This window comes from Streptomyces sp. Ag109_O5-1 (assembly GCF_003814875.1).
Taxonomy (GTDB): domain Bacteria; phylum Actinomycetota; class Actinomycetes; order Streptomycetales; family Streptomycetaceae; genus Streptomyces; species Streptomyces sasae.
The window spans coordinates 9,467,369-9,523,947 of sequence record NZ_RKQF01000001.1; the positions used below are offsets into that span (position 1 = coordinate 9,467,369).

Below are 56,579 nucleotides of genomic sequence, written 5' to 3' on the forward strand. Positions count from 1 at the left end.
GGTCAGACCGTAGCCGGAGCACTCGGCATCCGGGTCGAACCCGCAGCCGTCGTCGTGGACGGCGACGGTGAGCGCATCGTCCGTGTAGCCGAGGCGGATGGCGACCGGCACGGAACTGCCCGCGTGCTTGCGCGCGTTGGTCAGCCCCTCCTGGCAGCAGCGCAGGGCGACCACCTCGGCGCCGGCGGGGAGTGGCCGTACCGCTCCGGTCACCTCCAGCGTTGCCGTGCCGTGCCACCAGGCGGCGCAGCGCGTCCGGCAGCGACGCGCCGTCCAGGTCCGCCGGCGCGCCACCGGCGACGAGCGCGCGGGCCTCGGCGAGGTTCTGCCGGGCCGTCCGGTCCATCAGGGCGAGATGGCGGCGGGCCTGCGGCAAGTCGTGGTCCAACTCCGCCTCCACCGCCTGGACCAGCATCAGCAGGCTGGTGAAGCCCTGCGCGAGGGCGTCGTGGATCTCGCGTGCCATCCGCTCCCGCTCCGCGAGCGCGCCGTGCGCCGCCGAGAGGCGGGAGATCTCGTGCCGGCCCGCGTCCAGCTCCGCGATCAGCTCGGCCCGTTCCGAGCTCTGCTCGATGATCCGGATGATCCGGATGATCCAGCTGCCGAGCACGACGGAGAAGACCAGAGTCACCACGGCGAACAGGGAGTTGGCGAACAGGTCCGGGAGCTGCGGCCGCCACAGCAGCGCCCAGCCCGCCACCGGAGCCAGGTTGATCACGGTGACCGCGATCAGCGCCCTGCGCATCCGCAGCGTCATGAAGCACTGCGGGATCAGCGCGAATGACATCAGCCGCGTCTCGCCGACCAGCACCGCCGCCGGCAGGAACAGCACCATCGCCCCCGCCAGGTAGCGCACCGCCCGCGACTCGTCCGGCTCACGGAGCTGGATCACCGCCCGGCCGACCGCCGCGTACCAGGGCACCAGGGGGACGAGCAGCAGGACGACGGCGAGCCGGACCGGCCACCCCGGGTGCTTCGCGCCGAGCACGAAGGCCAGGGTGGCCGTCCAGGTGACCGCGAAGTACGCGTCCCAGGGCCGGATGGTGCGGTCCCAGGAGTGCTCGTCGCGGGCCGCCTGCCAACGGGTCATCCGTCGCGTCGGTTCTTCCAGCGGAAGGTCAGCAGACACAGCACCAATCCTCCGACGCACCAGGCGGCCAGCACCAGGGCGATCCGCCCGAACTCCCAGGCGCCCGCCTGCTCCAGGACCTTCGCCGAGTCGGGCAGGAACACCCCGCGCAGCCCCTGGCACAGCCACTTCAGCGGGAACAGGGCGCCGATGTCCAGCATCCAGCCGGGGATCGTGCCGATCGAGATGTACACCCCGGAGATGAACTGCAGGACCAGGAAGGGGAGTACGACCACCGAGCTGGCGCTCTTCGCCGACTTCGGCACCGAGCTGATCGCGATGCCCAGCAGTGCGCACGCCGTCAGCCCGAGCACGAAGATCCACGCGAAGTCCAGCCAGCGGGTCGCGGAGGAGGGCAGCGAGACGTCGTAGAACGTGGTGCCGACGGCGAGGAGGATCGCCGTCTCCAGGATCCCCGTGCAGAGAACCAGCCAGATCTTGCCCAGGAAGTACGCGGCCGGCGGCATCGGTGTGCCGCGCAGCCGGCGCAGGACCTTCTCGTCCCGTTCGATCGCGATGGAGATGCCGAGCGACTGGAAGCTCGTCGACATGATCCCCGAGGCCATCATCGCGGGCACGTACAGCTGGGAGGCGGTGACCCCGCTGCCCTTGACGTCGTCGTGGAAGATCGACGCGAAGAGGAAGAGGAAGACGACCGGGAAGGAGAAGGTGAAGACGACTTGTTCGCGCTGGCGGAAGAACTGCCTGATCTCCAGGGCGCCCCGGCGCAGTCCGATCGTCCAGGCGCTCGGCAGGCGCTCGGCGCCACCGCGGGTGCGCACGGGCGCGGCGGTCGTCGTGGTCATCGTGCGGCCCCCTGTCCGGTCAGGCGGAGGTAGACGTCCTCCAGGGTGGGGCGGCTCACCCGTAGCCCCGGGATCTCGCCGTCGAAGCGGCGCATGAGGTCGGCGACCGCCTTCGTCGGGGTTTCCGTGTGCTCCGCGCGCGTGGTGCCGTCCGGTTCCGTCCACTCGACCGTGGCACCGGTGCCGAAGCGGTCCCGGAGCGTCTGCGGCTCGCCCTCGGCGACGACCCGGCCGCGGGCGATGATCGCCAGCCGGTTCGCGAGGGCCTCCGCCTCCTCCAGGTAGTGGGTGGTGAGAAGGATCGTCGTGCCCTCATCGGCGAGAAGGCGGATCAGGTCCCAGAACTGGTGCCTGGCAGCGGGGTCGAAGCCGGTCGTCGGCTCGTCCAGCAGCAGCAACTCCGGATCGCCGATCACGCCGAGTGCCACGTCCAGGCGGCGGCGCTGACCGCCCGAGAGGGCCTTGATCCGGCTGCCCGCCTTGGCCTCCAGACCGACCAGACCGATCACCTGCTCCGGGTCGCGCGGTTTCGGGTAGTAGTGCGCGAAGTGCCGCACTGTCTCGCGGACCGTCAACTCGGCGGGCGCCGATTCGTCCTGCCAGACGATGCCCACCCGGGACCGCCACGCGCGCGTGGCCTTCGCCGGGTCGGTGCCCAGCACCGAGACCTCGCCCGCGTCCCGGTTCCGGTTGCCCTGGAGGATCTCCACCGTCGTGCTCTTGCCCGCCCCGTTGGGTCCGAGCAGGCCGAACACCTCGCCGCGCCGGATGCCCAGATCGATGCCGTCCACCGCGGTCACGTCGCCGTACCGCTTGCGCAGCCCCCGGACGTCCACCGCGAATTCGTTCGCGTGTGCTGTCATACCCCCGAGCCTCGGCCGGAACCGAGTGTTCCGCGACGACCGTGCGTACTTCCTTATGTCCACCGAACGGTGGACAGGCCGCCTCGTGCGGCACAATGGCCCCTGCCCGAAGAAGTTCCAACTCTCAAACAGACGGAATCGGCGTGATGAGCAAGACGACAGTCAAGGACGTCTCCACGGATCCCGAGCCCGAGCACGACTCCGCCGCGCCGCGCACGGAGGGCGGCAGCCGCGCCTTCGCGCTGCTGCTGATCATCACCGGCGCCGCCGGACTGCTCGCCGCGTGGGTCATCACGATCGACAAGTTCAAGCTGCTGGAAGCCAAGGTCGAGGGCAAGACGTTCACCCCCGGGTGCAGCCTCAACCCGGTCGTCTCCTGCGGCAGCGTCATGGAGTCCAAGCAGGCCGCCGCCTTCGGCTTCCCGAACCCGATGCTCGGCCTGGTCTGCTACGGCATCGTCATCTGCGTCGGCATGAGCCTGCTGACCCGCGCCCGCTTCCCGCGCTGGTACTGGCTCACCTTCAACTTCGGCACCCTCTTCGGTGTCGGCTTCTGCACCTGGCTGCAGTTCCAGTCCCTGTACCGAATCAACGCGCTGTGCCTGTGGTGCTCGCTGGCCTGGGTCGCCACGATCACCATGTTCTGGTACGTGACCTCGTTCAACATCCGCAAGAGCTTCCTGCCGGCCCCGAACTGGCTGAAGTCCTTCTTCGGCGAGTTCACCTGGGTACTGCCCGTCGTGCACATCGGCATCATCGGCATGCTGATCCTGACCCGCTGGTGGGACTTCTGGACCAGCTGACAGCGCGCGCCGCGTTGTCAGTGCGGTGATTTAGGGTTTCAGCGTGGAACCCGACCTGTTCACCGCAGCCGCCGAAGAGCGCCAGGAGAAGGACCCGACCGGCAGTCCCCTGGCGGTGCGGATGCGCCCGCGCGCCCTCGACGAGGTGGTGGGCCAGCAGCATCTGCTGAAGCCGGGATCCCCGCTGCGCAGACTGGTCGGCGAGGGCAACGGCGGTCCCGCCGGACCGTCGTCGGTGATCCTCTGGGGACCGCCCGGCACCGGCAAGACCACCCTGGCGTACGTCGTCTCCAAGGCGACCGACAAGCGGTTCGTGGAGCTCTCCGCGATCACCGCCGGCGTCAAGGAGGTCCGCGCGGTGATCGACGGCGCCCGCCGCGCCACCGGGGGATACGGCAAGGAGACCGTCCTCTTCCTCGACGAGATCCACCGCTTCAGCAAGGCCCAGCAGGACTCCCTGCTCCCCGCCGTCGAGAACCGCTGGGTCACCCTCATCGCCGCGACCACCGAGAACCCGTACTTCTCGGTGATCTCCCCGCTCCTGTCCCGCTCCCTGCTCCTCACCCTCGAACCGCTCACCGACGACGACGTCCGCGGCCTCCTCAAGCGGGCCCTGACCGACGAGCGCGGCCTCAAGAGCGCCGTCACCCTCCCCGAGGACGCCGAGGAACACCTCCTGCGCATCGCGGGCGGCGACGCCCGGCGCGCGCTGACCGCCCTGGAGGCGGCCGCCGGGGCCGCCCTCGACAAGGGCGAGACGGAGATCGGCCTGCAGACCCTGGAGGAGGTCGTCGACCGGGCTGCGGTGAAGTACGACCGCGACGGCGACCAGCACTACGACGTCGCCAGCGCCCTCATCAAGTCCATCCGCGGCTCCGACGTCGACGCGGCCCTGCACTACCTGGCCCGGATGATCGAGGCCGGCGAGGACCCCCGCTTCATCGCCCGCCGGCTGATGATCTCGGCGAGCGAGGACATCGGGCTCGCCGACCCGAACGCCCTCCCCATAGCCGTGGCCGCCGCCCAGGCCGTCGCCATGATCGGCTTCCCCGAGGCCGCCCTCACCCTCAGCCACGCCACCATCGCCCTCGCCCTCGCCCCCAAGTCCAACTCCGCGACCATGGCTATCGGCGCCGCCCTGGAGGACGTACGCAAGGGACTGGCCGGCCAGGTGCCCCCGCATCTGCGCGACGGGCACTACAAGGGCGCCGCCAAACTGGGGCACGCGCAGGGGTACGTGTATCCGCACGACCTGCCCGAGGGCATCGCCGAGCAGCAGTACGCCCCGGACACGGTCAGGGACCGCGAGTACTACACCCCGACCCGGCACGGCGCCGAGGCGCGCTACGCCGACGCCGTCGAGTGGACCAGGAAGCACCTCGGTCGCAGGCGGTCATGAGCAGCCTGTAGAATCCCCGAAGTGCCGAGTCCTGCGCTGTCAGAGCGGGACAGTCGGCCGGAACCCTCGTAAGGGGGATCCAGGAGCGTCGCGCACCGTCGAACGGTGTCGCGGGCAGCCCACCACCATCCGTCGGCACAAAGACGACGGGACCGGCCGGTGGGCCACTCGCGTGCTGCACGTATGTGCCCAGACCAGGGGAGCGGCTGCCCACCAGGCCCGGCAACGGGTTCCGGCGGGTTTCCCCGGCTGCGGATTGCGACCTCCCTCAACCCTGACAAGCCGAATATCAGAAGGAAGAAAGAGACAGTGGCGAACCAGTCCCGCCCCAAGGTCAAGAAGTCGCGTGCCCTCGGCATCGCGCTGACCCCGAAGGCCGTCAAGTACTTCGAGGCCCGCCCCTACCCGCCGGGTGAGCACGGCCGCGGCCGCAAGCAGAACTCGGACTACAAGGTCCGTCTGCTGGAGAAGCAGCGTCTGCGCGCGCAGTACGACGTGTCCGAGCGCCAGCTCGTCCGCGCCTACGAGCGTGCCTCCAAGGTGCAGGGCAAGACCGGTGAGGCCCTGATCATCGAGCTGGAGCGCCGCCTCGACGCGCTGGTCCTGCGTTCGGGCATCGCCCGCACGATCTACCAGGCCCGCCAGATGGTCGTCCACGGCCACATCCAGGTCAACGGCCAGAAGGTCGACAAGCCGTCCTACCGCGTGCGTCCGGACGACGTCATCCAGGTCCGCGACCGCTCGAAGGACAAGACGCTCTTCCAGATCGCCCGTGAGGGTGGCTTCGCCCCCGACGGCGAGACCCCCCGCTACCTGCAGGTGAACCTCCGCGCCCTGGCCTTCCGCCTGGACCGCGAGCCGAACCGCAAGGAAGTTCCGGTCATCTGCGACGAGCAGCTCGTCGTCGAGTACTACGCCCGCTGATCACCGGCCGGGTGTAGCACCTCAGCGTCAGCCCGTCGTCTCCCCGCCCTTCCGGGTGGGCGAGGCGGCGGGCTTCCGCATGTCACCGCCGTCCCGCTGCTGCCGAACCGGCCCGCGCGGCGCCGGCAGGACGTCCAGCGGTCGTACCCCCAGGTACCCCAGCGCCCGGGTCACCGCCGCCTCCCGGTCCAGCCCGGCCCCCCGCCGTACGCACTCCGCGTACCGCTCGCCGCCCAGCGCCCGCCGGGCCGTCGCCTCGCACAGCTCGTGCGGGGCGTTGTAGTACGCCGAGCCGAACAGCGGCAGACCCACCGACGGCCACAGCCGCCCGGCCGCACCCTGCAGCACCGCCGCCTCCGCCGGATCGCCCTGCGCCACCGTCACCAGGGCGAGCAGCTCGATCGACAGCACCGAACCCAGCAGGTCACGGAAGCCGTGGGCATGGCCCAGGCAGTCGGTGAGCAGTTCGCGGGCGGCCCCGTGATCGCCGTCCTGCCAGGCCGCGTACGCCAGCACGTACAGCGCGTACGACCGGGCCCAGTGCTCGCCGTGGTCCTCGCACACCCGGCGCACGTCCTCGCACAGCCGTACCGCGTCCGCCAGATCGCCGAGGAACGCCCTGGTCATCGCCAGTTCGACCTGGGCCATCAGGACATTGCTGTTGAGCTCGCCGATCTCCCGGTACCGGTCGAGGGCCGAGCGCAGCAGCGTCTCCGCGCGCGCCATGTCGTCCGTGACCAGGGCCAGACAGCCGGTGCGGTGCTCCGCGTACGCCATCGCCGTCGGGTCGGCGACCAGCTCGGCCTCCTCCCAGCACTCCTGGAGCGCGGCCAGCGCGGGCGCCGCGTCGCCCTGGAGGATCGCCACGTAACCCAGCACCCACAGTGCCTTCAGCCGGGACCGCGGGTACTCCGAGTCCAGCTCCAGACTCCGCTCCAGCCAGCGCCGCCCCTCCGAGAGGCGGCCGCAGCCCGCCCAGTAGAACCACAGCGAGCCGGCCAGGTACTGGCCCAGATGCGCCTCGTCCGGCTCGGCCAGGCTGTGGTCCAGGGCGGCCCGCAGGTTCGGCAGCTCGGCCTCGACCCGCGCGGCCACCTCGCCCTGCCGCGGTGAGAACCAGTCCAGCTCGCACCAGGTCGCCAGCCCCATGAACCAGTCCCGGTGCCGGCGCCGCAGCCGCCCCGCGTCCCCCGCCGCCGCCAGCCAGCCGGCACCGTAGGCCCGCACGGTGTCGAGCATCCGGTAGCGCACCCCCGTCGGGGTCTCCTCGCGGGCGACCACCGACTGCGCGAGCAGCTCCGTCAGCACGTCCAGGACCTCCTCGGACGACAGCCCGTCCCCGCTGCACACGTACTCGGCCGCCTCCAGGTCGAAGGTCTGCGCGAAGACCGAGAGCCGCGCCCACAGCAACCGCTCGGCGGGGGTGCACAGTTCATGGCTCCAGCCGATCGTCGTGCGCAGGGTCCGGTGCCGGGGGAGCCCGTCGCGCCCGCCGCCGGTCAGCAGCCGGAACCGGTCGTCCAGCCGCGCCAGCAGCTGCCCCGGCGACAGCGCCCGCAGCCGCCCCGCCGCCAGCTCGATCGCCAGCGGGATCCCGTCCAGACGCCGGCACACCTCCCGTACGTCCCCGCAGCCCCGCACGTCCAGCCCCTGCCGCCCGGCTCGCTCGGCGAACAGCTCCACCGCCTCGTCCTCGCCCAGCGGTGCCAGCGGGAACAGCACCTCACCCGCCACCCCCAGCGGCCGCCGCCCCACCGCCAGCACGATCAGGTCCGGCAGTTGCCGCAGCAGCTCGGTCACCAGCTCCGCGCACGCGTCGACCAGATGCTCGAACCCGTCGAGGACCAGCAGGATCCGGCGGCCGGCGAGATGCGCCAGCAGGGTCTCGCCCGGCGGCCGGGTGGTGTGGTCGGCCAGGCCCAGAGCCTCCACGACCGCGTACGCCACGAACTCCGGGTCCTGCACCGAAGCCAGCTCCACCCGCCACACCCCGTCCCGGGGCGCCGCGCCGGCCGCCGCCCGGGCCGCGAGCCGCGACTTGCCGACCCCGCCGACCCCGGTCACCGTGACCAGCCGGCCGGACTCCAGGGCCCGGGCCAGCTCGCCGAGTTCGGCCGACCGGCCCACGAAGGCGGTCAGTTCCAGGGGCAGATTGCCGTCCGCCGGAGAGCCGGGGCGCTGAGGACCTCGCATGGGACACGGAGCGTACTTAACCGTGTTCGGTCCGTACAATCGCTTGCCGTAACCCGGCCCGTCGCGCGCGGTAATCCGGTACGGAGCCCCGCCCCCGGCGCGATAGGCTCGGTGCAGACTTTTCGATGTTGAGGCACGTTTCAGGGAGCGGGTGCGCACAGTGTCCGGTGGAGAGGTGGCCGGGATCCTGGTGGCCGTCTTCTGGGCGATCCTGGTCTCCTTCCTCGCCGTCGCGCTGGCGAGGCTGGCCCAGACGCTCAAGGCGACCACCAAGCTCGTGGCGGACGTGACCGACCAGGCCGTCCCGCTGCTCGCCGACGCCTCCGCGGCCGTACGCTCCGCACAGACCCAGATCGACCGGGTCGACGCGATCGCCTCCGACGTCCAGGAGGTCACCTCCAACGCCTCCGCGCTCTCCAGCACCGTCGCCTCCACCTTCGGCGGCCCGCTCGTCAAGGTCGCGGCCTTCGGCTACGGAGTGCGCCGGGCCCTGGCAGGACGCAGGGCGGACGTGCCCGTGAAGGAGCCCAGGCGTACCGTGATCGTGGGCCGGACCGTCCCGGCCGCGCGGCGGAAGAACCGGGGAAAGTAGGAGCCAGCTCAGATGTTCCGCCGTACCTTCTGGTTCACCACCGGTGTCGCAGCCGGTGTCTGGGCCACCACCAAGGTCAACCGCAAGATCAGGCAGCTGACCCCCGAGAGCCTCGCCGCCACCGCAGCGAACAAGGCGCTGGAGACGGGCCACCGGATCAAGGACCGGGCGGTCGGCTTCGCGCTCGACGTGCGCGACAACATGGCCCAGCGGGAGGAGGAGCTGGGGGACGCGCTGGGCATCAACGCGGACCCCGAACTCCCCGCGCCCCGGCGGCTCGCCGCCATCGAGAACCGCAGCAACCCGAAGTACGCCGATGACAGGACGACGTACTCGTACAACCGGAATGAGGACCACTGATGGAGTCGGCCGAGATTCGCCGCCGCTGGCTGAGCTTCTACGAGGAGCGCGGTCACACCGTCGTCCCTTCGGCGTCGCTCATCGCGGACGACCCGACTCTGCTCCTCGTCCCGGCCGGCATGGTGCCCTTCAAGCCGTACTTCCTCGGTGAGGTCAAGCCGCCGTGGGCGCGCGCCACCAGCGTGCAGAAGTGTGTGCGCACCCCGGACATCGAAGAGGTCGGCAAGACCACCCGCCACGGCACCTTCTTCCAGATGTGCGGCAACTTCTCCTTCGGCGACTACTTCAAGGAAGGCGCCATCAAGTACGCCTGGGAGCTGCTCACCACGCCCCAGGACAAGGGTGGTTACGGCCTGGAGCCGGACCGCCTGTGGATCACCGTCTACAAGGACGACGACGAGGCCGAGCGCATCTGGCACGACGTCATCGGTGTGCCGAAGGAGCGCATCCAGCGCCTCGGCATGAAGGACAACTACTGGTCCATGGGCGTCCCCGGCCCCTGCGGCCCGTGTTCCGAGATCAACTACGACCGCGGCCCCGAGTTCGGCGTCGAGGGCGGCCCCGCCGTCAACGACGAGCGGTACGTGGAGATCTGGAACCTGGTCTTCATGCAGTACGAGCGTGGCGAGGGCATCGGCAAGGACAACTTCGAGATCCTCGGCGAACTGCCCAGCAAGAACATCGACACGGGCCTCGGCCTGGAGCGCCTCGCCATGATTCTGCAGGGCGTGCAGAACATGTACGAGATCGACACCTCGATGGCCGTCATCAAGAAGGCCACCGAGCTGACCGGTGTCCACTACGGCGAGGCCCACGCCTCGGACGTCTCGCTGCGGGTCGTCACCGACCACATGCGTACGTCGGTCATGCTCATCGGTGACGGCGTCACCCCCGGCAACGAGGGCCGCGGCTACGTCCTGCGCCGCATCATGCGCCGCGCCATCCGCAACATGCGCCTGCTCGGCGCCACCGGCCCGGTCGTCCTCGACCTGATCGACACCGTGATCCGGATGATGGGCCAGCAGTACCCGGAGCTGGTCACCGACCGCGAGCGCATCGAGAAGGTCGCCGTCGCCGAGGAGAACGCCTTCCTCAAGACGCTCAAGGCCGGCACCAACATCCTCGACACCGCCGTCACCGAGACCAAGGAGTCCGGCGGCAAGGTCCTCGCCGGCGACAAGGCGTTCCTGCTCCACGACACCTGGGGCTTCCCGATCGACCTCACCCTCGAAATGGCCGCCGAGCAGGGCCTCTCGGTGGACGAGGAGGGCTTCCGCCGCCTGATGAAGGAGCAGCGGGAGCGCGCCAAGGCCGATGCCCAGGCCAAGAAGACCGGGCACGCCGGCGCCGGCGCGTACCGCGAGATCGCCGACAAGACCGGCGAGACCGACTTCATCGGCTACTCGGACACCGAGGGCGAGACCACGATCGTCGGCATCCTCGTCGACGGCGTCTCCTCCCCGGCCGCCAGCGAGGGCGACGAGGTCGAGATCGTCCTCGACCGCACCCCGTTCTACGCCGAGGGCGGCGGCCAGATCGGCGACACCGGCCGGATCAAGGTCGACACCGGTGCCGTCATCGAGATCCGCGACACCCAGAAGCCGGTCCCGGGCGTCTACGTCCACAAGGGCGTCGTCCAGGTCGGCGAGGTGACCGTCGGCGCCAAGGCCCACGCCTCGATCGACTCCCGTCGCCGGACCGCCATCGCCCGTGCCCACTCGGCCACCCACCTCACCCACCAGGCGCTGCGCGACGCCCTCGGCCCGACGGCCGCCCAGGCCGGTTCCGAGAACCAGCCCGGCCGCTTCCGTTTCGACTTCGGTTCCCCGTCCGCGGTTCCCACGGCCGTGATGACCGACGTCGAGCAGAAGATCAACGAGGTGCTCGCCCGCGACCTCGACGTGCGTGCCGACATCATGGGCATCGACGAGGCCAAGAAGCAGGGCGCCATCGCCGAGTTCGGCGAGAAGTACGGCGAGCGGGTCCGCGTGGTGACCATCGGCGACTTCTCCAAGGAGCTGTGCGGCGGCACCCACGTCCACAACACCTCCCAGCTGGGCCTGGTCAAGCTGCTCGGCGAATCGTCGATCGGCTCGGGTGTGCGCCGTATCGAGGCCCTCGTCGGTGTCGACGCCTACAACTTCCTCGCCCGTGAGCACACGGTCGTCGCCCAGCTCCAGGAGCTGATCAAGGGCCGTCCGGAGGAGCTCCCGGAGAAGGTCTCCGCGATGCTCGGCAAGCTGAAGGACGCCGAGAAGGAGATCGAGAAGTTCCGCGCGGAGAAGGTGCTGCAGGCCGCCGGCGGTCTCGTCGAGTCCGCCAAGGACGTGCGCGGGATCGCCGTCGTCACCGGGCAGGTCCCGGACGGCACCACCCCGGACGACCTGCGCAAGCTGGTCCTCGACGTGCGTGGCCGCATCCAGGGCGGACGCGCCGCCGTGGTCGCCCTGTTCACGGTCAACAACGGCAAGCCGCTCACGGTCATCGCCACCAACGACGCCGCCCGTGACCGCGGCCTCAAGGCCGGTGATCTGGTCCGCACCGCCGCCAAGACGCTCGGCGGCGGCGGTGGCGGCAAGCCGGACGTCGCCCAGGGCGGCGGCCAGAACCCGGCCGCGGTCGGGGAGGCCATCGACGCCGTCGAGCGCCTCGTCGACGAGACCGCCAAGTAAGGAAACGGTCGCAGATGCGCAGAGGACGTCGACTCTCGATCGACGTCGGGGACGCCCGGATCGGGGTCGCCTCGTGCGACCCCGACGGGATCCTCGCCACCCCGGTCGAGACCGTTCCCGGCCGGGACATCCCGGCGGCCCACCGCCGGCTGCGGCAGCTGGTCGAGGAGTACGAGCCGATCGAGGTCGTCGTCGGACTCCCGCGCTCCCTCAAGGGGGGCGAGGGTCCGGCCGCCGTCAAGGTCCGCGCCTTCGCCCAGGAGCTCGCCAAGGGCATCAAGCCGGTGCCGGTCCGGCTGGTCGACGAGCGGATGACGACGGTAACGGCGAGCCAGGGGCTGCGCGCTTCCGGAGTGAAGGCCAAGAAGGGCCGCTCGGTCATCGACCAGGCCGCGGCGGTCATCATCCTTCAGCAGGCACTGGAATCCGAACGGGTGTCAGGTAAACCACCCGGCGAGGGCGTCGAAGTAGTCATCTGATCGCGATACGGTAACGTTCCGCGCGATGCGATGGTTTTCGAACAGCCACCGCACAGCAAGAGGCGGAACGGGAACCGGCCCACCAGCCGCGCACCGCACCACCTCGCGGCTCTAGGGGATCGATGACTGAGTATGGCCGGGGCCCAGGCTCCGAACCGTGGCATCCGGAGGACCCGTTGTACGGGGACGGCGGATGGGGCGGACAGCAGACCCAGGAGGGTCAGCAGTCCCCCTACGGCGGCCAGCCACAGCACTACCCGCAGCAGTCGCAGCAGCAGCAGCAGCAGTACGGCGACTGGGGCCAGCACCCGCAGGGCGGGTACGACCAGCACCAGGGCCAGCAGCAGTACACGTACTACGACGAGCAGGGCCGACTCCAGTACGCCGACGGGCACGGTCAGCAGCAGTACGACCAGCAGCAATACGACCAGCAACAGTACGACCAGCAGTACGTCGGGCACGCCCCGCAGCAGTACCACCAGGGCGTCTGGGACGCCAGCGGCTCCCACGGCCAGGTCCCCTACGCCGCGGACCCCGGAGATCCCTACGGCCAGCAGCCTGCGGCCTACGGCGGGGAACAGCCCGACTTCTACGGCACCGAGGACGCCTTCCCGCCGCCGGAGCCGCCCGGCCGCCGGCGCGATCCGGAGCCGGAGGCGCAGCCCGAACCGGCCGCCGAGGAGGAAGAGCAGCACCCCTTCTTCACGGGCGCGGACGACGACGAGGACGACACCGACGACGACCCGAAAGGGCGCCGCGGCGGCGACCGGGGCAAGGACGCCAAGGACGCCAAGGGCGGCAAGGGCACCAAGAAGCGCCGTACCGGCACCGCCTGCCTGGTGGTCTGCCTGGTCTTCGGCGGCGGCGCGGCCACGGTCGGCTATTTCGGCTGGCACTTCTTCAAAAATCGTTTCGGCGCTTCCCCGGACTACGCGGGCAGCGGCAACGGCGAGTCGACGAACGTCGAGATTCCCAAGGGCGCGGGCGGCTACGACATCGGCCGCATCCTGAAGGCGGCCGGCGTGGTCGCGAGCGTCGACGCGTTCGTCTCCGCACAGGCGGCGAATCCCGACGGCAAGGCGATCCAGGACGGCGTCTACACGCTGCAGAAGCACATGTCCGCGGCCAGCGCCGTGGAACTGATGCTCAGTCCGAAGAGTCACAACAACCTGGTCATCGCGGAGGGCCTGCGCAACTCCGCGATCTACGACATGATCGACAAGCGTCTCGAAGTGGCGAAGGGGACCACCGCGAGCGTCGCGAAGCAGGACTACAAGGCCCTCGGGCTGCCCAAGTGGGCACTGAACCACGCCAATCTGAAGGACCCGCTGGAAGGATTCCTCTACCCCTCCAGCTACGCCGTGGCGAAGGGGCAGAAACCCAAGGCGGTCCTCACCGAGATGGTGGCCCGCGCCAACGAGACGTACCAGTCACTCGGCCTGGAGAAGAAGGCGACCAGCCTGGGACTCGACGGACCGTGGCAGCTGCTCACCGTGGCCAGCCTGGTACAGGCCGAGGGCACCAGCCACGACGACTTCCGCAAGATGGCCGAAGTGGTCTACAACCGCCTCAAGCCCGGAAACCCCGAGACCTACGGCGCGCTCGAATTCGACTCCACGTACAACTACGTGAAGAACCAGAGCAAGATCGACCTGTCGATCGCCGAACTGCGGCACTACAACAACCCGTACAACACGTACTACGTCAAGGGACTGCCGCCCGGGCCCATCGACAACCCCGGTGAAGAGGCGCTCAGGGGCGCACTCGACCCGACGGACGACGGCTGGTACTACTTCATTTCGACGGACGGCAAGACCAGCAAGTTCACGAAGACGCTCGCCGAGCACGAGAAACTCGTGAACGAGTGGAACGCCTCCAGGAAAAAGAGCTGACCGATATCGCGACGTTCACCGGAGTCGCGAGGCCCAAGGACAGATTCAATGCCAACTCGGGCAACCGACGCCCGCCGGGCCGCCGTGCTCGGTAAGCCCATCGCCCACTCCCTCTCCCCGGTGCTGCACCGGGCCGCGTACGACAAACTCGGGCTCACCGACTGGTCGTACGAGCGCTTCGAGGTCGACGAGGACCAGCTGCCCGGCTTCATCGGGCAGCTGGGACCGGAGTGGGCGGGGCTGTCGCTGACCATGCCGCTGAAGCGGGCCGTCATCCCGCTGGTCGACGAGATCACCGAGACGGCCGCCTCCGTCGACGCGGTCAACACCGTCGTCTTCACGGAGGACGGACGTCGGCTCGGCGACAACACCGACATCCCCGGCATGATCGCCGCGCTCCGCGAGCACGGCATCGAGCAGGTCGACTCGGCCGCGATCCTCGGCGCCGGCGCCACCGCCTCCTCCGCACTGGCCGCACTCGCCCGGATCTGCACCGGCGAGGTCGTCGCCTACGTCCGCAGCGAGGCCCGCGCCGCCGAGATGCGGGAGTGGGGCGAGCGGCTCGACGTCGAGGTCCGCACCGCCGACTGGGCCGACGCGGAGCAGGCCCTGCGCGCCCCCCTGGTGATCGCCACGACCCCGGCCGGTACCACCGACGCCCTCGCCGGCGCCGTACCGGAGCGCCCCACCACCCTCTTCGACGTGCTCTACCACCCCTGGCCCACCGCCCTCGCCGCCCGCTGGTCCATGTTCGGCGGAGCCGTCGTCGGCGGCCTCGACCTGCTGGTCCACCAGGCCGTACTGCAGGTCGAACAGATGACGGGCCACACCCCCGCACCACTGAACGCCATGCGCCGGGCCGGGGAGAAGGCGCTGGCCGAGCGCTGACCCGACCGCCGGTACCGGCCTGTTCGCGTCCGTCTGCTGGACCGGCGGCCGGGTCCGCCGCCCGGACGTGGGAGGATCGGGGGTGGCGGACCGGGGCCGCGCACCCGGTCGGGCCGTCGCCGTACGCGAGGACACGCGTACGCAGGGCAGTACCAGGGCGCGAGCACTGAGGAGCATCGTTGAGCAGGCTGCGTTGGCTGACCGCGGGGGAGTCCCATGGTCCCGCACTTGTCGCGACGCTGGAGGGCCTTCCCGCCGGCGTGCCGATCACGACCGAGATGGTCGCGGACCATCTGGCGCGGCGGCGGCTCGGTTATGGCCGTGGTGCGCGGATGAAGTTCGAGCGCGACGAGGTCACCTTCCTCGGTGGTGTCCGGCACGGTCTGACGCTGGGTTCCCCGGTGGCGATCATGGTGGGCAACAGTGAGTGGCCCAAGTGGGAGCAGGTGATGGCGGCCGATCCGGTCGACCCGGAGATCCTGGCCGGACTCGCGCGCAATGCTCCGCTGACCCGGCCGCGTCCCGGCCACGCCGACCTCGCCGGGATGCAGAAGTACGGTTTCGGCGAGGCCCGCCCGGTCCTGGAGCGTGCCTCTGCGCGTGAGACCGCGGCCCGTGTGGCGCTCGGCGCCGTCGCCCGCTCGTACCTGAAGGAGACGGCGGGCATCGAGATCGTCTCGCACGTCGTCGAGCTGTGCTCGGTGAAGGCCCCGCAGGGTGTGTACCCGACCCCGGCCGACGTGGAGAGGCTGGACGCGGACCCGCTGCGCTGTCTGGACGCGGATGCGTCGAAGGCGATGGTCGCGGAGGTCGACCAGGCCCACAAGGACGGCGACACCCTGGGCGGTGTGGTCGAGGTGCTGGCGTACGGCGTGCCGGTCGGTCTTGGCTCGCATGTGCACTGGGACCGCAAGCTGGACGCCCGTCTCGCCGGTGCCCTGATGGGCATCCAGGCGATCAAGGGCGTCGAGATCGGTGACGGCTTCGAACTGGCCCGGGTGCCCGGTTCCAAGGCCCATGACGAGATCGTCAACACCGCCGAGGGCATCCGGCGGGTCTCCGGCCGTGCCGGCGGCACCGAGGGCGGTCTGTCCACCGGTGAGCTGCTGCGGGTGCGGGCCGCGATGAAGCCGATCGCGACCGTGCCGCGTGCCCTGCAGACCGTGGACGTGACCACCGGCGAGGCCACCCAGGCCCACCACCAGCGCTCGGACGTCTCCGCGGTGCCGGCCGCCGGCATCGTCGCCGAGGCGATGGTCGCGCTCGTCCTCGCGGACGCGGTCGCGGAGAAGTTCGGCGGCGACTCGGTCCCCGAGACCCGCCGCAACGTGCGGTCGTACCTCGAGAACCTGGCCATCCGATGAGCGCAGCCCCGGTGGTGGTGCTGGTCGGGCCGATGGGCGTGGGCAAGTCCACGGTCGGGCAGCTGCTGGCGGAGCGGCTCGGTGTCGGCTACCGGGACACCGACGAGGACATCGTGGCCGGCGAGGGCCGCACGATCGCGGACATCTTCGTGGAGGAGGGCGAGCCCGCCTTCCGTGCCATCGAGAAGCGTGCGGTGCACACGGCGCTGGCCGAGCACGGCGGCGTCCTGGCGCTCGGCGGCGGTGCGGTCCTCGACGCCGACACGCGCGTGCTGCTGGCCGGGCAGCGGGTGGTCTACCTGTCGATGGACGTCGAGGAGGCCGTCAGGCGCACCGGCCTGAACGCGGCCCGGCCGCTGCTCGCGCTGAACCCGCGCAAGCAGTGGCGGGAGCTGATGGAGGCGCGGCGGCATCTGTACGAGGAGGTCGCCACGGCGGTCGTGGCGACCGACGGCCGTACCCCCGAAGAGGTCACCCAAGCAGCCCTGGACGCACTGGAGTTGAAGGAAGCATGAGCGAGGCAGTCACCCGGATCCAGGTCGGCGGCACAGCGGGCACCGAGCCGTACGAGGTCCTGGTGGGCCGTCAACTCCTCGGCGAGCTGGGCGGATTGATCGGCGAGAAGGCCCAGCGGGTAGCCGTCATCCACCCCGAGGCGCTCGCCGAGACCGGGGACGCGCTCCGCGCCGACCTGGCCGGGCAGGGCTACGAGGCCGTCGCCATCCAGGTGCCGAACGCCGAGGAGGCCAAGACCGCCGAGGTCGCCGCCTACTGCTGGAAGGCGCTCGGCCAGTCCGGCTTCACCCGAACCGACGTCGTCGTCGGCGTGGGCGGCGGCGCGACCACGGACCTGGCCGGTTTCGTGGCGGCGACCTGGCTGCGCGGCGTTCGCTGGATCGCCGTCCCCACGACCGTGCTGGCCATGGTCGACGCGGCGGTCGGCGGCAAGACGGGCATCAACACGGCCGAGGGCAAGAACCTCGTCGGCGCCTTCCACCCCCCGGCGGGCGTCCTCTGCGACCTCGCCGCCCTGGACTCCCTCCCGGTCAACGACTACGTCTCCGGGCTCGCCGAGATCATCAAGGCCGGCTTCATCGCCGACCCGGTGATCCTGGAGCTCATCGAGTCCGACCCCGAGGCCGCGCGCACCCCGGCGGGCCCGCACACGGCCGAGCTGATCGAGCGCTCCATCCGGGTCAAGGCCGAGGTCGTCTCCTCCGACCTCAAGGAATCGGGCCTGCGCGAGATCCTCAACTACGGCCACACGCTCGGCCACGCCATCGAGAAGAACGAGCGCTACAAGTGGCGGCACGGCGCCGCGGTCGCCGTCGGCATGCACTTCGCCGCCGAGCTGGGCCGCCTCGCGGGCCGTCTGGACGACGCGACGGCGGACCGCCACCGCACCGTCCTGGAGTCGGTCGGCCTTCCGCTGCACTACCGCTACGACCAGTGGCCCAAGCTGGTCGAGACGATGAAGGTCGACAAGAAGTCCCGCGGCAACCTGCTGCGCTTCATCGTCCTGGACGGCCTCGGCAAGCCGACCGTCCTGGAAGGCCCGGACCCGGCCGTGCTGCTCGCCGCGTACGGCGAGGTCGGGCAGTAGAACCGCTGCTGTTCCACCCCGCCCGATCCGCCTCGCGGGACGGGCACTTCGGACCGCCCCCGGCCGTTTCACCAAACGACGACCGGGGGCGGTACCGTTCGGTAACGAGCGCAGCCGCACATGACGAGACGGAGTGGCACCGGATGCAGCACGCAGTGGGATCTCCGCTGCCGCCGCCCCATCAGCCGGGGCAGGGACCGGTCGGCTGGCAGCCGGCCGCACAGCACCCGGGAGCACCGCAAGGCCCCGCGCCCGTGCCGCCACCACCGGCCGCGCCCCCGCAGCCGTCGGTTCCGCCGCTTCCCACGGTCCCACCGCCGCCCGACACCACCGGGCACGTCCCGCTGCCGCCGGGCGGCCCGGTCGGCATGCCCAGCGCACCCCCCGCCGCCACGACCGTGCCGGACCCGACGGCCACCACGCTGGCCGTTCTGCTGATCGGCCCGGCCGGTGCGGGCAAGACCAGCGTGGCCAAGTACTGGGCGGACCACCGCCGGGTCCCCACGGCCCACATCAGCCTCGACGACGTCCGCGAATGGGTCCGCTCCGGCTTCGCCGACCCCCAGTCCGGCTGGAACGACAACTCCGAGGCCCAGTACCGCCTGGCCCGCCGCACCTGCGGCTTCGCCGCGCGCAACTTCCTGGCCAACGGCATCTCCTGCATCCTCGACGACGCGGTCTTCCCGGACCGCCCGGTCGTCGGCCTCGGCGGCTGGAAGCGCCACGTAGGCCCCGGCCTCCTCCCGGTCGTCCTCCTCCCCGGCCTCGACATAGTCCTGGAACGCAACGCGGAACGCAGGGGCAACCGCCGCCTCACCGACGAGGAGGTGGCCCGCATCCACGGCCGCATGGCGGGCTGGTACGGCTCGGGCCTCCCGATCATCGACAACTCGCAGCTGGATGTACCGGGGACGGCCCGCGTCCTGGACGACGTCCTGGCAAGAGCAATAGCGAGCCCACCGAACTGGTAGGCGGGGGGACTGAACCCACCTTCTTGGGGGCGCTGGGGGTACCCCCGGCCGAAGGCTGGGGGAGGAACTGCGCGCTCAACCCCCACCGGCCGGTAGCCGAAAAACGGCCTGGGTCGTGAGGGGCGCGGGGAACTGCGCGACCAGCCCCCACCAACCGGTAGCCGAAAGACGGCCCGTCTTCCCAGGGGCGCGGGGAGCTGCGCAGACCCCCCACCCACCCGCACCCGAAAACGGCGCCCCACCACCCCACTCGGCCCTCCCCAACCGGCACAAATCGCCCACGCCTCCTACGCTCGTGTCATGTCCGAGGTGTATGCCGCCCGCCGAACCCGCCTGAGGGACCGCTGCCAGGCCAGCGGCAGCGCCTCCGCGCTGATCTCACGCCCCGCCAACGTGAGATACCTCGCCGGTGCCGCTCCGACCGGCTCCGTCCTGCTGCTGGGCAAACGCGAGGACCTCCTCGTATGCCCCGGCCCCCAGGACGACCGCCCCGCCGAGGCCCGCTGCGACGAGTCCCTTCGGCAGCACCTTCTGGAAGGACCCGGCGGTGACCCCGCAGTGGCCGCCGCCGACCTCGCCGCCGCCCAGGACGCCGACGCGCTCGCCGTCGAGGAGCACCACCTCACCGTGGCCCGGCACCGCGCCCTCTCCTCGGTCGCTCCCTGCCTCCGCCTCACCGACCTGGGCTCGGCCGTCGAGCAGCTCAGAGTGGTGAAGGACGAGGAGGAGATCTCCTGCCTCCGCATCGGCGCCGAGATCGCCGACCAGGCCCTCGGCGAGCTGCTGGAGTCGATCCTCGTGGGCCGCACCGAACGGCACCTCGCCCTGGAGCTGGAGCGCCGTCTGGTCGATCACGGCGCCGACGGCCCGGCCTTCCCCACCTCCGTGGCCACCGGCCCGAACTCCGGCCGCCGCGGCCACCGCCCCACCGACCGGCGTGTCGAGGAGGGCGACTTCCTCTCCGTCTGCCTGGGTGCCACCTACCGCGGCTACCGCTGCGAGATCGGCCGTACCTTCGTCATCGGCACCACGCCCGCCGACTGGCAGATCGAGCTGTACGACCTGGTCTTCGCCGCCCAGCGGGCCGGCCGGGAGAGCCTCGTGCCGGGCGCCGCCTACCGGGACGTGGACCGCGCGGCCCGCCAGGTGCTGGACTCCGCGGGCCACTCCGAGGGCCTGCAGCACCTCACCGGACACGGTGTCGGACTCGAAATCGACGAGGACCCGCAGCTCGCCCCCTCGGCCATGGGTAAACTGGACGCTTGCGTGCCGGTCACCGTCGAACCGGGGGTCCACCTCCCGGGCCGGGGCGGAGTCCGGATCGATGACACGCTCGTCGTACGCCCTGAGGCGGACGGCGGACCCGAGCTACTCACCATCACGACCAAGGAGCTGCTCGCACTATAGGGAATGTGCGTGCCCCGGGGTCGTCCACGTCAGTCCAGGAGATTCCGCAACCGTGGCTTCCACGAACGACCTCAAGAACGGCCTGGTGCTCAAGCTCGAAGGCGGCCAGCTCTGGTCCGTCGTCGAGTTCCAGCACGTCAAGCCCGGCAAGGGCCCGGCATTCGTGCGCACCAAGCTCAAGAACGTGCTGTCCGGCAAGGTGGTCGACAAGACCTTCAACGCCGGCGTCAAGGTCGAGACGGCCACTGTCGACAAGCGCGACATGCAGTTCTCGTACATGGACGGCGAGTACTTCGTCTTCATGGACATGGACACGTACGACCAGCTGCACATCGACCGGAAGACCGTCGGCGACGCCGCGAACTTCCTGATCGAGGGCTTCACGGCCGTCGTCGCCCAGCACGAGGGCGAAGTGCTCTTCGTCGAGCTTCCGGCCGCCGTCGAGCTCACCATCCAGGAGACCGAGCCGGGTGTCCAGGGCGACCGCTCCACCGGCGGCACCAAGCCCGCGACGCTGGAGACCGGTCACCAGATCCAGGTCCCGCTCTTCATCACCACCGGTGAGAAGATCAAGGTCGACACCCGCACGAGCGACTACCTCGGCCGGGTGAACAGCTAACCGTGGCTGCCCGCAACACGGCCCGCAAGCGCGCCTTCCAGATCCTCTTCGAGGGCGACCAGCGCGGGGCCGATGTCCTGACGGTCCTCGCGGACTGGATCCGGCTCTCCCGGGACGACACCCGGCAGCCGCCGGTGAGCGAGTACACGATGCAGCTGGTCGAGGGCTACGCCGTGCACGCGAAGCGGATCGACGAGCTCATCGCCCAGTACGCGGTCGGCTGGACGCTGGACCGGATGCCGGTCGTCGACCGCAACCTCCTGCGCCTCGGCGCGTACGAGCTGATCTGGGTCGACGAGACGCCGGACGCGGTCGTCCTCGACGAGATGGTGCAGCTCGCGAAGGAGTTCTCGACGGACGAGTCGCCCTCGTTCGTGAACGGGCTTCTCGGGCGTCTGAAGGAGCTGAAGCCGTCGCTGCGCCGCGAGGCGTAGCCGACGAAACGCCGGAAGGCCCGCAGCTGCTCGCTGCGGGCCTTCCGGCGTTTGTGCGCCCAAATGGGGTGGGCGGTGCGGTGGTCGGGCGGCTGACGGTCGCGTGTGGCTTGTCGCGCAGTTCCTCCCCCAGCCTTCGGCCGGGGGTACCCCCAGCGCCCCTAAGGGGTTGCACCCTGCGTCGCTCAAGACGTGAACGCTGAAAAAGCCGCCGGGGCAGCCGGAACCGTCGAGTTCCGGCCACCCCGGCGGCACGTTTCTGCTCAGGTGTGGTGCGGGTCAGGCGTCTTCGTGCGTGGCCACCGCGCGGCGCGCGTCCGCGTCCAGGACACCCCAGCTGATCAGCTGCTCGGTGAGGACCGAGGGGGACTGGTCGTAGATGACGGCCAGTGTGCGCAGGTCGTCCTGGCGGATCGACAGCACCTTGCCGTTGTAGTCACCGCGCTGGGACTGGATCGTCGCCGCGTAGCGCTGCAGCGGGCCCGCCTTCTCGGCCGGCACGGTCGCCAGCCGCTCCAGGTCCAGGACCAGCTTCGGCGGGGGCTCGGCGGCGCCGCCGGGGGTGGTGCCCGGCAGCAGCTCCTGCACCGGCACACCGTAGAAATCCGCCAACTCGGCAAGGCGCTGCACGGTCACGGCACGGTCGCCGCGCTCGTACGAACCGACCACCACGGCCTTCCAGCGCCCCTGGGACTTCTCCTCGACACCGTGGAGGGAAAGGCCCTGCTGGGTGCGGATGGCCCGGAGCTTGGCCCCGAGCTGTTTGGCGTATTCGCTGGACATATAGCTCCCCGGACACTGTGTCGACGCGGCCGGCCTTGGTTCCCGCCGCGCGGCTGGTAACTCACTGTGAGGTTACGCAGCGTTACTCTCTCGCGTCAAGCCGAATGGTCCGCACCGACTCTTCCGTGGTAGCGATGGCCGGTTAGCCCGGGGGGGTGATCAGGGGCATCTTCGGCACCTGCTACCGTTGATGGCGCAAATCCGACGTCCTTTAAGGTCCGTCCCGTGAGGCGGAGAAGGGGGTCCGTTTCGTATGGACAAGCAGGAAAAGCTCGAGACCCAGGCCCAGGGTTCCGATGCGCGGCCCGTTCTCGAAGGCCCCGACATCGCGCGGGTGCTGACCCGCATCGCCCACGAGATCGTCGAGCGTGCCAAGGGCGCCGACGACGTGGTGCTCCTCGGCATCCCGACCCGCGGCGTCTTCCTCGCCCAGCGGCTCGCCGCCAAGCTGGAGCAGATCACCGACCGCAAGGTTCCCGTCGGTTCGCTCGACATCACCATGTACCGAGACGACCTGCGCATGCACCCGCCGCGCGCGCTGGCCCGCACCGAGATCCCCGGTGACGGCATCGACGGCAGGCTGGTCGTCCTCGTCGACGACGTGCTGTTCTCCGGCCGCACCATCCGCGCCGCCCTCGACGCCCTGAACGACATCGGGCGCCCGCGCGCGGTCCAGCTCGCGGTCCTCGTCGACCGCGGCCACCGCGAACTGCCCATCCGCGCCGACTACGTCGGCAAGAACCTCCCCACGTCGCTGCGGGAGACGGTCAAGGTCCTGCTCGCCGAGGAGGACGGTCGCGACACCGTGCTGCTCGGCGCCAAGCCGACCCAGTAGCAGGCCGAGGGCGCGCGCCGGTCCGGCGCGCCCCTGGCTGCCCGGAATCTCCCCAAACGTGAACTGCCTTACGGAGCCTGACAGATGCAGCGTCATCTCATCTCGGCCGCCGACCTCACCCGCGACGACGCCGTACTGATCCTCGACACCGCCGAGGAGATGGCCCGGGTCGCCGACCGGCCGATCAAGAAGCTGCCGACCCTGCGCGGCCGCACCGTCGTCAACCTCTTCTTCGAGGACTCGACCCGAACCCGGATCTCCTTCGAGGCCGCCGAGAAGCGCCTCTCCGCCGACGTCATCAACTTCACCGCCAAGGGGTCCAGCGTCTCCAAGGGCGAGTCCCTGAAGGACACCGCCCAGACCCTGGAGGCGATGGGTGTCGACGCCGTCGTCATCCGGCACGGCGCCTCCGGAGCCCCCTACCGCCTCGCCACCTCCGGCTGGATCGACGCGGCCGTCATCAACGCCGGCGACGGCACCCACCAGCACCCCACCCAGGCCCTCCTCGACGCCTTCACCATGCGCCGCCGCCTCGTCGGCCGGGACGCCGGGATAGGGCAGGACCTGGCCGGCAAGCGCATCACGATCGTCGGCGACGTCCTGCACAGCCGGGTCGCCCGCTCCAACGTCGACCTGCTGCACACCCTCGGCGCCGAGGTCACCCTGGTCGCCCCGCCCACCCTGGTGCCGGTCGGCGTCGAGCGGTGGCCCTGCGAGGTGTCGTACGACCTGGACGCCGTACTCCCCAAGTCCGACGCGGTGATGATGCTCCGCGTGCAGCGCGAGCGTATGAACGCCGCGTTCTTCCCGACCGAGCGCGAGTACTCGCGGCGCTACGGCCTCGACGGCGACCGCATGGCGAAGATGCCCGAGCACGCCATCGTGATGCACCCCGGCCCGATGGTCCGCGGCATGGAGATCACCGCCGAGGTCGCCGACTCCGAGCGCTGCACCGTGGTCGAGCAGGTCGCAAACGGAGTCTCCATCCGGATGGCCGTCCTGTACCTCCTGCTCGGCGGCAACGAACCCGCCGTCAGTCACGCCCGCACCACCGAGGAGAAGTAAGACCCATGAGCAAGATCCTGATCCGTGGTGCGAAGGTGCTCGGCGGCGAGCCGCAGGACGTACTGATCGACGGCGAGGTCATCGAGGCGGTCGGCACCGGGCTGTCCGCCGACGGTGCCGAGGTCGTCGAGGCCACCGGCAAGGTGCTGCTGCCGGGCCTGGTCGACCTGCACACGCATCTGCGCGAGCCCGGCCGCGAGGACTCCGAGACGGTCCTGACCGGCACCCGCGCGGCCGCGAGCGGCGGCTACACGGCCGTGTTCGCCATGGCCAACACCTTCCCGGTCGCCGACACCGCCGGCGTGGTCGAGCAGGTCTACCGGCTCGGCCGGGAGCACGGCTACTGCGACGTCCAGCCCATCGGCGCCGTCACCGTCGGTTTGGAGGGCAAGAAGCTCGCCGAGCTGGGCGCCATGCACGAGTCGGCCGCCGGGGTCACCGTCTTCTCCGACGACGGCAAGTGCGTCGACGACGCCGTGATCATGCGCCGTGCCCTGGAGTACGTGAAGGCCTTCGGCGGGGTCGTCGCCCAGCACGCCCAGGAGCCGCGGCTGACCGAGGGCGCCCAGATGAACGAGGGCGGCGTCTCGGCCGAGCTGGGGCTGGGCGGCTGGCCGGCCGTCGCCGAGGAGTCGGTCATCGCGCGGGACGTCCTGCTCGCCGAGCACGTCGGCTCCCGCGTCCACATCTGTCACCTGTCGACCGCCGGCTCGGTCGAGATCGTGCGCTGGGCCAAGTCCCGGGGCATCGACGTCACCGCCGAGGTCACCCCGCACCACCTGCTCCTCACCGACGAGCTGGTGCGGTCGTACAACCCGGTCTACAAGGTCAACCCGCCGCTGCGCACCGAGCGCGATGTGCTCGCGCTGCGCGAAGCCCTGGCCGACGGCACGATCGACATCGTGGCCACCGACCACGCCCCGCACCCGCACGAGGACAAGGACTGCGAGTGGGCCGCGGCCGCCATGGGGATGGTGGGCCTGGAGACCGCGCTGTCGGTGGTGCAGGAGACCATGGTGGACACGGGCCTGCTGACCTGGGCCGGTGTCGCCGACCGGATGTCCGTCAAGCCCGCGCGGATCGGACAGGCCACCGGCCACGGCCGCCCCGTCTCGGCTGGTGAGCCCGCCAACCTCACCCTGGTCGACACGGAATACCGTGGCCTGGTGGACCCCGCGGGCTTCGCCTCGCGCAGCCGCAACACCCCGTACGAGGGGCGCGAGCTGCCGGGCCGTGTCACCCACACGTGGCTGCGGGGCAAGGCGACGCTCGCGGACGGGAAGCTCACGTGACACCTCTGATCCTGCTGGCCGACGACAAGAAGTCGGCCGCGGTCACCGACTGGTCCGCCCGCATCGGCTGGCTGGTCGGCCTGGCCCTCTTCGTCGCGCTCGTCTACTGGCTGATGCGCGAGGGCTGGAAATGGCGCGGCACCCTTCAGGGCGACCTGCCGGAGCTGCCCAGCGCGCCGGACGACCTCGGTGACGTGAGACTGACGATGAGCGGCCGCTACCACGGCTCCACCACCGCCGGGCAGTGGCTGGACCGCATCGTGGCCCGCGGCCTCGGCTCCCGCAGCCGGGTCGAGCTCACCCTGACCGACGCGGGCCTGGAGGTCGTACGCCCCGGGGCGACCGACTTCTTCATCCCCGCCGTCGCGCTCCGCGAGGCCCTGCTGGGCAAGGGCATCGCGGGCAAGGTCCTCACCGAGGGCGGACTGCTCCTGGTGACCTGGCAGCTCGGCGACAAGCTGATCGACTCCGGATTCCGCTCGGACCACGCGGCCGAGCACACCGAGTGGGTCGACACCATCAACTCCATGATCAAGACAAACAACACGGAAGGCGCCGAACGATGACGACCTCCACAAGGGGAGCCGGCAAGGTTCCCGCGGTACTCGTCCTGGAGGACGGCCGGATCTTCCGCGGCCGCGCCTACGGGGCCGTGGGGGAGACCTTCGGCGAGGCCGTGTTCTCCACCGGTATGACCGGCTACCAGGAGACCCTGACCGACCCCTCGTACGACCGCCAGATCGTGGTCGCCACCGCCCCGCAGATCGGCAACACGGGCTGGAACGACGAGGACGACGAGTCCAGCCGCATCTGGGTCTCCGGCTACGTCGTGCGCGACCCCGCGCGCGTGCCCTCCAACTGGCGCGCCAAGCGTTCGCTGGACGCGGAACTGGTGGCGCAGGGCGTGGTCGGCATCTCCGGGATCGACACCCGCGCCCTCACCCGCCACCTGCGCGAGCGCGGTTCGATGCGCGCCGGCGTCTTCTCCGGCGAGGCGATCGCCACCGACGCCGAGCTCGTCGCGCGCGTGCAGGCCCAGCCGCACATGAAGGGCGCCTCGCTGTACGAGGAGGTCGCCACCAAGGAGGCGTACGTCGTCCCGGCCGTCGGGCAGAAGCGATTCACCGTCGCCGCCATCGACCTCGGCATCAAGGGCATGACCCCTCAGCGGATGGCCGAGCGCGGCATCGAGGTGCACGTCCTGCCCGCGACCGCCACCGAGGACGACGTGTACGCCGTCGGCCCCGACGGTGTGTTCTTCTCCAACGGCCCCGGCGACCCGGCCACGGCCGACGGACCGGTGGCCCTGATGACCGCCGTCCTGGCGCGGAAGACCCCGCTGTTCGGCATCTGCTTCGGCAACCAGATCCTCGGCCGCGCGCTCGGCTTCGGCACCTACAAGCTGAAGTACGGCCACCGGGGCATCAACCAGCCGGTCCAGGACCGTACGACCGGCAAGGTCGAGGTCACCGCGCACAACCACGGATTCGCCGTGGACGCGCCGCTCGACAAGGTCAGCGACACGAAGTTCGGCCGCGCCGAGGTCTCGCACGTCTGCCTGAACGACGACGTCGTGGAGGGGCTGCAACTGCTCGACCAGCCGGCCTTCTCCGTCCAGTACCACCCCGAAGCGGCAGCGGGCCCGCACGACGCCGCCTACCTGTTCGACCGCTTCGTTTCCCTGATGGAGGGCCAGCGTGCCTAAGCGCACCGATATCCAGTCCGTCCTGGTCATCGGCTCCGGCCCGATCGTCATCGGCCAGGCCGCCGAGTTCGACTACTCCGGCACCCAGGCCTGCCGCGTCCTGCGCGCCGAGGGCCTCAGGGTCATCCTCGTCAACTCCAACCCGGCGACGATCATGACCGACCCGGAGATCGCCGACGCGACGTATGTCGAGCCGATCACGCCCGAGTTCGTCGAGAAGATCATCGCCAAGGAGCGCCCCGACGCCCTGCTGCCCACCCTGGGCGGCCAGACGGCCCTGAACACCGCGATCTCGCTGGACGAGAACGGTGTCCTGGCCAAGTACGGCGTCGAGCTGATCGGCGCCAATGTCGAGGCCATCAACAAGGGCGAGGACCGCGACCTGTTCAAGGAGGTCGTGGAGGCCGTCCGCGCCAAGATCGGGTACGGCGAGTCCGCCCGCTCGGTCATCTGCCACACCATGGACGAGGTCATCGCGGGCGTCGAGGAACTCGGCGGCGGCTACCCGGTCGTCGTCCGCCCGTCCTTCACCATGGGCGGTGCCGGTTCCGGCTTCGCGCACGACGAGGAGGAGCTGCGCCGCATCGCCGGCCAGGGCCTGACCCTCTCGCCGACCACCGAGGTGCTCCTGGAGGAGTCCATCCTCGGCTGGAAGGAGTACGAGCTGGAGCTGATGCGCGACAAGCACGACAACGTCGTGGTCGTCTGCTCCATCGAGAACTTCGACCCCATGGGCGTGCACACCGGCGACTCGATCACCGTCGCGCCCGCGATGACGCTGACCGACCGCGAGTACCAGATCCTCCGCGACATCGGCATCGCCGTGATCCGCGAGGTCGGCGTCGACACCGGCGGCTGCAACATCCAGTTCGCGGTCAACCCCGAGGACGGTCGCGTGATCGTCATCGAGATGAACCCGCGTGTGTCGCGGTCCTCCGCGCTGGCCTCCAAGGCGACCGGCTTCCCGATCGCGAAGATCGCCGCCAAGCTGGCCGTCGGCTACACCCTCGACGAGATCCCCAACGACATCACGCAGGAGACCCCGGCCTCCTTCGAGCCCACGCTCGACTATGTGGTCGTCAAGGCTCCGCGCTTCGCGTTCGAGAAGTTCCCGTCCGCCGACTCCACGCTGACCACCACCATGAAGTCGGTCGGCGAGGCCATGGCCATCGGCCGCAACTTCCCCGAGGCCTTCCAGAAGGCGCTGCGCTCGCTGGAGAAGAAGGGCAGCCAGTTCACCTTCGTCGGCGAGCCCGGCGACAAGGACGAGCTGCTGCGCGAGTCGGTACGGCCCACCGACGGCCGGATCAACACCGTCATGCAGGCCATCCGCGCGGGCGCCACCCCCGAGGAGGTCTTCGAGTTCACGAAGATCGACCCGTGGTTCGTCGACCAGCTCTTCCTGATCAAGGAGCTCGCGGACGAACTCGCGGCCGCCGACCGCCTGGACGCCGGCCTGCTCGCCGAGGCCAAGCGGCACGGCTTCTCCGACCAGCAGATCGCCGAGATCCGCGGGCTGCGCGAGGACGTCGTCCGCGAGGTCCGGCACGCGCTGGGGGTCCGCCCGATCTACAAGACGGTCGACACCTGCGCCGCCGAGTTCGCCGCGAAGACGCCGTACTTCTACTCCTCCTACGACGAGGAGACCGAGGTCGCGCCGCGCGAGAAGCCGGCCGTCATCATCCTGGGCTCCGGCCCCAACCGCATCGGCCAGGGCATCGAGTTCGACTACTCGTGCGTGCACGCGTCCTTCGCCCTGTCCGACGCCGGGTACGAGACCGTGATGGTCAACTGCAACCCGGAGACCGTCTCCACCGACTACGACACCTCCGACCGGCTGTACTTCGAGCCGCTCACGCTGGAGGACGTGCTGGAGATCGTCCACGCCGAGCAGCAGGCCGGTCCGGTCGCCGGTGTGATCGTGCAGCTGGGCGGCCAGACCCCGCTGGGGCTGTCGCAGGCGCTCAAGGACAACGGCGTGCCGATCGTCGGCACGTCCCCGGAGGCGATCCACGCGGCCGAGGACCGGGGCGCCTTCGGGCGGGTGCTCGCCGAGGCGGGCCTGCCGGCCCCCAAGCACGGCACCGCGACCACCTTCGCCGAGGCCAAGGCCATCGCCGACGAGATCGGCTACCCGGTCCTCGTCCGGCCCTCGTACGTGCTCGGCGGCCGCGGCATGGAGATCGTCTACGACGAGACCCGCCTCGCCTCCTACATCGCCGAGTCGACCGAGATCAGCCCCTCCCGGCCGGTCCTCGTCGACCGGTTCCTGGACGACGCGATCGAGATCGACGTCGACGCCCTCTACGACGGCGAGGAGTTGTACCTCGGCGGCGTCATGGAGCACATCGAGGAGGCCGGCATCCACTCCGGTGACTCGGCGTGCGCCCTGCCCCCGATCACCCTGGGCGGCTTCGACATCAAGCGCCTGCGCGCCTCCACCGAGGCCATCGCCAAGGGCGTCGGCGTCCGCGGCCTGATCAACATCCAGTTCGCGATGGCCGGGGACATCCTCTACGTCCTCGAAGCCAACCCGCGTGCCTCCCGCACGGTCCCCTTCACCTCGAAGGCGACCGCGGTGCCGCTGGCCAAGGCCGCGGCCCGGATCTCGCTGGGCGCGACCGTCGCCGAACTGCGCGCCGAGGGGCTGCTGCCGGCCCGGGGCGACGGCGGTGAGCTGCCGTTCGACGCGCCGATCTCCGTCAAGGAAGCGGTCATGCCGTGGTCGCGGTTCCGCGACATCCACGGCCGGGGCGTCGACACGGTCCTCGGCCCGGAGATGCGCTCCACCGGTGAGGTCATGGGCATCGACTCCGTCTTCGGCACGGCGTACGCCAAGTCGCAGGCCGGAGCGTACGGGCCGCTGCCGACCAAGGGCCGCGCGTTCATCTCCGTCGCCAACCGCGACAAGCGCTCGATGATCTTCCCGGCGCGGGAGCTGGTCGCCCACGGCTTCGAACTGCTCGCCACGTCCGGCACGGCCGAGGTGCTCAAGCGCAACGGCATCAACGCGACCGTTGTCCGAAAGCAGTCGGAGGGCGTCGGTCCCGAGGGCGAGAAGACGATCGTCCAGCTGATCCACGACGGCGAGGTGGACCTCATCGTCAACACCCCGTACGGCACGGGGGGTCGCCTGGACGGGTACGAGATCCGGACCGCCGCGGTGGCCCGGTCGGTGCCGTGTCTGACGACCGTGCAGGCGCTGGCGGCGGCTGTGCAGGGGATCGATGCGCTGAACCACGGGGATGTCGGGGTGCGGTCGCTCCAGGAGCATGCCGAGCGATTGACCGCCGCGAGGGACTAAAGGTCGTGGTGAGGCTGCGGGCCGGTTGCGGCTGGTCGCGCAGTTCCCCGCGCCCCTGACGGGGTGCGTTGCCCAGCTGTCTATGAAGGGGGGGCACCGGTGACGGTGTCCCCCTCCGCATGAGGACTCCATGTACAAGATCTTCTTCAATCTCGTGTTCAAGCGGATGGATCCGGAACAGGCCCATCACCTGGCCTTCCGGTGGATCCGGCTCGCCGTGCGGATCCCCGTGCTGCGCACCTTCGTCGCCGCCGCGCTCGCGCCGCGCTACAAGGAACTGCGCACCGAGGCCTTCGGGCTGCGGATGCACGGGCCCTTCGGGCTCGCCGCCGGCTTCGACAAGAACGCCGTCGCGATCGACGGGATGTCGATGCTCGGGTTCGACCATGTAGAGATCGGCACGGTGACCGGGGAGGCCCAGCCCGGTAATCCCAAGAAGCGGCTGTTCCGGCTCGTCGCCGACCGGGCGCTGATCAACCGCATGGGCTTCAACAACGACGGTTCGCTGGCCGTCGCCGCCCGGCTCGCGACCCGGGAGCCCGTCTTCAGGACGGTCGTGGGCGTCAACATCGGCAAGACCAAGGTCGTACCGGAGGCCGAGGCCGTCGGTGACTACGTGAAGTCGGCCGAGCGGCTCGCGCCGTACGCGGACTACCTCGTCGTGAACGTGTCGTCCCCGAACACGCCGGGCCTGCGCAACCTCCAGGCGGTGGACCACCTGCGTCCGCTCCTGACGGGTGTCCGCGAGGCCGCCGACCGCGTGGTGGCGCACCGGCGGGTGCCGCTCCTGGTGAAGATCGCGCCGGACCTCGCCGACGAGGACGTGGACGCCGTCGCCGACCTGGCCGTGGAGCTGGGTCTGGACGGGATCATCGCGACCAACACCACCATCGCGCGGGAGGGGCTGGGGCTGCGGTCCGATCCCGGCCTGGTGAAGGAGAGCGGAGGTCTCTCCGGGGCGCCGCTCAAGGCGCGCTCCCTGGAGGTGCTGCGGCGGCTGTACGCGCGCGTGGGCGACCGGATCACCCTGGTGGGCGTCGGCGGCATCGAGAACGCCGAGGACGCCTGGCAGCGCATCCTGGCCGGTGCCACGCTGGTGCAGGGCTACAGCGCGTTCATCTACGAGGGGCCGTTCTACGCTCGCGACCTCCACAAGGGCCTCGCGGCGCGCCTGCGCACCAGCCCGTACGCCACCCTCGCCGACGCGGTCGGCGCCGATGTGAGGACGACCGTATGAGCCCGTTGGAGCCCTTCGGTGCGCGGCTGCGCCGTGCCATGGACGAGCGCGGTCCGCTGTGCGTGGGCATCGATCCGCACGCCTCGCTGCTCTCGGAGTGGGGTCTGAACGACGACGTGGCGGGCCTGGAGCGGTTCAGCCGTACCGTCGTGGAGGCGGTGGCCGACCGGGTCGCGGTCATGAAGCCGCAGAGCGCGTTCTTCGAGCGGTTCGGCTCGCGCGGGGTCGCCGTCCTGGAGCGGGTGGTGCAGGAGGCGCGGGCCGCCGGGACCCTGGTCGTCATGGACGCCAAGCGCGGCGACATCGGCTCCACCATGGCCGGGTACGCGGAGGCCTTCCTCGCCAAGGACGCCCCGCTGTTCTCGGACGCCCTGACGGTCTCGCCGTACCTCGGCTACGGCTCGCTCAGCCCGGCCGTGGCGCTGGCCCGGGAGAGCGGGGCCGGCCTGTTCGTGCTGGCGCTCACCTCGAACCCGGAGGGCCCCGAGGTGCAGCACGCGGTGCGCGGCGACGGGCGTACGGTCGGCGCGACCATGCTGGCGCACCTCGCCGCCGAGAACGAGGGGGAGGAGCCGCTGGGCTCCTTCGGCGCCGTCGTCGGCGCCACGGTCGGCGACCTGTCGTCGTACGACCTCGACATCAACGGTCCGCTCCTCGCGCCTGGCGTCGGTGCGCAGGGGGCGACGGCCGCAGACCTTCCCGCGGTCTTCGGGACGGCGGTGCGCAACGTGATTCCAAACGTGAGCCGAGGTGTTTTGCGTCACGGTCCCGATGTCGGGGCACTCAGGGCGGCCGCGGACCGGTTCGCGGGCGAGATCCGGGACGTCCTCGCAGGTGGATGAGTCCTCCGATGAGTGCTCCCGCGAGCGTTCCGTCGACGGCTTGAGTGTGAATACATCCTCAAATCCCGGGCAGTATGTCTGAAATGTCCGGCCTGACAGAGGCTGACCAGGACTTTTCCGCTGTTCTCGCTGACTCCGGCGGACTTGCCCGCTAGTCTCCGAGCAGAGTCAACGGGCAAGCGTGTTGCTCGTAGCTCCCCTGGTGTGGGGCGACTAGGTTCCTCACCGGTCCGTATCCGACAGTTCGACATCCGAGGTGACGTAGGCGTGGCTCTTCCGCCCCTTACCCCTGAACAGCGCGCAGCCGCGCTCGAAAAGGCCGCCGCGGCTCGCCGGGAGCGGGCCGAGGTCAAGAATCGACTGAAGCACTCCGGCGCCTCTCTCCACGAGGTCATCAAGCAGGGCCAGGAAAACGACGTCATCGGCAAGATGAAGGTCTCCGCCCTGCTCGAGTCCCTGCCGGGCGTGGGCAAGGTCCGCGCCAAGCAGATCATGGAGCGACTCGGGATCTCCGAGAGCCGCCGCGTGCGTGGCCTCGGTTCCAACCAGATCGCCTCCCTGGAGCGCGAGTTCGGCAGCACCGGCTCCTGATCACCGGGCCGCCCGGGACGGCCGTCCCGGGCAACCTGCGATTGCTGGAATAATCGCTGCATGGCTGCAACATTCCGGGGGACGACCCCCGAGCCCCCGGACGTACGTCCGCGGCTGACCGTGCTCTCCGGCCCCTCCGGGGTCGGCAAGAGCACGGTCGTCGCCCATATGCGCAAGGAACACCCCGAGGTCTGGCTCTCGGTGTCGGCGACCACCCGAAAGCCCCGCCCCGGCGAGCGGCACGGAGTCCACTACTTCTTCGTCTCCGACGAGGAGATGGACAAGCTGATCGCCAACGGCGAGCTCCTGGAGTGGGCCGAATTCGCCGGCAACCGCTACGGCACCCCGCGTGCGGCCGTGCTGGAGCATCTCGAATCCGGCGTCCCGGTCCTCCTGGAGATCGACCTCCAAGGCGCCCGGCAGGTCCGCGAGACCATGCCGGACGGCCGGCTGGTGTTCCTGGCCCCGCCCTCCTGGGAGGAGCTGGTGCGCAGGCTCACCGGACGCGGCACCGAGGCGCCCGAGGTCATCGAGCGCCGTCTGGACGCGGCCAAGATCGAACTCGCGGCCGAGCCGGAGTTCGACGAAACCCTGGTCAACACCTCCGTCGAGGACGTGGCGCGCGAGCTGCTAGCCTTGATGGACGTTGTGTGATCGTTGCTGATCATTCAGACTGAATCTTTCCCATCCATCGGAAGGCAGAGCGTGTCCTCTTCCATCACCGCGCCCGAGGGCATCATCAACCCTCCGATCGACGAGCTTCTCGAGGCCACCGACTCGAAGTACAGCCTGGTGATCTACGCGGCCAAGCGCGCCCGTCAGATCAACGCGTACTACTCGCAGCTCGGCGAGGGCCTCCTCGAGTACGTCGGTCCGCTCGTCGACACCCACGTCCACGAGAAGCCGCTCTCCATCGCCCTGCGCGAGATCAACGCGGGTCTGCTGACCTCCGAGGCCATCGAAGGCCCGGCGCAGTAGTACTTTCATTTTGCAGTTGCTTTATCCACAGGCCCGGCGCACGACTGCCGGGCCTGTGGTGTGTCATGGAGCCGTGGACGCAACGAGTGGAGGACCGGTGAGCAAGCCGAAGGTCGTGCTGGGGGTCAGCGGTGGCATCGCCGCCTACAAGGCCTGTGAGCTGCTGAGAAGGTTCACGGAGTCCGGTCATGACGTCCGGGTCGTGCCCACCGCCTCCGCGCTGCACTTCGTCGGCGCCGCCACCTGGTCCGCCCTCTCCGGCAACCCCGTCTCCACCGAGGTCTGGGACCACGTCGAAGAGGTCCCGCACGTCCGTATCGGCCAGCACGCCGACCTGGTCGTGGTCGCCCCCGCCACCGCCGACATGCTCGCCAAGGCGGCCCACGGCCTCGCCGACGACCTGCTGACCAACACCCTCCTCACCGCCCGCTGTCCGGTCGTCTTCGCCCCCGCGATGCACACGGAGATGTGGGAGCACCCGGCCACCCAGGAGAACGTGGCCACGCTGCGCCGCCGCGGCGCCGTCGTGATCGAACCGGCGGTCGGCCGCCTCACCGGCGTCGACACCGGCAAGGGCCGGCTGCCCGACCCGGCGGAGATCTTCGAGGCCTGCCGCCGGGTGCTGGCCCGGGGCGTCACCGCACCCGACCTCACCGGCCGCCACGTCGTGATCTCCGCCGGCGGCACCCGCGAGCCCCTCGACCCCGTCCGCTTCCTCGGCAACCGCTCCTCCGGCAAGCAGGGCTACGCCCTCGCGCGCACGGCCGCCGCGCGGGGCGCCCGGGTGACGCTGGTCGCGGCGAACACCACCGGCCTGCCCGACCCGGCCGGTGTGGACATCGTCCCGGTCGGCACGGCCGTACAACTGCGCGAGGCCGTGCTGAAGGCGGCCGCCGACGCCGACGCCGTGGTGATGGCCGCCGCCGTCGCCGACTTCCGCCCCGCGGTCTATACGGCCGGGAAGATCAAGAAGAAGGACGACCAGGATCCCGAGCCGATCGTCCTGGTGCGGAATCCAGACATCCTCGCGGAGATATCGGCCGACCGGGCGCGGCCCGGACAGGTGATCGTCGGCTTCGCCGCCGAGACCGACGACGTCCTGGCCAACGGACGCACCAAGCTGACCCGCAAGGGCTGTGACCTGCTCGTGGTGAACGAGGTGGGGGAGCGCAAGACCTTCGGCTCGGAGGAGAACGAGGCCGTGGTGCTGGGCGCCGACGGCAGCGAGACGCCTGTGCCGCACGGGCCCAAGGAGGCCCTGGCCGACATAGTGTGGGACCTGGTCGCGGCCCGTTTGGGTTAACTTCTTTCAGCCATATGTCAACTTCTCCGGAGCCCACATTGCGGCCCGGTGGCTCTGGCCAAGGCCGCCGGCCATTGGGCAGAATGCGCGTGCCGCAGGTCACAGCACTTCCGAGTGTCGAGACACGTGGGCCGCGGCAGAGTGCGACCGATAAACTGTTCTCGGACGACGCCCGGGTTGCAGCCCCCGTCGTCCGCCAATGATCAGCCAGCAGCCGCTGCAACCCCAGGGAGCGTTGTGTCCCGTCGCCTGTTCACCTCGGAGTCCGTGACCGAGGGTCACCCCGACAAGATCGCTGACCAGATCAGCGACACCATTCTCGACGCGCTTCTGCGCGAGGACCCGACCTCCCGGGTCGCCGTCGAGACGCTGATCACCACCGGCCTGGTGCATGTGGCCGGCGAGGTCACGACCAAGACGTACGCGGACATCGCGACGCTGGTCCGCAACAAGATCCTCGAGATCGGCTACGACTCTTCGAAGAAGGGCTTCGACGGCGCCTCCTGCGGCGTCTCGGTCTCGATCGGCGCGCAGTCCCCCGACATCGCGCAGGGCGTCGACACGGCCTACGAGAACCGCGTCGAGGGCGACGAGGACGAGCTCGACAAGCAGGGCGCGGGCGACCAGGGCCTGATGTTCGGCTACGCGACCGACGAGACGCCCACCCTGATGCCGCTGCCGATCTTCCTGGCGCACCGCCTGTCGAAGCGGCTGTCCGAGGTCCGCAAGAACGGCACCATCCCCTACCTGCGCCCGGACGGCAAGACGCAGGTCACCATCGAGTACGACGGCGACAAGGCCGTCCGCCTCGACACGGTCGTGGTCTCCAGCCAGCACGCCTCGGACATCGACCTTGAGTCGCTGCTCGCCCCCGACATCCGCGAGTTCGTCGTGGAGCCGGAGCTGAAGGCCCTGCTGGACGAGGGCATCAAGCTCGACACCGAGGGCTACCGCCTCCTGGTCAACCCGACCGGCCGTTTCGAGATCGGCGGCCCGATGGGTGACGCGGGTCTGACCGGCCGCAAGATCATCATCGACACGTACGGCGGCATGGCCCGCCACGGCGGCGGTGCCTTCTCCGGCAAGGACCCGTCCAAGGTCGACCGCTCCGCCGCGTACGCCATGCGCTGGGTCGCCAAGAACGTGGTGGCCGCCGGTCTGGCGTCCCGCTGCGAGGTCCAGGTCGCGTACGCGATCGGCAAGGCCGAGCCCGTCGGTCTCTTCGTCGAGACCTTCGGCACCGCCAAGATCGACCACGAGAAGATCGAGAAGGCGATCGACGAGGTCTTCGACCTCCGCCCGGCCGCGATCATCCGTGACCTCGACCTGCTCCGCCCGATCTACTCCCAGACCGCCGCGTACGGCCACTTCGGCCGTGAGCTCCCCGACTTCACCTGGGAGCGCACGGACCGCGTGGAGGCCCTGCGCAACGCCGCGGGTCTCTGAGGCAGGCAAGCAGTAAGACGCACGTCGGCTCCCGTCACCACCGCTCGGTGGTGACGGGAGCCGACGTCGTTGTGTGGGGCGACGGATCGACCACCCCTGGGCCACGCGCGGCTGCTCCGTGTCGGCGTCCGCCGCGGTCGCCGTGAGCGGTGCGCCGGCCGCCCAGGCGCCCCGGATGCAGCGGGCGGCGACGATCGCGAGCAGGGATGCGGCGGAGAGGGTGTAGAGGCCGCCGTTGGTGCTGCCGGTCGTGTCCTTGAGGTACCCGAACAGGAACGGCGAGACGAAACCGTGCAGTTCCAGCAGCGCGCCGGTGACGGGCCCGGTGACGATACCGGCGGCGGCCGAACCGCCCAGGAAGATCGCGGTGGCCCGGCCCCGGCTGGAGTCGGGCAGCCACTGCGTGATGCAGAGCATGGCGCCCGGGAAGAAGCCCGCCTCGGCGACACCGAGGAGGATGGTCAATGACCTGAACCTATGGACATGTATGTGAACAGTGGGCGGCGGTGACAGAACGCCGTTCCGTGGCCCGGCCGTTGTCAGTGGCGTTTGGTAAAAATGCAAGCGTGAGCAGCGAGAACGGGCAGGGGAGCGACGGCGCCGGAGGGGCGCCGCCGGAGCAGCTCGCGCTCATCCGGGAGAGCGTGCGGGAGGCCAAGGCGCCCCGGGCCAAGCCGCGTACCTGGCGGGGGGCCGCGCTCGCTGAGCGGCTGCCGGTCGCGCGGGTGCTCGTGGACAAGGGCGTGCTGCATCTCGACCGGTATTTCGACTACGCCGTCCCGGCCGAGCTGGACGCCGACGCGCAGCCGGGAGTGCGGGTGCGGGTGCGGTTCGGTGCCGGGCGGCACCGGGTGCGGGACGGACGCCGGGAGGGCGGCGGGCTCATCGACGGGTTCCTGGTCGAGCGGCTCGCCGAGTCCGACTACCCGGGACCGCTGGCCGCACTGGCCCAGGTCGTGTCGCCCGAGCCCGTGCTGAGCGAGGAACTGCTGCGGCTCGCGCGGGCGGTCGCCGACCGGTACGCGGGAAGTCTCGCGGACGTGCTGCAACTGGCCGTGCCGCCGCGCAGCGCGCGGGCCGAGAAACGCCCGTCGCCCGAGCCGTTGCCGCCCCCGTCCGTGCCGGACGCCGGTTCCTGGGCGCGGTACGAGCGAGGGGCCGCGTTCATCGAGTCACTGGCCTCCGGCGGCGCGCCGCGCGCGGTGTGGAACGCGCTGCCGGGACCCGGGTGGAGCGAGGAACTCGCCCGGGCCGTCGCCGCCACGCTGGCCTCGGGACGCGGCGCGCTCGTCGTCGTACCCGACGGGCGGGCCGCCGCGCGGGTCGATGCCGCGCTGACCGGGGTTCTCGGAGCGGGGCGGCATGCGCTGCTCACCGCCGACGCCGGCCCCGAGAAGCGGTACGCGCAGTGGCTCGCCGTCAGCCGCGGGTCGGTGCGGGCGGTGGTGGGCACCCGGGCGGCCATGTTCGCGCCCGTACGGGACCTCGGACTCGTCGCCATCTGGGACGACGGCGACGACAGCCACAGCGAGCCGCACGCCCCGCAGCCGCACGCCCGGGACGTCCTGCTGCTGCGCGCCGCGCTGGACAAGTGCGGCTTCCTGCTGGGGAGCTGGAGCTGCACGGTGGAGGCCGCACAGCTCGTGGAGAACGGCTGGGCGCGCCCCCTGGTGGCAGGGCGGGAACAGGTGCGACAGGCCGCGCCCCTGGTGCGGACCGTGGGGGACGGCGACCTCGCGCGGGACGAGGCGGCACGGGCCGCGCGGTTGCCGACGCTCGCCTGGCAGGCCGTCCGGGAGGGGCTGCGGCACGGGCCGGTGCTGGTGCAGGTGCCCCGGCGCGGCTATGTGCCCCGGATGGCCTGCGACCGGTGCCGGGCACCCGCGCGCTGCCGGCACTGCGCCGGACCGCTGGAGGCACAGGACGCCGGGGTGCTGTGGTGCGGGTGGTGCGGACGCGAGGAGCGCGACTGGCACTGCCCCGAGTGCGGCGGCTTCCGGCTGCGCGCCCAGGTGGTCGGGGCCCGGCGGACCGCCGAGGAACTGGGGCGGGCCTTTCCCGCCGTGCCGGTACGGACCTCCGGGCGTGAGCATGTGCTGGACACCGTCCCCGGGGCGCCCGCACTGGTCGTGAGCACACCGGGCGCCGAACCGGTCGCCGAGGGCGGCTATGCGGCGGCCCTGCTGCTGGACGGCTGGGCCATGCTGGGGCGGCCGGATCTGCGCGCCGGTGAGGACGCGCTGCGCCGGTGGATCGCGGCGGGAGCGCTGGTGCGGCCGCAGGGGGACGGTGGGACCGTGGTCGTCGTCGCGGAGCCGACGCTGCGACCGGTGCAGGCGCTGGTGCGGTGGGACCCGGTGGGGCACGCGGTGCGCGAGCTGGGCGAGCGGGCCGAACTGGGCTTCCCGCCGGTGTCGCGGATGGCGGCGGTGTCGGGCCCGGCCGAGGCGCTGGCGGAGTTCCTCGGCGCGGCTGAACTGCCCTCGGACGCCGAGGTGTTGGGGCCGGTCCCGCTGCCCTTGGTGCGGGCCGGGGCACCCCGGCGGGTGGGTGCGCCGCCACCCGGGGAGCACTGGGAGCGGGCGCTGGTACGGGTGCCGCCGGGGAGCGGCGCCGCGCTCGCGACCGCGCTGAAGGCGGCTCAGGCCGCGCGGATGGCGCGGATGGCGCGGGGGAGCGGGGAGGCGGTGCGGGTGCGGGTCGACCCGCCCGACATCGGCTGACAGCGGGTGCGACCCGGTGCGGGGAAGGGAGACGGGTGCTTCTACGGCTGCCCTCCCGGATGCTTGCCGGGAGGGCGGAGGGCGGGCCGGTCGACCCTTCGACGGCCGTGGTGCGGATCGGCTGTTGCGGGGGACGTCTGTTGATGCGTACGTCAGCCGTTGGGTACGTCAGCCGTTGCGCGGGCCGGGGAAGGCTGTCGGCCTCGCCTCGTCGCGGAGGGTGGGGCTGCCCGCGGTCGGCTGGGTCGGCATGGAGCGGGCGGCCGGGACCGTCGGTACGGTGGGCAGGCCGGGGCCCACATTGATCGTGCGGGTGCCCGAGGGCTCCCCCGTCAGTTCGGCCTCGGTGGGCGCCGGCTGGGCCGCGGCGCGGCGGGCGCCGTAACGGCGGTGCACCGCCTGCTTGGTGACCCCGAGCGCGGAGCCGACCGCGTCCCACGAGAAGCCGAGTGAGCGGTCGAAGTCCACGGCGGCCGTGACCAGGGTTTCGACACTGTCCCGGAGTTCCTGGGCGAGTCGGACCGTCGGGGCGGGGGCGCGTCCGTAGACGACGAAGCCCGTGGACGGGCCCGAGCGGCGCGGGCGGTAGACGTTGCCCAACTGGGCCGTGAGCGTGCGCAGTGCGTCCACCTGGCGGCGGACCCGCTCGATGTCCCGCACCAACAAGTGCAGGCTGGCCCGGGCCTGGGCGTCGTGGGTTGCGTGGTCGGCCATGAACAAGCCTCTCGAACCGGCGTTGAAAGGAATGGGCCGCGCGTATGCGGCCCGTTGTGGTCAACTCTCTCTTGACCAACGCGTGGGCGCTCCGCTGGTCACGGTGTGGGGGCGTATGGGCATATGCGTACGCCGGGTGGCTCGCTGTGCACCACCCGATTCCTCTTCCACCCGCGCACCGCCCGTTCGCGGTTGACCGAGAGGTCGAGCGACCTGTGGGGGTTGGTTTTGGGATGCGGCATAGACTTGTGTGTTGCCCGTAAGTGACGCCGTCCGAGAGGCTCTCAGCCGCCCATGAAGCTTGTCTTCGCCGGTACCCCCGAAGTCGCCGTTCCTGCACTGGACGCTCTCATCGCCTCCGGGCGGCACGAGGTGGCGGCCGTGGTCACGCGGCCCGATGCACCGGCCGGGCGGGGGCGCAGGCTGGTCGCTTCTCCCGTGGCCGAGCGGGCGATGGAGGCCGGGATCGAGGTGCTGAGGCCGCTCAAGCCGCGGGACCCGGAGTTTCTGGAGCGGTTGGCCGCCATCGCTCCCGACTGCTGCCCGGTGGTGGCGTACGGGGCGCTCCTGCCGCGCGTCGCTCTCGACGTGCCGGCCCACGGCTGGGTCAATCTGCACTTCTCGCTGCTTCCCGCATGGCGGGGCGCCGCGCCCGTCCAGCACTCCATCATGGCGGGGGACGAGATCACCGGCGCCTCCACCTTCCTCATCGAGGAGGGGCTCGACTCCGGGCCCGTCTACGGGACCGTCACCGAGGAGATCCGGCCCACCGACACCAGCGGCGACCTGCTGACCCGGCTCGCCTTCGCCGGGTCCGGGCTGCTCGCCGCGACCATGGACGGGATCGAGGACGGCACGCTCAAGGCCGTACCGCAGCCCGCCGAGGGGATCACCCTCGCGCCGAAGATCACCGTCGAGGACGCCAAGGTCGAGTGGACGACGCCCGCGCTGCGTGTCGACCGGGTGGTGCGCGGCTGCACCCCCGCCCCCGGCGCCTGGACCGTCTTCCGCGGTGAGCGGCTCAAGCTGATCCACGTCACGCCGGTGCCCGAGCGGACCGAGCTCGCGCCGGCCCAGATCGCCGTCGGCAAGAACAGCGTGCACGTGGGGACGGGGTCGTACGCCGTCGAACTGCTCTGGGTGCAGGCCCAGGGCAAGAAGCCGATGCGGGCCGCCGACTGGGCGCGCGGCGTGCGCATCGCCGCCGGGGAGACCCTCGGCGCCTGAGCCCCCTTCTCAGCAGCGGCTTTCCGGCGTGCCCGGCGTACGCTGGAAGCCGCATCATTCCCGTACCCGGAGCACCTTTTACGTGAGCGAGCAGTCCCGGCGGCCGCACAAGCCCGCCAAGCCCTACCGCCGTCCCCAGAAGGACCCCGTCCGCATCCTCGCCTTCGAGGCGCTGCGCGCCGTGGACGAGCGGGACGCGTACGCCAACCTCGTGCTGCCGCCGCTGCTGCGCAAGGCCCGGGAGAAGGAAGGGCCCGAGAAGTTCGACGGACGGGACGCCGCGCTCGCGACCGAGCTGGTCTACGGGACGCTGCGCCGGCAGGGGACGTACGACGCGATCATCGCCGAGTGCATCGACCGGCCGTTGCGCGAGGTCGACCCGCCGGTGCTGGACGTGCTCAGTCTGGGAGTACACCAGCTGCTCGGGACCCGGATTCCCACCCACGCCGCCGTCTCCGCCTCCGTCGAACTGGCCCGGGTGGTGCTGGGCGACGGCCGGGCCAAGTTCGTCAACGCCGTGCTGCGCAAGGTCGCGCAGGACGATCTGGAGGGGTGGATCGCCCGCGTCGCGCCTCCCTACGACGACGATCCCGAGGACCATCTCGCCGTCGTGCACTCGCACCCGCGATGGGTCGTCTCCGCGCTCTGGGACTCGCTGGGCGGCGGCCGCGCGGGGATCGAGGCGCTGCTGTCGGCCGACAACGAACGGCCCGAGGTGACGCTGGTCGCCCGGCCGGGACGGGCCACCGCCGAGGAACTGCTCGGCGAGGAGGCCGCCGTACCGGGGCGCTGGTCGCCGTACGCCGTGCGGCTCACCGAAGGCGGGGAGCCCGGCGCCGTCCCGGCCGTGCACGAGGGCCGGGCCGGTGTGCAGGACGAGGGCAGCCAGTTGGTCGCCCTCGCGCTGGCCAACGCTCCGATCGACGGCCCCGACCGGAAGTGGCTGGACGGTTGCGCGGGACCCGGCGGCAAGGCCGCGCTGCTGGCCGCCCTGGCCGCCGAGCGCGGGGCCGCGCTGCTCGCCTCCGAGAAGCAGCCGCACCGGGCCGGGCTGGTGGAGAAGGCGCTGCGCGGCAACCCGGGGCCGTACCAGGTCATCGCCGCCGACGGGACGCGACCGCCGTGGCGCCCCGGCACGTTCGACCGGGTTCTGATGGATGTCCCGTGCACGGGGCTCGGCGCGCTGCGCCGTCGGCCCGAGGCGCGGTGGCGCCGCCGTCCGGAGGACCTCGACAACTTCGCGCCGCTGCAGCGCGCCCTGCTGCGCACGGCCATCGACTCGGTACGGGTGGGCGGGATCGTCGGCTACGCCACTTGCTCGCCGCACCTCGCGGAGACGCGCGCGGTGGTCCAGGACGTCCTCAAGCAGCGCCCGGACACGGATCTCGTCGACGCCCGTCCGCTGCTGCCCGGCGTGCCGGACCTGGGCGACGGTCCCGACGTACAGCTCTGGCCCCATCTGCACGGCACGGACGCGATGTATCTGGCCCTGATCCGACGGACCGGCTGACGGGCCGGGTGACGGGCCGGAAAAGAAAACTGCGAAAAAGTCCGGCGGCGATGTCGAGAATCCGTCGCCGGCTCCGTTCCCGGGGTGAACGCGACCACAATGGGTCGCACCAGCACCGAGGAGAACCACCATGGCGAAGTACCTGCTGCTGAAGCACTACCGTGGCGCCCCGGCCCCGGTCAACAACATCCCCATGGACAAGTGGACGCCGGAGGAGATCTCGGCCCACATCCAGTACATGAACGACTTCGCGGCCCGGCTGGAGAAGACCGGCGAGTTCGTGGACGGCCAGGCGCTCGCCCCCGAGGGGCAGTGGGTCCGGTACGACGGTGAGGGGCGCCCGCCGGTCACCGACGGCCCGTTCGCGGAGACGAAGGACCTCATCGCCGGCTGGATGATCATCGACGTCGACAGCCATGAGCGCGCCGTCGAGCTGGCCGGGGAGCTGTCGGCCGCCCCCGGAGCCGGCGGCAGGCCGATCCACGAGTGGCTTGAGGTGCGCCCCTTCCTGGCCGCGCCGCCCACCATCCCGGAGTGCGCCATCCATGGATGAGGCCCAGCTCAGGAGCCTCACACCGGGTGTGCTCGCCGTTCTCGTCCGCCGCGGAGCCGACTTCGCGGCGGCCGAGGACGCTGTCCAGGATGCGCTGGTCGAGGCGGTCCACAGCTGGCCCGCCGACCCGCCGCGGGATGCGAAGGGCTGGCTGGTCACCGTGGCCTGGCGCAAGTTCCTCGACGCGGCCCGGGCGGACACCGCCCGCCGCCGGCGCGAGGACCGCGTGGACGATGAGCCGCCGCCCGGGCCCACGCCCTCGGCGGACGACACCCTTCAGCTCTACTTCCTCTGCGCCCACCCCTCCCTCACCCCGTCCTCCGCGGTAGCGCTCACCCTGCGCGCCGTCGGCGGCCTCACCACCCGCCAGATCGCCCAGGCCTACCTGGTGCCCGAGGCGACCATGGCCCAGCGCATCAGCCGGGCCAAGCGAACCGTCTCCGGCGTCCGCCTCGACCGGCCCGGCGATGTCGCCACCGTGCTGCGCGTCCTCTACCTGGTCTTCAACGAGGGCTACTCCGGGGACATCGACCTCGCCGCCGAGGCCATCCGGCTCACCCGGCAGCTCGCGGCCGCGATCGACCACCCCGAGGCGGCCGGGCTGCTCGCCCTCATGCTGCTCCACCACGCCCGGCGCGCCGCCCGCACCGCGCCCGACGGCAGCCTGGTACCGCTGGCCGAGCAGGACCGCGGTCGCTGGGACACCGCGTCGATCGCGGAGGGCATCGAGATCCTGCAGGCGGCTCTCGCCCGCGACCGGCTCGGCGAGTTCCAGGCCCAGGCGGCCATCGCGGCCCTCCACGCGGACGCGCCCACCGCCGAGGAGACCGACTGGGTCCAGATCGTCGAGTGGTACGACGAACTGACACGCCTGACCGACAACCCGGTCGTCCGCCTCAACCGCGCGGTCGCCGTCGGCGAGGCGGACGGCGCGCAGGCCGGCCTGGCCGCACTCGCCGAACTCGACGACTCCCTGCCCCGCCACACCGCGGTAGCGGCCCACCTGCACGAGCGAGCCGGGGACAGGCCGACAGCGGCCCGCCTGTACGCGGAGGCAGCCCGCAAGGCCCCCAACCTCGCGGAACGAGACCACCTGACCCGCCAGGCTGCCCGACTCAATGCTTATCAGTAGGCGCCGTTCGGACGCGCCCCTTCAGAGGCGCGGGGAACTGCCCGCTCAGCCCCCACCCACCTGCAGCGACCCCACAACCCCCACCACCCCCGAACCCCACTCGGCCCAACCCGGCAGGGCATGGCACGCTTGGGGCATGGCCGCGCAGATCAACCCCAGCATCCTGTCCGCCGACTTCGCCCGCCTCGCGGACGAGGCGAAGGCGGTCGAAGGCGCCGACTGGCTCCACGTCGACGTCATGGACAACCACTTCGTCCCGAACCTCACGCTCGGCGTGCCGGTCGTAGAGTCCCTGGCCCGTGCTACGGACATCCCGCTGGACTGCCACCTGATGATCGAGGCCCCCGATCGGTGGGCACCCCAGTACGTCGAAGCGGGTGCCTCCTCGGTCACCTTCCACGTCGAGGCGGCGGCCGCCCCGGTGCGGCTGGCCCGCGAGATCCGGGCGAAGGGCGCCCGCGCCTCCATGGCGCTCAAGCCCGCCACGCCCATCGAGCCGTACGAGGACCTGCTCCCCGAGCTGGACATGCTGCTGATCATGACGGTCGAGCCCGGTTTCGGTGGTCAGGCGTTCCTCGACATCATGCTGCCGAAGATCCGCCGTACCCGGGAGCTGATCAGCAAGCACGGACTGGAGCTGTGGCTGCAGGTCGACGGCGGAGTCTCGGCGTCGACGATCGAACGGTGTGCGGAGGCAGGAGCCGACGTTTTCGTGGCTGGTTCGGCGGTGTACGGGGCAAACGACCCGGCAGAGGCGGTACGTGCACTACGCACCCAGGCGGAGTCGGCCACCGCCCGGGCGTCGTGGGCGTGCGACCACTGAGGTACGGGAACGTGAACGGCTCCGATCAGGGCTGATCAAGTGCGCCGGATCTGCAAGGATGAACGGCGTATCCAGAGTGTGAACAGCAGTGAGGAGATGGCCGTGTCGGGTATGTCGGCGGGCCGGTCAGCCATGCGGATGGGACCCGCTGAGCTGGTGCAGGCGGCGGCCATGGCCCGCCGCTTCTACCTCGAGGGCAAGTCCAAGATCCAGATCGCTGAGGAGTTCGGCGTCAGCCGCTTCAAGGTGGCCCGGGTACTGGAGACTGCCCTCGAAAGGGATCTCGTACGCATCGAGATCCGTGTGCCGGCCGAACTGGACGCCGAGCGCTCCGACGCGCTCCGCGCCCGCTACGGCCTGCGGCACGCCGTCGTGGTCGAGTCCCCGGCCGAGGCCGAGGAGACCCCGGACCCGGAGAACCTCGGCGAGGTCGCCGCGGACCTCCTCGGTGAGCTCGTCAACGAGGGGGATGTGCTCGGCCTGGCCTGGGGCCGGTCCACCATCCACATGGCGGCGGCGCTCGACCGGCTGCCGCCGTGCACCGTGGTGCAGCTGACGGGCGTGTACGACGCCGGGACCTCCGAGCGCGGCTCGGTCGAGGCCGTCCGGCGCGCCGCCCAGGTGTCGGGCGGCGACGCCCACCCCATCTACGCGCCGATGCTGCTGCCGGACGCGGCCACCGCGGCGGCGCTGCGCAACCAGACCGGGATCGCCCGGGCCTTCGAGTACTTCGACAAGGTCACGGTCGCCTGTGTCTCCATCGGCTCCTGGGAGCCCGGCATCTCCACGGTGCACGACATGCTCAGCGACGAGGAGCGGGCGCACTACGCCACGCTCGGTGTCGCCGCCGAGATGGCCGCGCATCTCTTCGACGCCGAGGGCCGCCGGGTCGGACGGGACCTGGGGGAGCGGTGCATCACGGTCAAGGCCGACCAGCTGCGCCGTATCCCCGAGGTCGTCGCGATCGCGGGCGGGCAGCGCAAGGCGGCCGCGATCGACGCGGTGCTGAGGTCGGGGCTGGTCACCAGCCTCGTCACCGACACCTCGGCCGCGGACTATCTGATGACGGCGGGCACCACGCCCAAGTCGACGCTGAACCGCTCCGACCCGGACGGTTCCTGAGGGAGAACGCGGCATCGCCGCGGCGGCACCGGTGACAACGCTGCCGCGGCGCTTCGCGTGCCGGCATCAGGGTGCCGCGCCGATCACGAACCGTCGGCCAGCGCCGATCACGAACCGTCGGTCAGCGCCGCGTCGATCAGGATCGTCGCCGCCTGCCGGGCGAAGGCGCCCGCCGACGGGTCGCGGTCCATCCGCGCGGACACCCCGCCGCCGTCGTACAGCAGCTGCAGCTGGCGGCCCAGTGCATCGGGATCCGGGGCGCCGGCGTCCCGCGCGAGGTCGGTGAGCAGGGCCCGGACCCAGGCGCGGTAGGTGTCGGAGGCCTCTTCGATGGCGCCGCCGTGCTTGGCCTCGGCGCTGGCCGCCACGAAGGCGCACCCGTGGTAGTCGTTCTCGACGAACAGCGCGGCCTGCGCGTCGAAGACGGCCAGCAGCCGGTCCCGCGGGTTGTCGGCGGCGTCGACGCCGCGCAGCAGCCGCTCGGTCAGCTTGGCGTGCCGGGAGTCGAGGTAGGCGCGGATGAGCTGTTCCTTGCCGCCGAAGGTGTTGTACAGCGAGGCCTTGGCGACCCCGGCGTGCTCGATGATCCGGTCGATGCCGACCGACTGCACACCCTCCGCGTAGAACAGTTCGTTCGCGGCCGAGAGCAGTCGCTCCCTGGCGGTAGGGGCCTTCGCACTCAACGCCTTCGACATGCCACTCACCTTCTCGACACTTCCAGTCTACGACTGACCAGACCGGTCTACTCAGTCAGCGCCCGACGCGTTCCAGCCGCTCCGCCGGGACGCCACCGGACGCCACCTTCACGCCCGGCGCGCTCTGCGGCCTGCCGCGCAGCAGCAGGGCGGCGAGGGCCAGCAGCGCCAGGGCGATGACCACCGTGCCGTACTCCTCGGAGGTCGGGAGCAGTCCGCCGCCGTGCACCACCAGTGCACCGGCGACGACGGACGGGACGCCCATGCCGAGGTAGGCCACGACGAACAGCAGGGACAGCACGCCGGAGCTCTCGTGCGGCCTGGTCAGCGGCAGCACGGTGCGGATGCCGCCCTGGAAGCCGCTGCCGAAGCCGACGCCGGCGACGGCCGTACCGACGAAGAACAGCGCGGGCGTGCTCGTGGCGACGGCCACCAGGGTGAGCGCGACGCCGGCGACCAGCGCGCCGATGCCGGTGTACATCACGGTCGTCGCCGCGGCCTTGCGCAGGGCGAGGACGGAGGCGGCCGACACGAACGCGAGGACGAAGAGACCGAGCCCGCCGTAGACCGCGGAGGTCGAGCCGACGAGGGCGCGGACCAGGGCGGGGCCCAGGGAGCCGTAGAACCCGGCGAGAGCCCAGACCGCGAAGACGACCGGGGCCGCCGCCAGGGCCGCGCCGCGGACCGGGCGCGGGAGCCTGATCTCGGGCACCAGGCTGGCCAGGGCTCCCGGCTGCTTGGTGACGGTCTCGTCGATCAGAGCGAGGGCGACGGCCTGGACCGCGAACACGCCGAGCAGGCCGAGGTAGATCGTGTGGGTGGGGGCCGGCAGGTACTGCACGACCAGGCCGCTGAGCAGAGCGCCCGTCGCGGTGCCGAGGCCGGGGGCGAAGGCGTTCGCCACCGTGCCGCGGGAGCGGTTGATGTCCATCATCGCGGCGCCGACCGCACCGAGCGCGGCACCGGTCGACAGGCCCTGCACGACGCGGGCGGCGAGCAGTTCGCCGACACCGCCGGCGGTCGAGAACATCACCATCGCGGCGGCCTGGGCGGCGATCGCGGTGATCAGCACGGGCCTGCGGCCGACGTGGTCGGAGAGCTTGCCGAGGACCAGCAGGCCGGAGAGCACGGCGATCGCGTAGACGCCGAAGACGACGGTGGTGGTGATCGGGGTGAAGCCCCATTCGGCCTGGTAAGTCGCGTAGAGCGGGGTCGGCGCGCTGGAGGCGGCGAGGAAGGAGACGACGACGGAGGCGAGCACGTAGAACGCCGCGCGAGGCGGGATCGGCTTGCGCCGTGCCGTGGTGCGCTCGGTGCGCTCATGAGGTGCGGGGTGGTTCATCGGAGATCCTTCGCGGGGACGGGGCCGAAGTTCGTCGGAAGTTCGCCGGATCGGAGGTGCTGCTTGAGTAGACCTGTCTGTCTACCTTGCGTGGTCAACCGCATAGACAGGTCTGTCTATTCCGTCGGCGCGGAGAAATCTTCAGACCGTTCCTCGGATGGTCCCTTCAGGTGGTCCCCTCGGGCGGTGTCTTCAGGCCGCGCGAGGCTTGTGGAACGCGCGTCGACACGCGGTGGGTGTGGTGCCGAGGGCGTCCCGGAAGCGGGCGCGGAGGTTGGTGCTGCTGCCCAGGCCGCTCTGGGCGGAGATCTGCTCGACGCTGAGGGTGGTGACCTCCAGCAGCTCGCGGGCGTGGTTGACGCGGGCGGTGAGCAGCCACTGGTGCGGGGTGACGCCGGTCTCCTGGCGCCACATGCGCACCAGGGTGCGCGGGGAGACCTGGGCGTGCCGGGCCAGTACCTCGAGCGGGAGCGCCTCGTCGAGGTGGCGCAGGGCCCAGTCGCGGGTGCCGGCGAGGGTGTGGGCGGTGGGGGAGGGCAGGGCACGTTCGATGAACTGGGCCTGGCCCCCGTCGCGGTGCGGTGCCGCGACCAGCTCCCGGGCGATCTCGTTGGCCACGGCCGCGCCGAGGTCCTTGCGGACCAGATGGAGGCACAGGTCGATACCGGCGGTGACGCCCGCGGAGGTGAGGAGGTTGCCGTCGTCGATGTAGAGGACGTTGTGGTCGACGCGCAGCCGGGGGTGGTGGCGTTCGAGGTCGTCGGCGCTGGCCCAGTGGGTGGTCACGGTACGGCTGTCGAGGAGCCCGGCCGCCGCGAGGGCGAAGGCGCCGGTGCAGATGGACGCGATCCGGGTGCCACGGGCGAAGGCGCGCCGCAGGGCCGCGGTGACCCCGGTGGCCGGCGGGCGCCGGTAGCCGTCGTATCCGGGCACGATGACCGTGTCCGCGCGGGCCAGCGCGGACAGCCCGGCCGTGGCGCCGACGGTGACCCAGGTGCTGCGCGAACACCTGCTCCCCTTGATCCGCACCGCGACCCTCACCGAACTGGACGGGGTCGGCCATCTGTCCCCGCTGGAGGCACCGCACCTGGTCGCCCGGCGGCTCGGGGAGTTCCTCCGGTCCCGGTGACCGCCGGTCCGGGGCGGCCGGCGGCGCCCGCGCGCGGTCCTCACCCGTTCGTGTGATGCCGGACGGGCGGACACCCGTGATGTGATCAGGCACGGCCGGGCCGATGCCGGTGTCCCGGGAGAGACGGACCGGCGGGACCGGCGTCTTCCTCTCCGGTTCCTCTCCGTTCCTCTCCAGCTCCACTCCGGTTCCTCTCGGGTTCCTCTCCGGCAATCCGTACGCCGCCGCGTGGAGCGTCTTCATCGACCGAAGGCCGAACAACCCCGAGTATGTGCCCGAGTATGTGTACGCCAGGCCGAGCGCCGATCACATCGGGAGGACGCGTTGACCATGGGACCCCAGCCCGGGCCGGGAGCGGAACCACAGCCGGTACTCGGCCCGTTGACCACAGCCGCGATCTTCCTGGTGGTCACCGTCCGCCCCGGCGGCGAGGAGCGGGCACGGGAGGTGCTGGGTGATCTGAGCGCGCTGCGGCGCAGCTTCGGGTTCGGTGCGCCGGAAGCCGCCCTGAGCTGTGTGGCCGGGATCGGCTCGGCCGCCTGGGACCGCCTGTTCGACCATCCCCGCCCGGCCGGCCTGCACCCCTTCCAGCCCCTGGACGGACCCCGGCACAGCGCGGTCGCCACCCCGGGCGACCTGCTCTTCCACATCCGGGCCACCCGGTTCGACCTGTGCTTCGGGCTCGCCGCCGAGATCGTGCACCGGCTGCGCGACGCGGTGACCGTCGAGGACGAGGTGCAGGGCTTCAAGTACCTCGACGCCCGCGACCTGCTGGGCTTCGTCGACGGCACCGAGAACCCGGTGGGCGCCGCCGCCCGGAGGGCGGTGCTGATCGGGCCGGAGGACCCCGGGCACGCCGGCGGCAGCTATGTGATCGTGCAGAAGTACCTCCACGACCTCGACGCCTGGAACGCACTGCCGGTCGAGACGCAGGAGCGGATCATCGGCCGTACCAAGCTCACCAACATCGAACTGGACGAGCCGACCTCCCACAAGGGCCTGAACACGGTCACCGGACCTGACGGCGAGGAGCAGAAGATCCTGCGCGACAACATGCCCTTCGGCAGCCCCGGCCGCGGCGAGTTCGGCACCTACTTCATCGGATACGCCGGTACGCCGGACGTCATCGAGCGCATGCTCCGCAACATGTTCCTCGGCACGGGGGACGCCACCCACGACCGGATCCTCGACTTCTCCACGGCGGTCACCGGCACGCTCTTCTTCGTGCCCTCCGGTGACTTCCTCGACGACCTGCCCGCGGCCCCCGAGGCCACCGGGAAGGGATGACGCGATGTCCGCGCATGTGATCGTGCTGCCGGGCGGCGGCTATGTGCAGCACGCCGAGCACGAGGCCGAACCGGTGGCCGAGTGGCTGGGCGGGCTGGGCCTCGCCCGGGGCGCGGGCGAGGCGGCGACCTGGACCCGCTCCGCGGCGGACTGGATCGCCGAACGGACCGGTGCCGCCTGACCCCGGTGCCGCATTGTCACCCGGCCGCCGGTGGGATCTACTACTGGGATCCACTACACCGGTGATCCCCACAACTCCTCCCGGACGGTGCTGAGATGACGACGAGTCCGCATCTGGTCATGCTCGACCTCACCGGGGTCGGCGACAAGGCCGCCCTCATGGACCGGGCCGTCTCCGCCCTGCACCTGCCCGACTGGTTCGGCCGCAACTGGGACGCCCTCGCCGACAGCCTCCGCGACCCCTCGGTCTGGCCGCCGGAGGCCGTGGAACGCGGGCTTCTCGTCGTCGTCACCGGCTGGCAGGGGTACGCGCGGACCCGGCCGGACGAGTGGAAGGTCGCCCAGGACGTCTTCGAGCAGGCGGTCGGCGACGAACCGGCCCTGACGGTGGCCCTGGCCCTCGGCTGACGCCCCGGGCGCCTTGGACGTTCCTCCGAAGGGCGCCTGACCAGCCTGGATGTTCGTCCCGGGCATCACATACCGGTCGCCATGGGACAATGAAGTACGTGCTCTTCCCCTTGGCCGGCCGGTCCGGGGGTCACCTCTGATCGACCGGGATGTGCGGCACGTGCGTTTCCTCAATGACATCCAGCCCGCGTACGACCTGACGTACGACGACGTCTTCATGGTGCCGAGCCGCTCCGCGGTCGGCTCGCGTCAGGGCGTGGACCTCAGCTCGCCGGACGGCACGGGCACCACGATCCCGCTGGTCGTCGCCAACATGACCGCGATCGCGGGCCGGCGGATGGCCGAGACGATGGCGCGGCGCGGCGGACTCGTCGTGATCCCGCAGGACATCCCGATCGACGTGGTCACCGATGTCATCACCTGGGTGAAGAGCCGTCACCTGGTGCTCGACACCCCGATCGTGCTCGCCCCGCACCAGACCGTCGCCGACGCGCTGGCCCTGCTGCCCAAGCGGGCGCACAACGCGGGTGTCGTCGTCGACGAGGACGGCCGCCCCGTCGGTGTCGTCACCGACCGCGACCTCACCGGCGTCGACCGCTTCACCCAGCTCATCGAGGTCATGTCCCGCGACCTGCTGCTGCTCGACGCGGACATCGACCCGCGCGAGGCGTTCAACAAGCTGGACGCGGCCAACCGCCGCTACGCCCCGGCCGTCGACCAGGACGGCAAGCTCGCGGGCATCCTCACCCGCAAGGGCGCCCTGCGCGCCACCCTGTACACCCCGGCGACGGACGCGAACGGCAGGCTGCGCGTCGCCGCCGCCGTCGGTATCAACGGCGACTTCGCGGAAAAGGCCAAGCAACTGCTCGACGCGGGCGTGGACACGCTCGTCATCGACACCGCGCACGGCCACCAGGAGTCGATGATCAACGCGATCAGGCTGGTCCGCGGCCTCGACCCGCGCGTTCCGATCGCGGCCGGCAACATCGTTTCCGCCGAGGGCGTCAAGGACCTCATCGACGCGGGCGCCGACATCATCAAGGTCGGTGTGGGCCCCGGCGCCATGTGCACCACCCGGATGATGACCGGCGTCGGCCGGCCGCAGTTCTCCGCGGTCCTGGAGTGCGCCGCCGAGGCGAAGAAGTACGGCAAGCACGTGTGGGCCGACGGCGGCGTCCGGCACCCGCGCGACGTCGCCATGGCGCTGGCCGCCGGTGCGTCCAACGTGATGGTCGGCTCCTGGTTCGCGGGCACGTACGAGTCACCGGGCGACCTTCAGCAGGACGCCGACGGGCGGCTGTACAAGGAGTCCTTCGGCATGGCGTCGGCGCGGGCGGTGCGCAACCGCACGTCGGAGGAGTCGGCCTACGACCGCGCGCGCAAGGCGCTCTTCGAGGAGGGCATCTCGACCTCCCGGATGTACCTCGACCCGGCCCGCCCGGGCGTCGAGGACCTGATCGACTCGATCATCGCGGGCGTGCGGTCCTCCTGCACATACGCCGGTGCGGCGTCCCTGGAGGAGTTCACGGAGAAGGCGATCGTGGGCATCCAGAGCGCGGCCGGTTACGCGGAGGGCAAGCCGCTGCACGCGAGCTGGAGCTAGCCGCCTGCCTCGCCGGGGGTGCCGTGGCCGGACGGCGGCGGGGCTCGTGCTCTACTTCGTGTACGGCTGCCGCCGGTCCCGTCCTGCACCATCTGAGAGCTGAACGACCCCTTGCTGAACGATCTCGACGAACGCATCGTGCACGCCCTCGCCGAGGACGCCCGCCGGTCCTACGCGGACATCGGGCAACTGGTCGGCCTGTCCGCGCCGGCGGTGAAACGGCGCGTGGACCGGCTGCGCGCCACCGGCGCGATCACGGGCTTCACCGTGCGGGTGGATCCGGCGGCCCTCGGCTGGGAGACGGAGGGGTTCGTGGAGATCTACTGCCGGCGCAACACGTCCCCGGAGACCATCCAGCGGGGGCTGGAGCGCTACCAGGAGGTGGTGGCCGCGTCCACGGTCACCGGTGAGGCCGACGCGATCGTGCAGGTCTTCGCGTCGGACATGCGGCACTTCGAGAGGGTGCTGGAGCGGATCGCGGGGGAGCCGTTCGTGGAGCGGACCAAGTCGGTGCTGGTGCTGTCGCCGCTGCTGAGGCGGTTCTCCTCGGGGGCGCCGGGGTGAGTTCGGCACAGAGCTCGGGGTGCGCTGTCGTACGCCGGGTGCGGGTGGTTCGTGGCTGGCCCCCACTCGCCCGCACCCGGCATCGGGCAGTGGCCCCCACCCCCTACTCCGCGGTCTTCCTCGCCAGCGCGTTGTTTCCGATGGAGTTGTGCACGCTGAAGCTCACCGCGTCCGAGCGGTAGCGGTCGTCCGACCACTCCACCGGGCGCCCCTCGCGGGTCGTCGTCACGCGTCGCACCCGCAGCAAGGGACTGGTACGGCGGATGCCGAGCAACTCCGCGTCCTGCGCCCCCGCCGCCACAGCATCGATCACGTGCTCGCCGTAGGCGAAGACCAACCCCGATTCCTCGTACAGCCGTTGCGTCACCGACGGGCACTCCGGCTCTATCGGCGCCACCGCCGGGGCGATCCAGTCGGCGTACACCGTCCGCTCCAGCAACACCGGCTCGCCGTCCAGGCCGCGTACTCGGAGCACGTGCAACACCGGTGTTCCGACCGCCAGTTGGAGGCGCACAGCATCCTCCTGCGCGGCAGGCCGGTACTCCTGGGACACCACCTGGCCCGTCGCCTCGCGGCCCATCGCCTTCGCCCACTGCGCGAAGCTGCGCAGCTCCGCGAAGCTCTGGCTGCGGCGGCTGGCCAGTACCACCCGGCGGGCGCCCTGGCGGGAGCCGATCAGTCCCTCGGAGGTGAGTGCCGCGACGGCCTGGCGGACCGTGCCGCGCGAGACGCCGTACTCCGTGGCGAGCTCCGTCTCCGAGGGCAGCCGACTGCCGACGGTGTACTCCTCGCGGTCGATGGCCCGTCGCAGTTCGTCGGCGATCTCCTCGTGTCGCGCCGTCATGCTTCCCCTCTGAGTAGGTCGCTGTGCACAGCGTGACCAGCGTAATCGACGTTCCCGGGTGAGTCGTGTCAGCCCGGACCCGGCCTGGATTGTGCAGCGAATAAGAGTCCATGGTTCTTCCGATGTTCATAGTCACGACATCAACGCCGGGCGTACTGTGAGCCAACTTGTTCAGACAAGTTCGCGTCACCCCATCCTCGTGCGCACTCCTGGAGAGACCGTGACCGTGTCCCTGCCGAGAACCGTCCTGCTGGGCGGCTCCCTCGCCGCCGTAGCCGCGCTCGCCCTGAGCGGCTGCGGTGCCGCTCCCGACAACGCGTCGTCCACCACCTCCGGCGGCAAGAGCGCCGCCACCGCCACCTCCGCCGCCGACCTCGGCGGCATGGACAAGCTGGTCGCCGCCGCCAAGAAGGAGGGCACGCTGCACATCATCGCGGTGCCCCGCGACTGGGCGAACTACGGCGCCATCATCGACGGCTTCAAGGCGAAGTACGGCATCAAGATCGAGGACGAGAGCCCCGACGGCTCCAGCCAGGACGAGATCAACGCCGTGACCTCGCGCAAGGGCCAGGACCGGGCGCCGGACGTCCTCGACCTCGGCTCGTCGTTCGCGCTCAGCGCAGCCCAGCAGGGCCTGCTCGCGCCGTACAAGGTCACTTCCTACGACGACATCCCCGAGGGGCAGAAGGACCCGAAGGCCCAGTGGTACAACGACTACGGCGGCTACATCTCCATCGGCTGCGACGCCAAGCGCGTCAAGACCTGCCCGACCACCTTCGCCGACCTGCTCAAGCCGCAGTACAAGGGCCAGGTCGCCCTCAACGGCAACCCGACCAAGTCCGGTTCGGCGTTCGGCGGCGTGTACGCGGCCGCGCTCGCGAGCAAGGGCTCCTTCGACGACATCCAGCCCGGTCTCGACTTCTTCGCCAAGCTGAAGAAGAACGGCAACTACACGCCCGTCGAGTCCACCCCGGCCACCGTCGAGAAGGGCGAGACGCCCATCTCCATCGACTGGGACTACCTGAACGCCGGTTACGCCGACGAGTTCAAGTCCAAGGGCGTGGACTGGAAGGTGTCGATCCCGAGCGACGGCCAGTACGCCCAGTTCTACTCCCAGGCCATCAACAAGGACGCCCCGCACCCGGCGGCCGCCCGCCTGTGGCAGGAGTACCTGTACAGCGCCGAGGGCCAGAACCTGTGGCTCAAGGGCTACGCCCGCCCGGTCCTGATGTCCGCCCTGGAGAAGGCCGGCACGCTCGACAAGACCGCCGCCGCCAAGCTCCCCGCGGTCACCGGCACGCCGACCTTCCCGACCGAGGCCCAGCAGGACAAGGCCAAGACGGTCATCGCGCAGGGCTGGTCGAAGGCCGTATCCGGATGACGGCCACGCTCACGCGGGCCGACGTGGCGTCCGCCGCTTCCCAGAAGCGGCGGCGCCGCGCCCCCGGCTGGCTCGCGGTCGTCCCGCTGCTCGCCTTCACGGCGGTGGCCTTCGGGCTGCCCGCCATCGCCATGCTCAACGGCGCCTTCACGGTCAAGGACCCAACGAGCGGGGTGAGTTCGTACACCGGACAGAACCTGACCAGCTCGCTGCAGGGGCCGTACCTCACCGCCCTCATCGGCAGTGTGAAGCTGTCCGCGATCTCCGCCGTGATCGCGGCCCTGCTCGGGCTGCCGCTCGCACAGGCCGTGGTCAGCTCGCGCTCCCGGGCGCTGCGCGACGCCGTGCTCACCGCCTCCGGTGTGCTCGCCAACTTCGGCGGTGTGCCGCTGGCGTTCGCTTTCGTGGCGACCCTCGGCAACGCCGGTGTGCTGACCGTGCACCTGGGCCTCGCGGACCACGGCTGGAGCCTCTACAGCTTCTGGGGCCTGGTCCTCGTCTACCTCTACTTCCTGATCCCGCTGATGGTCCTCACCATCACCCCGGCCCTGGACGGACTGCGG

Annotated in this window: 54 protein-coding genes and 2 pseudogenes (2 of these 56 running past the window's edge); 45 read left to right on the forward strand and 11 right to left on the reverse strand. The window is 71.0% G+C overall.

All coding sequences use genetic code 11. The features are described 5' to 3' along the window. From EDD90_RS43155 to EDD90_RS43165, 3 genes and pseudogenes are all read right to left on the reverse strand, one after another. A pseudogene (locus tag EDD90_RS43155) lies at positions 1-1,090 on the reverse strand (sensor histidine kinase) (it extends 111 nt beyond the left edge of the window). Beyond that, a complete protein-coding gene (locus EDD90_RS43160) occupies positions 1,087-1,935 on the reverse strand; it encodes an ABC transporter permease (protein WP_123978514.1) in 849 nt (282 codons plus the stop codon). The pseudogene EDD90_RS43155 and the gene EDD90_RS43160 overlap by 4 nt, the downstream one beginning before the upstream one ends. Then, the gene (locus EDD90_RS43165; protein WP_123978515.1) at positions 1,932-2,798 is read right to left on the reverse strand and encodes an ABC transporter ATP-binding protein; all 867 of its coding nucleotides are present in this window, start codon (positions 2,796-2,798) and stop codon (positions 1,932-1,934) included. The genes EDD90_RS43160 and EDD90_RS43165 overlap by 4 nt, the downstream gene beginning before the upstream one ends. A 146-nt stretch (positions 2,799-2,944) precedes the next feature. Between EDD90_RS43165 and EDD90_RS43170 the strand changes: the two genes are divergently transcribed. The 3 genes from EDD90_RS43170 to rpsD all read left to right on the forward strand — a co-directional run bounded on the left by EDD90_RS43170 (position 2,945) and on the right by rpsD (position 5,924). Next, positions 2,945-3,601 (forward strand): vitamin K epoxide reductase family protein, encoded by a 657-nt coding sequence (locus tag EDD90_RS43170; protein WP_123978516.1) that lies wholly within the window; start codon positions 2,945-2,947, stop codon positions 3,599-3,601. A 43-nt stretch (positions 3,602-3,644) separates the two neighbouring features. Next, on the forward strand, positions 3,645-5,000 hold the full coding sequence (locus EDD90_RS43175; RefSeq protein WP_123978517.1) for a replication-associated recombination protein A: 1,356 nt from the start codon (positions 3,645-3,647) through the stop codon (positions 4,998-5,000). A gap of 309 nt (positions 5,001-5,309) precedes the next feature. Next, positions 5,310-5,924 carry a 30S ribosomal protein S4 gene (gene rpsD / locus EDD90_RS43180; protein ID WP_089103239.1) on the forward strand — a complete coding sequence of 205 codons (615 nt, stop codon included), beginning with the start codon at positions 5,310-5,312 and terminating at the stop codon, positions 5,922-5,924. Positions 5,925-5,951: 27 nt separating this feature from the next. Here the strand turns inward: rpsD and EDD90_RS43185 are convergent, their stop codons facing one another. Further along, positions 5,952-8,117: an AAA family ATPase gene (locus tag EDD90_RS43185; RefSeq protein WP_123978518.1), complete on the reverse strand. Its 2,166-nt coding sequence runs from the start codon at positions 8,115-8,117 to the stop codon at positions 5,952-5,954. A 151-nt stretch (positions 8,118-8,268) separates the two neighbouring features. Here EDD90_RS43185 and EDD90_RS43190 point away from each other — a divergent pair, with 151 nt between their 5' ends. From EDD90_RS43190 to nusB, 13 genes are all read left to right on the forward strand, one after another. Further along, on the forward strand, positions 8,269-8,709 hold the full coding sequence (locus EDD90_RS43190) for a DUF948 domain-containing protein (protein WP_123978519.1): 441 nt from the start codon (positions 8,269-8,271) through the stop codon (positions 8,707-8,709). Positions 8,710-8,721: 12 nt separating this feature from the next. Next, a complete protein-coding gene (locus tag EDD90_RS43195) occupies positions 8,722-9,069 on the forward strand; it encodes a hypothetical protein (protein ID WP_123978520.1) in 348 nt (115 codons plus the stop codon). Then, positions 9,069-11,741, forward strand: coding sequence for an alanine--tRNA ligase (gene alaS / locus EDD90_RS43200; RefSeq protein WP_123978521.1), 2,673 nt, complete (start codon positions 9,069-9,071; stop codon positions 11,739-11,741). The genes EDD90_RS43195 and alaS overlap by 1 nt, the downstream gene beginning before the upstream one ends. 14 nt (positions 11,742-11,755) lie before the next feature. Beyond that, positions 11,756-12,220 carry a Holliday junction resolvase RuvX gene (ruvX, locus tag EDD90_RS43205; RefSeq protein ID WP_123978522.1) on the forward strand — a complete coding sequence of 155 codons (465 nt, stop codon included), beginning with the start codon at positions 11,756-11,758 and terminating at the stop codon, positions 12,218-12,220. Positions 12,221-12,342: 122 nt separating this feature from the next. Beyond that, on the forward strand, positions 12,343-14,112 hold the full coding sequence (gene mltG, locus EDD90_RS43215) for an endolytic transglycosylase MltG (RefSeq protein WP_123978523.1): 1,770 nt from the start codon (positions 12,343-12,345) through the stop codon (positions 14,110-14,112). Between the two features lie 48 nt (positions 14,113-14,160). Then, positions 14,161-15,000, forward strand: a complete 840-nt coding sequence (locus EDD90_RS43220; RefSeq protein WP_123978524.1) for a shikimate dehydrogenase — start codon at positions 14,161-14,163, stop codon at positions 14,998-15,000. Positions 15,001-15,179: 179 nt separating this feature from the next. Beyond that, positions 15,180-16,364 (forward strand): chorismate synthase, encoded by a 1,185-nt coding sequence (gene aroC, locus EDD90_RS43225; protein WP_123978525.1) that lies wholly within the window; start codon positions 15,180-15,182, stop codon positions 16,362-16,364. Next, positions 16,361-16,879, forward strand: coding sequence for a shikimate kinase (locus EDD90_RS43230; protein WP_123978526.1), 519 nt, complete (start codon positions 16,361-16,363; stop codon positions 16,877-16,879). The genes aroC and EDD90_RS43230 overlap by 4 nt, the downstream gene beginning before the upstream one ends. Then, positions 16,876-17,967, forward strand: a complete 1,092-nt coding sequence (gene aroB, locus EDD90_RS43235; protein WP_123978527.1) for a 3-dehydroquinate synthase — start codon at positions 16,876-16,878, stop codon at positions 17,965-17,967. Before EDD90_RS43230 ends, aroB begins: the two co-directional genes overlap by 4 nt. 143 nt (positions 17,968-18,110) lie before the next feature. Beyond that, a complete protein-coding gene (locus EDD90_RS43240; RefSeq protein ID WP_123978528.1) occupies positions 18,111-18,938 on the forward strand; it encodes a Pro-rich N-terminal domain-containing protein in 828 nt (275 codons plus the stop codon). 300 nt (positions 18,939-19,238) lie between these two features. Further along, positions 19,239-20,345 carry an aminopeptidase P family protein gene (locus EDD90_RS43245; RefSeq protein ID WP_123978529.1) on the forward strand — a complete coding sequence of 369 codons (1,107 nt, stop codon included), beginning with the start codon at positions 19,239-19,241 and terminating at the stop codon, positions 20,343-20,345. Positions 20,346-20,397: 52 nt separating this feature from the next. After that, positions 20,398-20,964, forward strand: coding sequence for an elongation factor P (gene efp, locus EDD90_RS43250; RefSeq protein ID WP_046726575.1), 567 nt, complete (start codon positions 20,398-20,400; stop codon positions 20,962-20,964). Between the two features lie 2 nt (positions 20,965-20,966). Then, positions 20,967-21,398 (forward strand): transcription antitermination factor NusB, encoded by a 432-nt coding sequence (nusB, locus tag EDD90_RS43255; RefSeq protein ID WP_123978530.1) that lies wholly within the window; start codon positions 20,967-20,969, stop codon positions 21,396-21,398. A 279-nt stretch (positions 21,399-21,677) separates the two neighbouring features. Here the strand turns inward: nusB and bldD are convergent, their stop codons facing one another. Then, entirely contained in the window at positions 21,678-22,181 is a 504-nt protein-coding gene (bldD, locus tag EDD90_RS43260; RefSeq protein WP_020938842.1) for a transcriptional regulator BldD, read from the reverse strand. A 253-nt stretch (positions 22,182-22,434) separates the two neighbouring features. On the opposite strand from bldD, the gene pyrR reads away from it, so the two are divergent. From pyrR to EDD90_RS55935, 14 genes are all read left to right on the forward strand, one after another. Next, on the forward strand, positions 22,435-23,016 hold the full coding sequence (pyrR, locus tag EDD90_RS43265) for a bifunctional pyr operon transcriptional regulator/uracil phosphoribosyltransferase PyrR (RefSeq protein ID WP_123978531.1): 582 nt from the start codon (positions 22,435-22,437) through the stop codon (positions 23,014-23,016). Between the two features lie 84 nt (positions 23,017-23,100). Then, the gene (locus EDD90_RS43270) at positions 23,101-24,081 is read left to right on the forward strand and encodes an aspartate carbamoyltransferase catalytic subunit (protein ID WP_123978532.1); all 981 of its coding nucleotides are present in this window, start codon (positions 23,101-23,103) and stop codon (positions 24,079-24,081) included. Between the two features lie 5 nt (positions 24,082-24,086). Next, positions 24,087-25,373: a dihydroorotase gene (locus EDD90_RS43275; RefSeq protein WP_123978533.1), complete on the forward strand. Its 1,287-nt coding sequence runs from the start codon at positions 24,087-24,089 to the stop codon at positions 25,371-25,373. Continuing rightward, entirely contained in the window at positions 25,370-25,939 is a 570-nt protein-coding gene (locus EDD90_RS43280) for a hypothetical protein (RefSeq protein WP_123978534.1), read from the forward strand. Before EDD90_RS43275 ends, EDD90_RS43280 begins: the two co-directional genes overlap by 4 nt. Then, positions 25,936-27,078: a glutamine-hydrolyzing carbamoyl-phosphate synthase small subunit gene (gene carA, locus EDD90_RS43285; RefSeq protein ID WP_123978535.1), complete on the forward strand. Its 1,143-nt coding sequence runs from the start codon at positions 25,936-25,938 to the stop codon at positions 27,076-27,078. Before EDD90_RS43280 ends, carA begins: the two co-directional genes overlap by 4 nt. After that, positions 27,071-30,382, forward strand: a complete 3,312-nt coding sequence (carB, locus tag EDD90_RS43290; protein ID WP_123978536.1) for a carbamoyl-phosphate synthase large subunit — start codon at positions 27,071-27,073, stop codon at positions 30,380-30,382. Before carA ends, carB begins: the two co-directional genes overlap by 8 nt. A gap of 130 nt (positions 30,383-30,512) precedes the next feature. Then, the gene (locus EDD90_RS43295) at positions 30,513-31,619 is read left to right on the forward strand and encodes a quinone-dependent dihydroorotate dehydrogenase (protein ID WP_123978537.1); all 1,107 of its coding nucleotides are present in this window, start codon (positions 30,513-30,515) and stop codon (positions 31,617-31,619) included. Then, positions 31,616-32,461 carry an orotidine-5'-phosphate decarboxylase gene (gene pyrF, locus EDD90_RS43300; RefSeq protein WP_185149428.1) on the forward strand — a complete coding sequence of 282 codons (846 nt, stop codon included), beginning with the start codon at positions 31,616-31,618 and terminating at the stop codon, positions 32,459-32,461. The genes EDD90_RS43295 and pyrF overlap by 4 nt, the downstream gene beginning before the upstream one ends. Before the next feature lie 267 nt (positions 32,462-32,728). Beyond that, positions 32,729-33,052, forward strand: a complete 324-nt coding sequence (locus EDD90_RS43305) for an integration host factor (protein WP_003977346.1) — start codon at positions 32,729-32,731, stop codon at positions 33,050-33,052. 60 nt (positions 33,053-33,112) lie between these two features. Then, a complete protein-coding gene (gene gmk / locus EDD90_RS43310; RefSeq protein WP_123978538.1) occupies positions 33,113-33,706 on the forward strand; it encodes a guanylate kinase in 594 nt (197 codons plus the stop codon). A gap of 51 nt (positions 33,707-33,757) precedes the next feature. Next, the gene (rpoZ, locus tag EDD90_RS43315; protein ID WP_005319902.1) at positions 33,758-34,030 is read left to right on the forward strand and encodes a DNA-directed RNA polymerase subunit omega; all 273 of its coding nucleotides are present in this window, start codon (positions 33,758-33,760) and stop codon (positions 34,028-34,030) included. A 97-nt stretch (positions 34,031-34,127) separates the two neighbouring features. Then, positions 34,128-35,333, forward strand: a complete 1,206-nt coding sequence (gene coaBC, locus EDD90_RS43320) for a bifunctional phosphopantothenoylcysteine decarboxylase/phosphopantothenate--cysteine ligase CoaBC (protein WP_123978539.1) — start codon at positions 34,128-34,130, stop codon at positions 35,331-35,333. A gap of 237 nt (positions 35,334-35,570) precedes the next feature. After that, positions 35,571-36,779, forward strand: a complete 1,209-nt coding sequence (metK, locus tag EDD90_RS43325) for a methionine adenosyltransferase (protein WP_123978540.1) — start codon at positions 35,571-35,573, stop codon at positions 36,777-36,779. Between the two features lie 73 nt (positions 36,780-36,852). Next, positions 36,853-37,005, forward strand: a complete 153-nt coding sequence (locus EDD90_RS55935; protein ID WP_185149429.1) for a hypothetical protein — start codon at positions 36,853-36,855, stop codon at positions 37,003-37,005. 53 nt (positions 37,006-37,058) lie between these two features. Here the strand turns inward: EDD90_RS55935 and EDD90_RS59185 are convergent. Next, positions 37,059-37,292: pseudogene (locus EDD90_RS59185) on the reverse strand (MFS transporter); the annotation flags it as partial. Positions 37,293-37,345: 53 nt separating this feature from the next. Between EDD90_RS59185 and EDD90_RS43335 the strand changes: the two are divergent. Then, positions 37,346-39,502: a primosomal protein N' gene (locus tag EDD90_RS43335; protein ID WP_123978541.1), complete on the forward strand. Its 2,157-nt coding sequence runs from the start codon at positions 37,346-37,348 to the stop codon at positions 39,500-39,502. 168 nt (positions 39,503-39,670) lie between these two features. On the opposite strand, the gene EDD90_RS43340 is transcribed toward EDD90_RS43335, so the two are convergent. Beyond that, positions 39,671-40,216, reverse strand: a complete 546-nt coding sequence (locus tag EDD90_RS43340; protein ID WP_123978542.1) for a hypothetical protein — start codon at positions 40,214-40,216, stop codon at positions 39,671-39,673. Positions 40,217-40,510: 294 nt separating this feature from the next. Between EDD90_RS43340 and fmt the strand changes: the two genes are divergently transcribed. The 6 genes from fmt to EDD90_RS43370 all read left to right on the forward strand — a co-directional run bounded on the left by fmt (position 40,511) and on the right by EDD90_RS43370 (position 46,583). Further along, a complete protein-coding gene (gene fmt / locus EDD90_RS43345; protein ID WP_123978543.1) occupies positions 40,511-41,443 on the forward strand; it encodes a methionyl-tRNA formyltransferase in 933 nt (310 codons plus the stop codon). Between the two features lie 82 nt (positions 41,444-41,525). Further along, entirely contained in the window at positions 41,526-42,953 is a 1,428-nt protein-coding gene (locus EDD90_RS43350; RefSeq protein WP_123978544.1) for an RsmB/NOP family class I SAM-dependent RNA methyltransferase, read from the forward strand. A gap of 130 nt (positions 42,954-43,083) precedes the next feature. Further along, positions 43,084-43,506 carry a YciI family protein gene (locus tag EDD90_RS43355; protein ID WP_123978545.1) on the forward strand — a complete coding sequence of 141 codons (423 nt, stop codon included), beginning with the start codon at positions 43,084-43,086 and terminating at the stop codon, positions 43,504-43,506. Next, the gene (locus EDD90_RS43360) at positions 43,499-44,638 is read left to right on the forward strand and encodes an RNA polymerase sigma factor (RefSeq protein ID WP_123978546.1); all 1,140 of its coding nucleotides are present in this window, start codon (positions 43,499-43,501) and stop codon (positions 44,636-44,638) included. The genes EDD90_RS43355 and EDD90_RS43360 overlap by 8 nt, the downstream gene beginning before the upstream one ends. Positions 44,639-44,774: 136 nt before the next feature. Beyond that, on the forward strand, positions 44,775-45,461 hold the full coding sequence (gene rpe / locus EDD90_RS43365) for a ribulose-phosphate 3-epimerase (RefSeq protein ID WP_123978547.1): 687 nt from the start codon (positions 44,775-44,777) through the stop codon (positions 45,459-45,461). Positions 45,462-45,539: 78 nt separating this feature from the next. Next, positions 45,540-46,583: a sugar-binding transcriptional regulator gene (locus tag EDD90_RS43370; RefSeq protein ID WP_185149430.1), complete on the forward strand. Its 1,044-nt coding sequence runs from the start codon at positions 45,540-45,542 to the stop codon at positions 46,581-46,583. A 107-nt stretch (positions 46,584-46,690) separates the two neighbouring features. Here the strand turns inward: EDD90_RS43370 and EDD90_RS43375 are convergent, their stop codons facing one another. From EDD90_RS43375 to EDD90_RS43385, 3 genes are all read right to left on the reverse strand, one after another. Further along, complete coding sequence (locus EDD90_RS43375) at positions 46,691-47,278, reverse strand: TetR/AcrR family transcriptional regulator (RefSeq protein WP_123978549.1); 588 nt, start codon at positions 47,276-47,278, stop codon at positions 46,691-46,693. A gap of 55 nt (positions 47,279-47,333) precedes the next feature. After that, complete coding sequence (locus EDD90_RS43380) at positions 47,334-48,620, reverse strand: MFS transporter (protein WP_123978550.1); 1,287 nt, start codon at positions 48,618-48,620, stop codon at positions 47,334-47,336. 192 nt (positions 48,621-48,812) lie between these two features. Then, a complete protein-coding gene (locus EDD90_RS43385) occupies positions 48,813-49,649 on the reverse strand; it encodes a GlxA family transcriptional regulator (protein WP_398927362.1) in 837 nt (278 codons plus the stop codon). Between EDD90_RS43385 and EDD90_RS57875 the strand changes: the two genes are divergently transcribed. The 6 genes from EDD90_RS57875 (at position 49,555) to EDD90_RS43410 (ending at position 53,791) form a co-directional block, all read left to right on the forward strand. After that, positions 49,555-49,749: an alpha/beta fold hydrolase gene (locus EDD90_RS57875; RefSeq protein ID WP_260328482.1), complete on the forward strand. Its 195-nt coding sequence runs from the start codon at positions 49,555-49,557 to the stop codon at positions 49,747-49,749. The two genes, EDD90_RS43385 and EDD90_RS57875, sit on opposite strands and share 95 nt — an antisense overlap. A 330-nt stretch (positions 49,750-50,079) precedes the next feature. Continuing rightward, positions 50,080-51,036 carry a Dyp-type peroxidase gene (locus EDD90_RS43390; protein WP_123978552.1) on the forward strand — a complete coding sequence of 319 codons (957 nt, stop codon included), beginning with the start codon at positions 50,080-50,082 and terminating at the stop codon, positions 51,034-51,036. Positions 51,037-51,040: 4 nt separating this feature from the next. Then, entirely contained in the window at positions 51,041-51,217 is a 177-nt protein-coding gene (locus EDD90_RS56480) for a hypothetical protein (protein WP_221305149.1), read from the forward strand. A gap of 95 nt (positions 51,218-51,312) precedes the next feature. Next, on the forward strand, positions 51,313-51,624 hold the full coding sequence (locus EDD90_RS43400) for a barstar family protein (protein ID WP_123978553.1): 312 nt from the start codon (positions 51,313-51,315) through the stop codon (positions 51,622-51,624). Between the two features lie 160 nt (positions 51,625-51,784). Continuing rightward, positions 51,785-53,227, forward strand: coding sequence for a GuaB1 family IMP dehydrogenase-related protein (locus tag EDD90_RS43405; protein ID WP_185149431.1), 1,443 nt, complete (start codon positions 51,785-51,787; stop codon positions 53,225-53,227). Positions 53,228-53,338: 111 nt separating this feature from the next. Further along, the gene (locus tag EDD90_RS43410) at positions 53,339-53,791 is read left to right on the forward strand and encodes an Lrp/AsnC family transcriptional regulator (RefSeq protein WP_123978555.1); all 453 of its coding nucleotides are present in this window, start codon (positions 53,339-53,341) and stop codon (positions 53,789-53,791) included. A gap of 103 nt (positions 53,792-53,894) precedes the next feature. On the opposite strand, the gene EDD90_RS43415 is transcribed toward EDD90_RS43410, so the two are convergent. After that, positions 53,895-54,635, reverse strand: coding sequence for a GntR family transcriptional regulator (locus tag EDD90_RS43415; protein WP_123978556.1), 741 nt, complete (start codon positions 54,633-54,635; stop codon positions 53,895-53,897). 220 nt (positions 54,636-54,855) lie between these two features. Between EDD90_RS43415 and EDD90_RS43420 the strand changes: the two genes are divergently transcribed. Both EDD90_RS43420 and EDD90_RS43425 read left to right on the forward strand, forming a co-directional pair. After that, the gene (locus EDD90_RS43420; RefSeq protein ID WP_123978557.1) at positions 54,856-56,016 is read left to right on the forward strand and encodes an ABC transporter substrate-binding protein; all 1,161 of its coding nucleotides are present in this window, start codon (positions 54,856-54,858) and stop codon (positions 56,014-56,016) included. Further along, positions 56,013-56,579: the 5' portion of an ABC transporter permease subunit gene (locus EDD90_RS43425; RefSeq protein WP_123978558.1), read on the forward strand. It continues 333 nt past the right edge of the window; 567 of the gene's 900 nt are visible here — the first part of the coding sequence; the start codon lies at positions 56,013-56,015; its stop codon lies off the right edge, out of view. Before EDD90_RS43420 ends, EDD90_RS43425 begins: the two co-directional genes overlap by 4 nt.

Excerpts from the sequence above, each read along its gene's own strand:
- EDD90_RS43245 (WP_123978529.1), top strand. The coding sequence starts at position 19,239 with ATGTCCGAGGTGTATGCCGCCCGCCGAACCCGCCTGAGGGACCGCTGC.
- EDD90_RS43380 (WP_123978550.1), bottom strand. The coding sequence starts at position 48,620 with ATGAACCACCCCGCACCTCATGAGCGCACCGAGCGCACCACGGCACGG.
- EDD90_RS43240 (WP_123978528.1), top strand. The coding sequence starts at position 18,111 with ATGCAGCACGCAGTGGGATCTCCGCTGCCGCCGCCCCATCAGCCGGGG.
- EDD90_RS43355 (WP_123978545.1), top strand. The coding sequence starts at position 43,084 with ATGGCGAAGTACCTGCTGCTGAAGCACTACCGTGGCGCCCCGGCCCCG.
- rpe (WP_123978547.1), top strand. The coding sequence starts at position 44,775 with ATGGCCGCGCAGATCAACCCCAGCATCCTGTCCGCCGACTTCGCCCGC.
- ruvX (WP_123978522.1), top strand. The coding sequence starts at position 11,756 with ATGCGCAGAGGACGTCGACTCTCGATCGACGTCGGGGACGCCCGGATC.
- EDD90_RS43375 (WP_123978549.1), bottom strand. The coding sequence starts at position 47,278 with ATGTCGAAGGCGTTGAGTGCGAAGGCCCCTACCGCCAGGGAGCGACTG.
- EDD90_RS43400 (WP_123978553.1), top strand. The coding sequence starts at position 51,313 with ATGACGACGAGTCCGCATCTGGTCATGCTCGACCTCACCGGGGTCGGC.
- EDD90_RS43415 (WP_123978556.1), bottom strand. The coding sequence starts at position 54,635 with ATGACGGCGCGACACGAGGAGATCGCCGACGAACTGCGACGGGCCATC.
- EDD90_RS43270 (WP_123978532.1), top strand. The coding sequence starts at position 23,101 with ATGCAGCGTCATCTCATCTCGGCCGCCGACCTCACCCGCGACGACGCC.
- mltG (WP_123978523.1), top strand. The coding sequence starts at position 12,343 with ATGACTGAGTATGGCCGGGGCCCAGGCTCCGAACCGTGGCATCCGGAG.
- EDD90_RS43390 (WP_123978552.1), top strand. The coding sequence starts at position 50,080 with ATGGGACCCCAGCCCGGGCCGGGAGCGGAACCACAGCCGGTACTCGGC.
- EDD90_RS43230 (WP_123978526.1), top strand. The coding sequence starts at position 16,361 with ATGAGCGCAGCCCCGGTGGTGGTGCTGGTCGGGCCGATGGGCGTGGGC.
- EDD90_RS43185 (WP_123978518.1), bottom strand. The coding sequence starts at position 8,117 with ATGCGAGGTCCTCAGCGCCCCGGCTCTCCGGCGGACGGCAATCTGCCC.
- EDD90_RS43340 (WP_123978542.1), bottom strand. The coding sequence starts at position 40,216 with ATGGCCGACCACGCAACCCACGACGCCCAGGCCCGGGCCAGCCTGCAC.
- fmt (WP_123978543.1), top strand. The coding sequence starts at position 40,511 with ATGAAGCTTGTCTTCGCCGGTACCCCCGAAGTCGCCGTTCCTGCACTG.
- EDD90_RS43275 (WP_123978533.1), top strand. The coding sequence starts at position 24,087 with ATGAGCAAGATCCTGATCCGTGGTGCGAAGGTGCTCGGCGGCGAGCCG.
- EDD90_RS43295 (WP_123978537.1), top strand. The coding sequence starts at position 30,513 with ATGTACAAGATCTTCTTCAATCTCGTGTTCAAGCGGATGGATCCGGAA.
- alaS (WP_123978521.1), top strand. The coding sequence starts at position 9,069 with ATGGAGTCGGCCGAGATTCGCCGCCGCTGGCTGAGCTTCTACGAGGAG.
- gmk (WP_123978538.1), top strand. The coding sequence starts at position 33,113 with ATGGCTGCAACATTCCGGGGGACGACCCCCGAGCCCCCGGACGTACGT.
- EDD90_RS43195 (WP_123978520.1), top strand. The coding sequence starts at position 8,722 with ATGTTCCGCCGTACCTTCTGGTTCACCACCGGTGTCGCAGCCGGTGTC.
- EDD90_RS43160 (WP_123978514.1), bottom strand. The coding sequence starts at position 1,935 with ATGACCACGACGACCGCCGCGCCCGTGCGCACCCGCGGTGGCGCCGAG.
- bldD (WP_020938842.1), bottom strand. The coding sequence starts at position 22,181 with ATGTCCAGCGAATACGCCAAACAGCTCGGGGCCAAGCTCCGGGCCATC.
- aroB (WP_123978527.1), top strand. The coding sequence starts at position 16,876 with ATGAGCGAGGCAGTCACCCGGATCCAGGTCGGCGGCACAGCGGGCACC.
- pyrF (WP_185149428.1), top strand. The coding sequence starts at position 31,616 with ATGAGCCCGTTGGAGCCCTTCGGTGCGCGGCTGCGCCGTGCCATGGAC.
- EDD90_RS43165 (WP_123978515.1), bottom strand. The coding sequence starts at position 2,798 with ATGACAGCACACGCGAACGAATTCGCGGTGGACGTCCGGGGGCTGCGC.
- EDD90_RS43170 (WP_123978516.1), top strand. The coding sequence starts at position 2,945 with ATGAGCAAGACGACAGTCAAGGACGTCTCCACGGATCCCGAGCCCGAG.
- EDD90_RS43360 (WP_123978546.1), top strand. The coding sequence starts at position 43,499 with ATGGATGAGGCCCAGCTCAGGAGCCTCACACCGGGTGTGCTCGCCGTT.
- EDD90_RS56480 (WP_221305149.1), top strand. The coding sequence starts at position 51,041 with ATGTCCGCGCATGTGATCGTGCTGCCGGGCGGCGGCTATGTGCAGCAC.
- EDD90_RS43220 (WP_123978524.1), top strand. The coding sequence starts at position 14,161 with ATGCCAACTCGGGCAACCGACGCCCGCCGGGCCGCCGTGCTCGGTAAG.
- EDD90_RS57875 (WP_260328482.1), top strand. The coding sequence starts at position 49,555 with ATGACCGTGTCCGCGCGGGCCAGCGCGGACAGCCCGGCCGTGGCGCCG.
- pyrR (WP_123978531.1), top strand. The coding sequence starts at position 22,435 with ATGGACAAGCAGGAAAAGCTCGAGACCCAGGCCCAGGGTTCCGATGCG.
- carA (WP_123978535.1), top strand. The coding sequence starts at position 25,936 with ATGACGACCTCCACAAGGGGAGCCGGCAAGGTTCCCGCGGTACTCGTC.